Raw genomic sequence first — 46,976 nt, 5'->3', positions numbered from 1 at the left:
TAGATAACATGTAAACCGCTTTTCATTCCAACATTTCTATCGGATAAAAATTGCCATTTACGCTAAAAATATACCGAGACTCTTCCCGTTCCTGGTTACGATATGTCTCGCTGACCTCATACCCCATCATTTCTGCCAGTACCAGCGGCAAAGATACCGTATTAAACATTTTTTCGCCATTGCGTCCCGTGGAATATTTGTCAACAAGCATTCTGGCATGCTGAACCAGTTTCTCGTCTTCTGACCATATGACAAATGGAACTTCACACTGTCGCCTATCCCGACGATGTAACCCATGTCCCTTATTCACAATTTCACCATGATCAGGTACATAGATAAATAATGTATTTCTGTCTTGACCTGCAATTTGCGTCAGTGATTCAAGGAATCTGTTCGTCTTGGCAATTGTCGCATCATAATGGCGATACTTCGGCAATGAATTGGCTGCTCTTTCGAAGTCGATTTGCTCATGGCCATACTTATACCCAAGATGACTCCCTCGCAAATGCAAGACAAACACGCAAATTATCCGAAAACGGTTTCAGCAAAGTATCGTCAAATTTTCCCGCGACAAAAGAAACCCTGTCTGCCTGCAACGCGATAACCCTTACCAGCGTATCATGAAGCCCGATACCTCCCTGCTTTGACAGCCATAACATTTCATACCCTGCCGCACTGGCCATTTCCAGAAGACTCACATTGTCTGTAAAAGGCTCAATCCGTTTAGCTGTTGCCAGACTGAACATCCGGATAACCGCCTCTCGAGTAACCGAAGCCGGTGAAACTGCATTGAATATGGCGACCTTGTCTTTTTCGGCTTCCCGCATCTTCATCATGAAATAATCTGTTGGGTAGGGATATCCGTAGATACCATGATGTTTTTTGTTGTCACTCTCACCGAGAATTATGACGATTCTCTTTGGAGCGCTTTTGGCCATTACAGAATCAAGAGTTATACCGACTGGCAATATTCTTGTCTTGCTCAGTGCGTCATTTATTTTGGATTGTGCTGCATGATAACCATGCAATCATGGCAGGTTCCTTGGTTACCAAATACGTACGGTACTTTGATCCCATTATTTCCATCGGATATTGCCTGAACTCATACGCCTCCCTCATTGAAAGACCCAACCATGATGGCACGGCAACCTTCAGCAACGGGAACAACAAAAGGACCAGAAGCACCGCTATACCGACGATTCCAGTTTTCGATATATTGCGGGTCAGCCTGAGCAAAAAGCCAAAAATAGCGAGAAACAATAGCCAGGGAAGAATCCCGGCATGAAACAAAAATTCCTTTGCTTCGCTGTAATGTGTTTCCATTACGGAAGCCAGCATGCCATCGTGCAGAACACCGCCATACAAATAAATACACGAAACATTAAGAGTAACGACAAATGAAACGTATAAAATGGCCGGTATTCTTAGCGGATGCGCCAAACGTACAAGCAGAAATATGACCACGGCATTGGCCATCGAACGTGATAATGTACGCGGCAACGCTTTCGGCAAATAAAAGAAGAATATACAAAAGCAGAAGCAGAAAATCAGCAAAAACAACAATGTAGTCTTGAAGTCAAAAAAATCCTTTATCTGACTCTTCAGACGATCAGATCGGTTTTTCAATTGCAAAACAATACCGGCCACAAAACCGCCTTATTTATGTACACAAGGTTGCAAAAGCCTGAAAATATTCAGGAAATGTCTTCGCTACGCACTTTGGATCGTTGATTCTGATTCTCGCCCCTTGTTTGCCTTGTCCGGAAAGGCAAGCCAGCGAAAAACACATCGCCATACGATGATCGTCATATGTATCGATTTCGGCATCGGCAATCGTATCGGAAGGAACGATTTTCAACCAGTCATCACCTGCTTCCACGCCGACACCCAGTTTTGCCAGCTCCGTTGCCATTGCTGCAATCCTGTCTGTTTCCTTCACCCGCCAGCTACCGATATTGCGCAAGACACTGGGACCATCGGCATATACCGCCAGCATTGCAACCGTCATGGCTGCATCCGGTATCAGATTGAAATCCTGATCAATACCTTTTAACACATTGCCAGATTTCACCTCAATGTAATTGTCGCCATACTCGACATTCGCCCCCATTTTGGCGAGCACATCGACAAAACGGACATCACCCTGAATACTGTTGCGCCCGATACCCTCCACCCTGACCGGACCGCCTGATATTGCGGCAGCCGCCAGAAAATAGGAAGCGGAAGAAGCATCGCCTTCCACATGCAAAATACCGGGACTTCTGTACGTTTGCCCTTTTCTCAGGACAAACGTATTCCATCCATCCCTCTCGACCACAACACCGAATGTACGCATCAGATTCAGGGTAATCTCGATATACGGTTTTGAAATCAACTCACCAATCACATGAATCGTAACATCGTCCGTTCTCGCCATCAGCGGTGCTGCCATAAGCAAGGCTGTCAGAAACTGGCTGGACACATTGCCACGCACCCTCAGTTCATGAGAATTGAACCTTCCTTCATGAATCCTGATCGGAGGATAACCCGGATTTTCCACATACTCGATCTGCGCGCCTGAAGCATTGAGCGCATCCACCAGATCCCCAATCGGACGTTCATGCATCCGGGGAATGCCACGCAAAAGAAAATCGCCCCCCAGTACCGCCAACGCTGCAGTTAACGGGCGAATTGCCGTCCCAGCATTGCCGAGAAACAAGTCGGCCTTTTTGACCGGCAAATCACCTCGCGTACCCCTGACGATATATTCATTCGCATTTCCTGTCTGTTTCCACTGTACACCCAATGCCTGCAATGCATCCAGCATCACCGATGTATCATCCGAAGACAACAAATCCCTGACAACCGTTTCCCCATCAGCCAGTGCAGACAAAAGCAACGTACGGTTCGATATGCTTTTCGAACCTGGAAGACGAATAACTCCGGAAACATTGGCCACCGGCAGCAAATCGACATATTTCGGATAACGAGACATCAGACTATTCCTGTTTTTTCCGTTCGGAACTTTCTATGGTATTGAGCCAGTTCATTCTGGCTTGCTGTGCACACGCATAAATCTTTTCCAGTTCGCGGCCATCGGCTTTTTCCACCCAATCACGGATTTGTCTCAATTCATCCATATAGGCATCCATTTCCGTCAGCAAATGCTCACGATTCGCCAGCGTAATATCCCGCCACATCTCTGGCGACGAACCGGCAATACGCGTGAAATCCCTGAATCCACTTGCGGCATACCGGAAAAACAGCTCGGATTTGGGATGACGTGCGACATAATCCACCAGACCATACGCCAGCAAATGCGGCATATGACTGACGGTCGCGAACACATTGTCATGATCCTCCGGCGTCAGATAATGGATCACAGCACCGCACTGTTCCCACAAACCCGCAATTCTTTCGATATCTTCCCGACGATTCTCTGCAAGACGTGTAATGACCGTCTTTTTCCCCAGAAACAAATCATCCGTAGCAGCTTCGGGACCATTCATTTCACGGCCTGCAATCGGATGTGCTGGCACAAAACGACCAACTTGTGCCCCCATTACCTCACGTGCCATCGCCACCACATTGGTCTTGGTACTACCCGTATCGGTGATAATCATTCCATCAGGCAAATACGGCATCACTGAACGCAATACATTGGCCGTCTGTGCAACCGGCACGGCCAGTACCAGCAAATCGGCATCCCGGAAAGTGTCCTCAGGCGAAGAACCAGCATCATCTACAATACCCAATGCATACGCCCTGGACAGAATTTCACGGTTCCGTTCCAGACCGACAATATTCCCACGATAACCGGAACGCCGCAAAGACAACGCCAGGGACCCGCCAATCAGGCCGACGCCACAAATAACGATTTTTCCGAAAGCCATCACGAATTTGCCAGAATCGCTTTCAATGCATCGACAAACGCGCGGTTTTCTTCCGGCAGACCGATAGAAATACGCAACCACTCCGGCAAACCATAGGCATTGACCGGGCGCACGATAATCCCGCGTTTAAGCAATTCCAGATTGACACGCGTACCTGCCCCCTTGTCCTGACCGACCTTGACCAGAATGAAATTACCATGCGAGGGAACATATTTGAGTCCCATCGCATCAAAAGATGCTGTCAGATAACGATATCCGTCCGCATTGATTTTCGCGCTCTTTTCCAGAAACTCGCTATCCTGCAAGGCAGCGACCGCGGCAGCCTGCGCCAGTGCATTCACATTGAACGGCTGCCGGACACGATTCAACAAATCCGTCACTTCCTGCTGAGCCAGTCCGAACCCCACACGCAAACCAGCCAAGCCATAGGCTTTCGAAAACGTACGCGAAACCAGCAAATTGGGGTATTTCCGAACCCATGCCGTGGAATCATACTGGATTGAGGCATCCAGGTATTCGTTATACGCTTCGTCGATCACGACCAAGACATCGGACGGCACCTTGTCGAGAAAAGCCTCGATTGCCTCCGGCCGAAGAAACGTACCGGTAGGATTGTTCGGATTGGCAATGAAAACCAGTTTGGTATCCGGCCTGATAGCAGCGAGCATCGCCGGCAGATCATGTCCAAAATCGACCGAAGGAACCTGAATCCCGTTAGCGCCCGTCGCCTTGGCAACAAGCGCATATACCAGAAACGAATATTCCGAAAAAACAATGGATTGTCCGGGCTGGACAAACGTTCTGCCAGCCAGATCAATGATATCGTTGCTGCCGTTGCCCAGCGTAATCCAGTCCTGCGGCACACCGTAACGTTCGGAAATCGCCTTTTTCAATTCAAACCCGTTAGCGTCAGGATAACGTCCCGTTTCATCAAGTGCTTTCCGAACGGCGACCTTGGCCGATTCAGGCATACCCAACGGATTTTCATTGGACGCCAGTTTGATGATTTTTTCGGGATCCAGACCGAATTCGCGGGCAACCTCTGAAATCGGCTTGCCTGCCTGATAGGGCGCAATGGCGCGTATATATTCCGGAGCGAACTGATTAGACATAATGATTCCAGTAATAACGAACTAAATGGGATATGAACCAAGTACCTTGAAATAAACGACCCTGTCTTTCAATTCCGACAACGCCTGTTTGATCTTCTCTTCCCTGACGTGACCCTCGATATCCACGAAGAAATAATATTCCCAGTTACCGGTTTTGGCCGGTCTGGATTCCAGCCTCGTCATGGATACGCCATATTTTTCCAGCGGTTCCAGCATACTGTACACGGCGCCCGCCTTGTTCTGCACCGACAACAACAGCGAAGTCTGGTCCTTGCCCGTCGGCTCCGTTTCCTTCCTGCCGATCACGGCAAACCGGGTCCTGTTTTGCGGCTCGTCCTGAATATGGGCATTGACTACCTGAAGCCCATAACGTTTCGAAGCGATTTCACCAGCAATGGCAGCGACCTTGCCGTCCTCGCTGGCCATGCGCGCAGCCTCGGCATTGGAAGAAACCGCCTGTCTCGGAATATTGGGAAAATGCTGGTTGAGCCACCCCTGACACTGCGCCAGCGCCTGCGAATGTGCGCAAATGGTATGCACGTCATCCATATTCCCGCTTTGCGTCATCAAATTGTGCTGCACAGGAATGGAGACCTCACTACTGATCGTCAGCGGCGTTTGCATCAGCAAATCCAGCGTCCGGTTGATCGCGCCTTCCGTCGAATTCTCGACCGGCGCCACACCGAAATCGGCCGTCCCGGCTTCCACGGCACGAAACACAGCATCTATGGACGGACAGGGCAATGCATCCACCGACGTTCCGAAACTGCGATATACCGCCTGTTCCGAAAACGTGCCTGCCGGACCGAGATAAGCGACGATCATTTTCTTTTCCAGCGCACGACACGCCGACATGATTTCCCTGAAAATCGTCTGTAACGCCGCATTGCCCAGAGGCCCCGGATTGCGATCGGCGATTCCTCTCAATACCTGTGCTTCCCTGTCAGGCCTGAAAATCGGCGCATCCGATTTGTTTTTGACGCGTCCCACTTCCTGGGCTACCCGCGCACGGCGATTCAGCAAGGCCACGATCTGACCATCAAGTTCATCGATCTGGTCTCGCAAAGGTTTCAATAATTTTTCCATGAATCAACAATAGATACTGTGTCGTCAAAACGGCCACCGGCCAGCATGAAAATACGAAGAATTATTGTACGGCATAAACCAGCAGGTCCCCAGTTTATACCACAGATAACCGGCCATACCGGTTTTCAAAACCACGCATAAACGCAACAAGCGCTCTGGCCCCTTCGATCGGCATGGCATTGTACAAAGACGCACGCATTCCCCCCGTCAGACGGTGACCTTTGAGCTGAAGCAACCCATGCTTTTCCGCCTCCGCCAGAAATACATCGTTCAATGCCTCATTCGCCAGAAAAAACGGTACATTCATTCTGGAGCGGCAATCCACCTTGACGTCGTTACGATAAAACGCACTACGGTCGATAAAGTCATACAGCAGGGATGATTTCTCGATACTGTCCTGCTCCATGCGCGCCACCCCACCCTGTTTCTTCAGCCATTTGAATACAAGACCACATAAATAAATCGCATAAGTCGGCGGCGTATTGAACATGGAATCATGGTCCGCAACATTTTGCCAGTCAAAAACCGACGGACAACACGGCAACGCATGACCGATCAGATCTTCCCTCACAATCAGCACAGTAACCCCGGCAGGTCCCAGATTTTTCTGTGCACTGGCGAAAACCAGCGCATACCGTGAAAAATCCACCGGACGCGACAAGATATCGGACGACATATCTGCTACCAGCGGCACATCTTTTGTGTCGGGCACAAAACCGAACTGATTGCCATTGATCGTTTCATTCGAACAGACATGCACATACGCAGCGCGTTCAGTCAACTGCCATACATCACGAGGAGGCACATCATGAAACCCCCTGCTTTCCGAAGATGCCGCAATGTGCACCACGCCATACTTTCCGGCTTCACGCAACGACTTGCCGGACCATACTCCCGTATGCACAAAATCGATCACACCCTCAGCGCATGACCTGCCGACTAGATTCATCGGAATAATCGCATTCATGGCGGTCGCCCCGCCCTGCATGAACAAAATACGGTGTGTCGGCGGCACCTCCAGCAATTCACGCAAATCATCTCGCGCCTGCCGGATAATCGTACCGAACTGCCTCCCACGGTGACTCAGCTCCATGGCCGACATCCCGCATCCATGCCAATCCTGCATTTCAACGGCAGCCTGAACAAGCACCTCTTCCGGCATCATCGCCGGTCCCGCCGAAAAATTATACGGACGCATCGGCGTTTCTCTTGTCAGGCATTCTCCGAAGTCTCATCGATATCGGATTCCAGAATGCGTTGCAATCCACTAAGTGTCGTACCTTCCCCGACGGCGATCAGCGTAACCCCTTGTGTCGCGCGCCCCATTTCACGGATTTCGGACACCCTTGTTCGAATCAGGACACCACCCGTCGTAATCAACATGATTTCGTCGTTTTCATTGACCAGCGTCGCCGCCACCACCTTGCCGTTACGTTCACTCGTCTGAATGGCAATCATACCTTTGGTACCCCTGCCATGACGTGTATATTCGGCAATCGGCGTCCGCTTGCCGAAACCGTTCTCCGTCGCCGTCAGCACTGACTGGCTTTCATCGCCCGCCACCAGCAAGGCGATCACCTTCTGATCATCATCAAGATTCATCCCCTTGACACCGCGGGCAGTCCTTCCCATCGGACGCACATCGTTTTCATCGAACCGGACAGCCTTTCCTGCATCCGAAAACAGCATCACATCATGCTTACCATCGGTAAGCGCGGCACCGATCAGATAATCCCCCTCATCCAGACCGACAGCGATAATACCTGCCTTGCGCGGATTGCTGAAATCCGTCAGTGGAGTTTTCTTGACCGTTCCCTGGCTGGTCGCCATGAAAATGAAATGGTTTTCCGGGAAACTCCGGTTCTCGCCAGACAATGGCAAAATGACCGTGATTTTTTCATCTTCCTGTAGCGGGAACATGTTCACGATCGGCTTGCCTCGTGAATTGCGCGAGCCTTGCGGAACCTCCCATACTTTCAGCCAGTACATCCGCCCACGATCGGAAAAACACAGAATATAATCATGCGTATTAGCGATAAACAGCTGGTCGACCCAGTCGTCTTCCTTCGTCGCCGTCGCCTGCCGTCCTCTGCCGCCACGTTTTTGCGCACGATATTCCGAAAGAGGTTGTGCCTTGATATACCCGCCATGCGAAAGCGTCACCACCATATCCTGCGGCGTGATCAAATCTTCCGTTTCCAGATCGCTGGCATTGAGTTCGATTTCGGAACGACGGCTGTCCTTGAGCTTTTCGCCGTATTCACCGATCACCTCACGCAATTCACCGTCGATAATGGCAAGCAGGCGTTCCGGTTTGGCCAGAATATCGAGCAATTCGGCAATCTGTGCCATCACATCGCCATATTCATTCAGTATTTTGTCCTGTTCCAGGCCTGTCAGCCGTTGCAGGCGCATCTGGAGAATTTCCGTCGCCTGTTCTTCAGACAACCTGTACAAACCATCGGACTGAATCCCGTACATCTTCGGCAGACCTTCTGGCCTGAAATCGCTCACGCTATTGTCATGTACCGCACTGGTTCGTTCCAGCATCGAGCGAACCAGCGAAGAATCCCATGCTCTCGCCATCAACTCCTGACGGGCCACTGGCGGCGTCGGCGCAGCACGAATAATAGCGATGAAATCATCGATATTGGCCAGTGCCACCGCAAGCCCCTCTAACAAGTGTCCCCGTTCACGTGCCTTGCGCAATTCGAAAATGGTACGACGCGTCACCACTTCCCTGCGATGCGCAAGGAAACACTCCAGCATCTGCTTGAGATTGAGCAATTTGGGCTGACCGTCCACCAGTGCGACCATATTCATACCGAACGTATCTTGCAGCTGCGTCTGCTTGAACAGATTGTTCAGCACCACTTCAGCCACTTCGTTGCGCTTGAGTTCGATCACGACCCGCATACCGGACTTGTCCGATTCATCGCGGATATCGGAAATACCTTCCAGTTTCTTTTCGCGCACCCCCTCTGCAATCCGTTCCAGCAATGTCTTTTTATTGACCTGATACGGCAACTCGTCGATGATGATCGCCTGACGCCCATCTCGTCCATGTTCTTCGAAATGCGTCCTGGCACGTATCACGACACGACCGCGCCCCGTACGATACCCTTCGCGAACGCCTGCCACACCATACACCAGCCCACCTGTCGGAAAATCAGGCGCCGGAATAATATCGATCAATTCATCGATAGCGCAATCCGGATTGTGCAGCAAATGCAATGCCCCGCGAATCACCTCGCCCAGGTTATGCGGTGGAATATTGGTCGCCATCCCGACCGCAATACCGGAAGAACCGTTTATCAGAAGATTCGGGATACGTGTCGGCAACACTGACGGTTCTTTTTCCTTGCCGTCGTAATTCGGAACGAAATCGATCGTCTCCTTGTCGATATCAGCCAGCATTTCATCGGCAATCCTGTCCAGACGACATTCCGTATAACGCATCGCCGCAGCATTGTCGCCGTCGACCGAACCGAAATTGCCCTGCCCGTCCACCAGCGTATAACGCAACGAAAAATCCTGCGCCATTCTGACAAGCGTATCGTAAATGGACTGGTCACCATGCGGATGATATTTACCCATGACCTCGCCCACGACACGAGCGCACTTCACATAAGGACGGTTCCATGTATTGTTCATTTCATGCATGCCGAACAACACCCGGCGATGCACCGGTTTCAGACCATCCCTGACATCCGGAAGCGCCCTGCCGACGATCACGCTCATCGCATAATCGAGATAGCTTTTACGCATTTCGTCTTCCAGCGAAATGGCAATGGTTTCTTTGGCAAACTGATCCATGAGAGAAAATTCCGACAGACTGAAAAAAACCGGATAGAGAATGTTCCGGCAATAAAAACAGGATTTTACCACGCCATCCGGCCAAACCCGCCCCATGCGCGTCAAATCGGCATGCAATTCTTTCCCCAGCATTCACGCCATCACGCGATTTTTCCGGTCCGTCACACCGACTTGATTTTTTCAACTGGCGGATATATAAAACATGATGCAGTGACAGCCTGATGCCGTTACAAGACAAGTCCGACATATCCGGTTGCAAAAAAGCTACAAATTGATACCAAAAGTTGATCTAACAAACAAAATAGAAAATTGTTTGAACTTCGTAGCTTATCTAGCCATCGTCAATATGTCAGAATAGCTGTAACGCATTATTAGAAGCGAATCGGATCTATAATGTGATTGTCATGTTATTGGTATTTCGAAGTTAGAAAAATGCATGCGCAGCCCGCTGCGGATATCTCAACTAAGAGGATAAATATGAATAAATTGCTTAAAGTTATTTTCGCTGCATCCGCAGTTGTTGCAGCCTCTGCTTCGGCACAAACGATGACCGAATATATGGCAAAAAAACCATATAGCGGTTATCTTCAGACCCAGCGCGACGTAATCGTCCGCAGTGGTACCGGCCTGTGCTGGCATACCGGTTACTGGACTCCTGCTGACGCAGTTCCTGGCTGCGACGGTCCTCTGACCCAGCCTGCATCGTCCGCTCCTGTTGCAGTAGCACCTGTCCCAACTGCTGAAAAAGTAACTTACGCAGCAGATACCTTCTTCGATTTCGACAAGGCCGTCGTCAAACCGGAAGGCAAGGCAAAACTGGACGAACTGGTTAAAGCACTGACCGGTCAGGACACCGAAGTTATCGTTGCCGTCGGCCACACCGACTGGATCGGTACCGATGCCTACAACCAGAAACTGTCTGAACGCCGTGCAAACGCCGTCAAGGCATACCTGGTATCCAAGGGCGTTCCTGCAGAAAAAATCTTTACCGAAGGCAAAGGCAAGAAACAGCCGATCGCTTCCAACAAGACGAAAGAAGGCCGTGCCAAGAACCGTCGCGTTGAAGTCGAAGTTGTTGCAAACCGCGGCGTCAAATCCTGATCCTTTCAGGTACCATCACAAAAACCCCGCAAATGCGGGGTTTTTTGTTGTCCACCGTTATAATCCGGATATGTTCACAACTCCGTCTTTCCCATGAATCAGGATCAATCCGAACTCAGGAAATTCAACGCAATCGCCGACAGCTGGTGGGAACCAGATGGCCCTTTCAGGCCACTGCACGACCTTAACCCAATCCGTCTCCAATGGATAGCAGACCATGCGGTCCTGCAGGGCAAAACCATCCTGGATATCGGTTGCGGCGGCGGCATACTGAGCGAAGCGCTGGCCCGTGAAAACGCACAAGTCACCGGAATCGATCTGGCGACACAGGCACTTGAAGCCGCCGAACGACATGCACGAACATCAGGCCTTGCCATCCGTTACCTGAACATTTCCGCCGAAAAGCTGGCGCAGGCCGAACCGGCACACTACGATATCGTCACCTGCATGGAACTGCTCGAACACGTACCAGATCCCGGCGCAATCGTTCATGCCTGCGCACAACTGCTCAAACCCGGGGGAATCGCGATTTTCGCCACCCTGAACAGAAACCTGACCTCATGGTGCCATGCGATTATCGGTGCCGAGTACATCATGCATCTGCTTCCCAAAGGCACACACCAGTTCAACAAATTCATCACGCCATCCGAACTGGCTCGCCATATCCGCACAGCCGGCATGACAGTCAGCGCAATCACCGGTGTCACCTGCGATTTGAGCGCAAGACATTTTCATCTGTCCGCCAATACCCGCGTCAATTACATGCTGGCTTGTATCAAGCCATTTTGAACCACTCGCCCAATCATCATGAATCATCCCGTTTCACTCACAAAACCAAAATATATCCTGTTCGATCTCGATGGCACACTTGCCGACTCGGCTCCCGACCTGGCAGCTGCGATCAATGCCGTCAGAACGGAACGCGGTCTGCCACCCGTTCCATACGAACAACTCCGTCCTGTCGCATCGGCAGGCGCTCCCGGACTGGTCAATGCCGCCTTTCACCTGACGCCGCAAAACGACCAGTACGCCGATATCCGCGAACGTTTTCTCTATCATTATTCCACCAATATCGCCGACCGCACCCGACTGTTCGACGGCATTCCCGAATTGCTCGCCGCACTGCGGAACCTGAATATCGGCTGGGGAATCGTCACCAACAAAGTCAGCAAACTGACCCTTCCACTGATCGGGAAAATCGGACTCGGCGATGCAGATTGCGTCATTTCCGGTGACACGGCAGCCCGCCCGAAACCCTATCCCGATCCATTGTTCGAAGCTGCCCGACAACTTCATATCAGACCGGAAGAAAGCTGGTTTGTCGGAGACGACCGGCGCGACATACAAGCCGGTAAAGCGGCCGGAACCGGCACACTCGTCGCCCAATGGGGGTATTGCAGCAATCCCGCATCATGGAACGCAGACTACATGGCAGAACACCCGAGCCGTATTCTCGAACTGATCCATACTCTGGCAGGATAAACCGTATTGCGAATACAAAAAGGCCGGCTTGCGCCGGCCTTTTTGCTGGAACGACTTTTTCTTTACAAACCTGCCGCCTGACGCAATGCAGCGGCTCTGTCCGTTCTTTCCCAAGTAAATTCCGGCTCATCACGACCGAAATGACCATAGGCGGCCGTCTTGCTGTAACGCGGATGCAACAGATCCAGCATCTGCACGATACCCTTCGGACGCAAATCGAAATGATCGTTGACCAACGCCGCGATTTTTTCATCCGCAATCACGCCGGTACCGGCTGTATTGATCGTGATATTGATCGGTTTTGCGACACCGATAGCATAGCTGACCTGAATCTGGCACTGACTGGCAAGACCGGCCGCCACGATATTCTTGGCGACATAACGCGCAGCATAGGCTGCCGAGCGATCGACCTTGCTTGGATCCTTGCCGGAAAACGCGCCACCGCCATGCGGGCAGGCACCACCATAGGTATCGACGATGATCTTGCGTCCGGTCAGGCCGCAATCGCCCTGAGGACCACCGATTACGAAACGCCCTGTCGGGTTGACCAGATATCGGGTATTTTTCAGCCATTCGGCCGGCATGACCGGCTTGATGATTTCCTCGATAACCGCTTCCTCGATCTGTTTGTGTTCGATCTCTGGTGCATGCTGTGTGGACAACACGATCGTTTCAGCACCGACAGGCTTGCCGTCAACATAACGCAACGTCACCTGCGACTTGGCATCCGGACGCAACCATGCCAGACGGCCATCCTTGCGAAGCTGCGACTGGCGTTCCACCAGTCTGTGCGCATAATAAATCGCCGCAGGCATCAGTTCCGGCGTTTCATCGCATGCATAACCGAACATGAGTCCCTGATCGCCTGCGCCCTGATCCAGATCAAGCCCCTTGCCTTCATCGACACCCTGTGCGATATCCGGCGACTGTTTGTCATAACCGACCAGAACGGCGCAACCTCGATAATCGATACCGTAATCGTTGTTGTCGTAACCGATTCTGCGAATCGTATCTCTCGCTACGGAAATGTAATCGACATTGGCGGTTGTCGTGATTTCACCAGCCAGCACGACCAGTCCCGTATTGCACAGCGTTTCCGCAGCCACGCGAGCCGTCGGGTCTTCCGTCAGAATCGCATCCAGAATCGCATCGGAAATCTGGTCTGCAACCTTGTCCGGATGCCCTTCAGAAACCGATTCCGATGTAAAAAGATAATCTTTTGCCATAAAAAAATAGACTCCCAAAAAGGCCAATTGCGTTCGCAGCCAATCCAGAAGCCTGCGACGCTTTAGCGAAATTTATAAACCGCTTCGCAAGTTGTCCGTTAACTCAGCGGCTGCATTATTCTACGCCTAAATCACAGCATATCAAGAATCATTTCCGAGTAAAACACTCGGAAATAAATCCATATTTGTCTTTTCAACACAAATCACACTAGAATGCCGCATTGATCCGACAACCGTGACGGTGCCGCACAAACCTGCCGAAAACATCCGGCATGGCACCATCACGGCATATTACCGTTTGATGCATAGACTGAAACCGAACCATCACGAAGGACGCACATTCGCCATACCGGCAGACTCCCGTTTGCTGAAATATGGCGTGCAAAAGTAAAAACCTATGAGATTCTTTCTGTTCATCCTCTGGCTGCTGCACTGGTTGCCATTGCCCATTCTCGGCCGCCTTGGCAAAGGACTGGGCACAGCATCCTATTACCTGATGAAAAGAAGACGTCACATCGCGCTGACCAATCTTCGCCTGTGTTTTCCCGACATGTCCGAACAAGAACGTCGCCGGATTGCGTTGCAACACTTTCAGGGATACGGGCGCAGCATACTCGAACGCGGCATACTCTGGTGGTCGTCCGTCGAGCGGATCAAAAAACTCATTCAGATAGAACCCGCCGTTCCTTTCGATGAAATACAGGCTGGCCCCGTCATTTTCCTGTGTCCTCATTTCGTCTGTCTGGAAATGCCGGGGGCCGTCATCACCATGGGTTCCCCGGGATGCTCCATCTATACCCAGCAGAAAAACCGTATCTTCGACGAAATGCTGAGAAAAGGGAGAATGCGTTTTCATGAAACCGTCCTCCTGTTCTCGAGAAGCCAGGGTATCAAACCCATCATCCGCGCACTCCACAAAAACATTCCGTTTCTTATGCTGCCGGATATGGACTTCGGCTCACGAGACGCGGAATTCGTTCCATTCTTCGGACAACTCGCAGCAACACTGGTCGCCCCCTCCCGTCTTGCCGCTGCGACACATGCCAAAGTCATTCCTGTCATCGCCACATTCCTGCCAGACTACAAGGGATGGAAAGTCACTTTTTACCCCGCATGGGAACATTTCACCGAGCTTGATGCCAAAACCGCGGCAAAATATATGAATGAATTCATCGAACAGCGCATTCTGGAAACGCCATCCGAATATTTGTGGACACACCGGCGATTCAAGACAAGACCTGAAGGTTACCCAGGCGTTTATCCTGACGACTGACAAGTACTGCTGCCATTTATCGCAAAAGATGCGACAACCGAAGCATTGGCTGGTATGCTTTCTTTTTTCACCTGTATGACCACTTTGCAATCTGCCGGACACTGTTGATGAAACTGAAATTCACGAAAATGCATGGTGCAGGCAACGACTTCATCGTACTGAACGGATACCGCCAGGCCATCGAGCTTTCTCCCGAACAATTCCGATTTATCGCCGACAGGCGATTTGGTATCGGTGCTGACCAGATTCTGATCGTCGAGAAATCGGACAACCCGGATGTCGATTTCCGTTACCGCATTTTCAACGCCGACGGTGGCGAAGTCGAACAATGCGGAAACGGCGCACGCGCCTTTGCGAGATTCGTCACCGACTTCAAATTGACGGACCGCAATCCGATCCGCGTCGAAACCCGGGCAGGCATTATCGAACTGAAAGTGGAAGACGACGGCGACATCACCGTCAACATGGGAAAACCTGAATTCGAACCCGCGAAAATTCCGTTCGACGCACATGGACTCAACGGCAAAAGCGCCGGTAACGGAACACTCTGGCCAATCGTCATCAAAACAGAAAAAGGCTCCCGGGAAATCGAAATATCCGTCGTATCCATGGGCAACCCGCACGCTGTCCGGATTGTTGAAAACACGGACACCGCACCTGTCGCCGAGGAAGGCCCCTCAATCGAGCATCACGAACGTTTTCCGAATCGTGTCAACGCCGGCTTTATGGAAATCGTAAACCGCCATACCATCCGACTTCGGGTATTCGAACGCGGTGCCGGAGAAACGCTGGCATGCGGAACCGGCGCCTGTGCGGCCGTCGTGTCCGGCATCCGGCAAGGCTTGCTCGATTCTCCGGTTACCGTCAAGGCTCGCGGCGGAACCCTGAAAATCTCATGGAACGGAGCAGGAAACGATGTCATGATGACTGGTCCCGCCACCATCGTTTTCCATGGCGAAATTGACTTGTGAGGTATTGCTATGATCGATCCTGAAATCTTCCGCGTCCTGGCCTCGACCACCATGCGCCTTAAAGATTGTCCAACCATCATCAAACCGTTTTACCAAAGCAAAAAAGACTACCGGCAATTGCTGGAAAACGGGACCAAGGAACTTGGTGAACTGCAAAACATCCTGAATGCATCCGGAAAGTATGCCCTGCTGATCATTTTTCAGGCCATGGATGCGGCAGGCAAGGATGGCGCTATCCGGCACGTTATGTCGGGCATCAACCCTCAGGGATGTCATGTCCACAGTTTCAAGCAACCGACAGAAAAAGAACTGAAACACGATTTTCTGTGGCGCGCGGCCTGTGTACTGCCTGAACGTGGCGAAATCGGCATCTTCAACCGTTCCTATTACGAAGATGTCCTGATCGTCAAGGTCCATCCCGAAATACTTGACAAACAGAACTTGCCCGAGATGAAAGCCGGTACAGATCTGTGGGAAGAACGCTACCAGTCCATACGTGACTTCGAAGCACACCTGCACCGTAACGGTACACGCATCATCAAATTCTTCCTGCATATCTCGAAAGAAGAACAGCGCAAACGCCTTCTGGAACGCATCGACATTCCCGACAAAAACTGGAAACTCAGCCTTGCTGATTTCGAAGAACGTCAATACTGGGAACAGTACATGGACGCTTTCGAAAAATGCATTCTGGCCACCACGACGGACGATTGTCCATGGTACTTCGTACCGGCCGACGACAAAAACAACGCCAGACTGATTATTTCTTCCATCATTCTGAAAACCCTGCAAGACATGAAACTCTCTTATCCAAGGGCGACAAAAAATCACTATGCCCAGCTGGAAATGCTGCGTAAAAAACTGGAAGAATGACCGGCTGCCGATCAGCATACACACTGCACGCCATGCATTTCGGTACATGACGTGCAGTCGTTTTTCCCGCCACCGTTTTCCCCAACACATTCTGCATGCTGCCGGACACTTTTTCCGTGTTCCGAATCCCCTACCAAAAAAATTATTGAGTGTCATTCTCAATTGAAAGACTGCATCCGATTTTTCATGCACACACCCGAAACTTCATCCACATAAAAACATAACAATTTGTTTTTTAATGTATTTTTTTGATACCCTGTCAAGAGTCGCCGTAAAAATACTGTCGAATACATACCCATTTCGTTATCAAAATGACATCAAAACATCCCTCAAAACCTGATCCATGTCCTGCACGATTTTCAAAGTCGTGCTTTAATGTCACTCAACACCATAAACGCACTGCGCAATATGGTTCACACATCGTTTTTTATATCGCCGGCCGTTTCTTTTCATGAAAAAACGTGCCATACATGACTTGCAAAACAAGGAGAAATACATGTCACTGATCAATACCCAAATCAAACCTTTCAAGGCAAAGGCTTACCACAATGGCCAGTTCATCACCGTGACCGACAACGATCTGAAAGGTAAATGGAGCGTCGTTTTCTTCTATCCTGCAGACTTTTCTTTCGTATGTCCGACCGAACTGGGCGACCTGGCCGACCACTACGAAGAATTCAAGAAAATGGGCGTAGAAATCTATTCCGTTTCGACCGACACGCATTTCGTACACAAGGGATGGCATGACGCATCCGACACCATCAAGAAAATCCAGTTCCCGATGGTCGGCGACCCAAGCGGCAAAATCAGCCGCGACTTCAACGTACTCATCGAAGAAGACGGTGTGGCACTGCGCGGTACCTTCGTCATCAACCCGGAAGGCCAGATCAAACTGTACGAAATCCACGATCTGGGTATCGGCCGTTCCGCTACCGAACTGATCCGCAAGATTCAGGCCGCACAATACGTTGCCACCCACAAGGGTCAGGTATGCCCGGCATCCTGGAAACCGGGCAACGAAACGCTGGCACCATCTCTGGATCTGGTCGGCAAGATCTGATTTTTGTTCGGTGAAGTTCTCCTGAAAATCGCATTCGGGAGAACTTCTCCACTTCAACCGATACGGATTCCTGCAATATCCACCCAACCGGACACGGAACCATGCTCGACAACCAAGTAAAAGAACAACTGAGAAATTATTTCACCAAACTGGTCAATCCAGTCGAAATAGTCGCGGCCACTGACGACACGGCAAAATCCCGTGAAATGACAGACCTGTTAAACGACATCGCCGGACTGTCATCCATGATTACCGTGACAGACAAGCCGGGTGGCGACAAAAGAACGCCCTCTTTTTCGGTCAATCGGCCGGACGGCAATGTCCACATCCGTTTTGCCGGACTCCCGATGGGACACGAATTCACCTCTCTCATTCTGGCATTGCTCCAGACCGGCGGCTATCCCCCCAAAGTCGAACCGGACGTCATCGAACAAATCAGAAACCTGGAAGGTACCTTCCGGTTCGAGACCTATATTTCCCTGAGCTGCCAAAATTGTCCTGAAGTCGTACAGGCACTGAATCTGATGGCCGTCGTCAACCCGAACATTTCGCATGTCATGATCGATGGCGCCCTCTTCCAGGATGAAGTCAACGAACGCCACATCATGGCTGTTCCGACCATTTTCCTCAATGGCAAGGAATTCGGTCAGGGTCGCATGAACATCAAGGAAATTCTGGCCAAGGTCGATACCGGCAGTGCAAAACGCGAAGCGGAAAAAATCGCCGCAAAAGCCCCGTTCGACGTTCTGGTCGTCGGCGGTGGCTCCGCTGCTGCCACATCGGCTATCTATGCCGCACGCAAAGGTATCCGGACTGGTCTGATTACGGAAAACTTCGGCGGACAAATCCTGAACACGACCGACATCGAAAACATCATCGCCATCAAAAAAATCGAAGGTACGCATCTGGCGGCCGTCTATGAAGACAACGTCAGAAATCACGATATCGACGTCATGATGCCGCAACGCGCGATCGGACTGGTTCCGGGTGATCTCATCGAAGTCAAACTGGAAAACGGTGCATCCGTCAAAAGCAAAACCGTCATTCTGGCAACGGGTGCCAGCTGGCGGAAAATGGAAATCCCGGGTGAAGAAACCTATATCGGACGCGGCGTGGCATTCTGCCCGCACTGCGACGGCCCACTGTACAAAAACCGCAAGATCGCCGTCATCGGCGGCGGCAATTCGGCAGTCGAAGCCGCCATCGATCTGGCTGGTATCGCCGAACATGTCACCGTACTCGTTCGCGGAACCCGCCTGACCGCCGATACCGTATTGCAAAACAAATTCTTCTCCCTGAAAAACGTCACGCTCGTTACACAGGCACAAACCGTGGAAGTGACCGGCGATGGACAAAAAGTCGACGGACTGGTCTACAAGGATCTGGCAACCGGTACAAACCGAACTTTGTCTGTCGCAGGTATTTTCGTTCAGATCGGTCAGGTTCCCGCAACTGGCTGGCTCAAGGATACGCCGGTTCGCCTGAACGAAAAAAACGAAATCGAAGTCGATGTCTACAACAAGACTTCCGTTGCAGGCGTCTTCGCCGCAGGGGACGTCACATCTTCGCCCTACAAGCAAATCGTGATCGCCATGGGCGATGGTGCCAAAGCTGCCCTGAGCGCCTTCGATTACCTGATCCGGCGATAAAAATCCTAGCTTTTTCAAGGCCGTTATTGAATAACGGCCTTTTTTGTTGGTATCTTGGCATATGAACGGTTTTCCGGAAAATTCCACTTTTTCATGAACGAAACCTATGGAAACAGACAAGCAAATCGAAAAAGCCGCCTCGCTGATCCGTGAAGCGGATGCCCTGCTGATCGGTGCCGGTGCCGGCATGGGCGTCGATTCGGGGTTACCTGACTTTCGAGGTAACGAGGGATTGTGGCGTGCCTACCCGAAACTGGGAAAACATCAGATCTCTTTTGTGGAAATCGCCAATCCGAACGCATTTGCCGACAACGCGCGACTGGCATGGGGTTTTTACGGACATCGTCTGAACCGTTACCGGGAAACACAACCGCATGACGGCTTCCGCATCCTGCAAGACATGGCGAAAAAGCTGCCGCACGGCGCTTTCGTATTCACCAGCAATGTGGACGGGCAATTCCAGAAAGCCGGATTCGACGAATCACGTATTGTCGAATGCCACGGTTCCATTCATCACCTGCAATGTTGTACGCCATGTTCCGCCTCTATCTGGCCCGCCGACAAACTGTCCGTGAAAATCGACGAAGAAAATTGCTGGCTGACTTCCCCTTTGCCGGTATGTCCCGAATGTCATGGCATGTCGCGCCCGAACATTCTGATGTTCAACGACTGGGGATGGATATCCAATCGCACGGAACTGCAAATGGAGCGCTTGCACAAATGGTATCGTCAGGCAAAACACCTTATCGTCATCGAAATGGGAGCCGGCGTCCATGTCCCGACCGTACGCCGCGCCAGCGAATCGTTCGATGTACCGATCATCCGGATCAATCCTGACTACCCGGAAGTCCCCAAATCATCCGATGTCGGACTGGCGATGGGCGCACTGGATGCATTACGGCTTATCGAAGCTAAACTGGGAAAAACCGCATAACGATTATTTTCAACGACAAGGCCATGCCATGACCAAACCAATCCTTCTTGCTGAAACCCTCTGGGACGACGTTATCCGCGTCAGGGAAACCGCCCCCCTGATTCACAACATCACGAACCTTGTCGTGATGAGTTACAACGCAAACATTCTGCTTGCACTGGGAGCGGCCCCCGTCATGGCACATGCTCTGGAAGAAGTCGCCGACATGTCCGCAATCGCCGACGCGCTGGTCATCAACATCGGCACCCTGCAACCCGACTGGGTCGCTTCCATGAAACTGGCCGCAAAAACAGCCCGTACACACGATATTCCCGTGATACTCGATCCGGTAGGTGCAGGTGCCACAGCCTACCGCAACCGGGTTGTCGAGGAAATACTCACAGAAGCGCAGCCGAACATCATCCGTGGCAACGCATCGGAAATCATGAGCCTTACCGGCTCGCAAGCGCCGACCAGGGGAGTCGAAAGTACCGAATCATCCGATCATGCCCTGCATGCCGCATACAAACTGGCCACCCGCATCGGGGGTACCGTCTGCGTTTCCGGTGCGACCGATCATATCATCGATGAAAACGGCAGAATCGCCAGCCTGTCCAACGGTCATCCCTGGATGACCCGTATCACCGGAGTCGGCTGCTCTGCTAGCGCCATGACAGGCGCTTTCGCAGCTATCCAGCCCGACCGCTGGCAAGCGACAACCGCTGCCATGGCATACATGGGTGTTGCCGGAGAAATCGCTGCAGAAACGGTAATGGCTCGAGGACAAGGCGTCGGTTCCATGCAGATCGCATTGCTCGACACCCTGCAACTGATGAAACGGGACGACTTTCTTGCACGCATCAAACTGATCGCGAACGACAAACTGACGCCTCACAAGCGTGCGTGACGATATTTTCCGTCACTGATACGCCTGAAATCACTCATTCCACCCGTACCGTATAACGCAACACCGCTTCCCCCGCAGCCGGTACTGTGATATCCCACACGGCCGTCATGCCATCCCGGCGATGTATCACATTCTCGGAAATTATCTGCCATTTTCCGGGAACCGGTTCACGAACCTGAACGATAACCGGTCGATCTTTTGCGTTGCGCAAACGGATTTCATACGAACTGTCATACCGTGGCGGAGCACCTGACGGTACAGCAATCCGTTCAAACCGGAGCTGTTTGCGACTTGCCGTCACATGAAAAGACTCACCCATAGACAAACTTGCCGATTCGCCCACCGGCATATGCGGTACACGGCTTTCACCGGCAAACTGCATGTTTCCATGACGATCGGCCTGATAAAAACGCACAATGCCGGCAGGTATCGGAAAGCCCAGACCATCACGCGAACTGTTTTTCCATTCCACACGCTGAACGACCGGCCAGATCCTGCGCATCCCGGGCAAACTGCTGCGATAATAATAACTTTCCCCCTCGAGAACCCACTTGCGTTTCACCTTTACCGAACCTGCATTGAAAAGCGCATACTGGCATAACTGGCGATCCGGCAACGTAACCTTTCCGGGCAACTCATATCGGTAATAATCACCCGATCCTTCGCCGGGTACCATATTGGCGACCGTCAAGGCATCCCGCTTCATGCCGACCGAAGACATCATCACGCTTTCACCACCGGAAACGCGATTCAGATTCCCCGCTACCAGCGTCACCTTGACATCCTTGAGCGACATACCGCTATTGTTGGCAAGCGCAGCCCTTCCGGACAAACTCATGGCATCGTTTTCCTCATCGAACCGTGCGACATAATCGGCTTGCCAGCTGATACCACGCGTCAGATAATCCAGCTCCAGCACCGCGCCATCACCGGTACGGTTCTCCCACTCGACCGTCAGCGACGAATCATTGTTCAATCCATCCGGCAGCCTATCGAAAACCAGACGTCCGGGAAGTCCCGTTTCGATACGGTCACCGATTTCAAGAACGACTCCATCCTGAACCGACAGGATGCGTGCATTTTCTTCCGTCTCACGGCCCGTCACCGGATCGGTCCTGACGATCCTGACCGTTTTACCCACATGCGCAGCCAGAAGCGTTCGTGGAGACAAGCGTTCATGATCGTAAGCGATCCTGCCGACATCGACAGAACGCCCATCACCGTCAAGCAACATGACCGTTTCCGGCAAAATACCATCACTGATACCGGAAAAACGCACCGACACATTCCCGGAAGGCAACGATAGCTGCCTGCGCTCCCTGACCAGCGCCCTGTCATGTTCATAAACCGTCAGAGACATTTCCCGCCTGTCCGTCACATCCGACGACAGCACTGCAGTCGCATGGGCAAACGGCATCACCAGAAACAGTACAAACCAGCATGATTGCCGAAATACCTGCATGAATACCCCCATTCTCCATTCCGTAAAGCCAGCCTGACAGAACTTGGTCTGCCGGTTCCTTTTTCCATTTTGCGGCACGACCTGTCAGGAAGTACCGTTTTTTACGTCTGGACACAAAAAAGGGCATCCTGACGGATGCCCTTTTTGTCTTTACGAAAAAAAAGCGGATCAGATCACCGACAACGCCTGATCCAGATCGGCGATCAGGTCGTCTGCATGTTCCAGTCCGATCGACAGGCGAATCATATCTTCGCTGACACCTGCTTTTTTCAATTCTTCCGCACTCAGCTGGCGATGCGTCGTCGAGGCCGAATGGGTCGCCAACGAACGCGCATCCCCGATATTGACCAGTCTGGTGAACAACTTGAAGGCATCCAGCACTTTTGCGCCAGCCTCGCGTGCACTCATGCTGCCCGATGGTTTGACACCGAACGACAACAGGCTGGGAGCCTTGCCGTTCATATATTTCTGAAGCAATGCATGATCCGGATGATCCGGCAATGCCGCGCAATTCACCCAGGAAACTTTCGGATGATCATGCAGGAAACGGGCAATCGCCAGTGCATTTTCGCACGTTCTGTCCATACGTAACGGCAAGGTTTCGATACCCTGCAAAATCAGGAAAGCGTTCATCGGAGACAGAGCTCCCCCCATATTGCGCAGCGGAACCACTCTGGCACGTGCAATATAGGCCGCATCACCGAACACATCCGTATAAACGACACCGTGATACGACACATCCGGTTCATTGAGACGCCTGAATTTTTCGCGATGTTCTTTCCAGGGGAACTTTCCACTGTCGACGATGCCGCCGGCCAGACTGTTGCCATGACCGTTCATGGATTTCGTCAGCGCATGCACCACAATATCGGCACCCCATTCAAACGGACGGCACAGATACGGTGTCGGAACGGTATTGTCCACAATCAGCGGAATACCGTGCGCATGCGCGATATTGGCCAGTTTCTCGATATCGGTTACGTTTCCCAGCGGATTGCCGACCGATTCACAGAAAATCGCCTTGGTGCGACTGTCGATACGTGCCGAAAAATCGTCCGGCAACAGCGGATCGGCAAAACGGACTTCAATACCATATTGCGGGAAAGTATGGGCAAACAGATTATAGCTGCCGCCATAGAGTGTACTGGACGCAATGATATTGTCACCCACTTCCGTAATGGTCTGGATGGCATACGATACCGCCGTCATACCGGATGCCAGCGCCAGCGCGCCGACACCGCCTTCCAGTGCCGCAACCCGTTTTTCCAGCACATCGTTGGTCGGATTCATGATACGGGTATAAATATTCCCCGGTACTTTCAGATCGAACAGATCTGCGCCGTGCTGTGCATTGTCAAAAGCATAAGCCACCGTCTGGTAAATCGGTACCGCAACGGATTTGGTCACAGGATCCGGCGAATAGCCGGCATGAATGGCAAGCGTTTCAAATTTCATGGCAATTATCCGAATGAAAATAATATAGACAATTTTATATTGTACAGACTGTGCCGCGGGCCGGCGAAAATTCAGACCAGTCTGTGTGAATGCGTATAAACCGAAAGACCGTTTTTCCTGACAAAGCCTGCAAGCGTAATATTGGCGCGATCCGCCATCCGGATCGCCAGCGCCGTCGGCGCCGATACGGCCGCCAGCATTCCGATACCCGCCATCGCGCACTTCTGGACCATTTCATAACTGGCACGGCTCGTCACCAGCGCAGCTCCCTGACTGAAATCCTTTCCTTGCGCGGCCATCGCGCCGATCATTTTGTCCAGCGCATTATGCCGTCCGACATCTTCCCTGACAAAAGACACCGTTCCCCCAATATCGAGCCATGCAGCCGCATGCGTCGCCCCCGTTTTCATCTTCAGCGTCTGCCGTTTTTCCATTTCGTCAAACGCGGCATGCACGACACCGGCCGCAAATACCGGCGCATTTTGAACAACCGGCAAAATACGGACAGCCTGTGACAAGGAATCCGTTCCACACAAACCGCATCCTGTCCTTCCGGCAAGATTGCGGCGGCGCATTTTCAGATTGCCGAACGACTCGCTGGCAATCGTCAGCTCTACACGAATCCCGTTTTCCGCCTCGACGATTTCACAGTCATAAACTTCATTCGGTCCGCCGACAATCTCTTCCGTCAGAGAAAAACCCAGTGCAAAATCTTCCAGATCGGCAGGCGTCGCCAGCATCACCGCATGGGAAATTCCGTTATACACCAGGGCGACCGGCACTTCCTCTGCCACAATATCCACCGCCTGCTCACAAGTCCCCGGACGCCAGCGGACAACCGCAACATCCGACAAAACCCTATTCCCGTCCATACGCTCCTCTCATGGCAACAAGGCCACAACGACAGCCGATTCATCCACAGACGCCAGAATCTGCATTCCTGTCCTGATATGTTTCGATGACGACGCAAAACCGACCAACTGCAGCCCGGGCAACAATTCGATCGTGACTTCATCCTCTTTTTCACCTTCGGACACGCGCGTGACCGTTCCCTGAAACTGGTTCGCCACCGACAAATCCCCGGAATCCACCTCATCGAATACCTTGACAGCCGTTGCCTTACACATTGCCAGCACAGCCATTCCGGGTTTCAACGCCAGCAGTTCCGCGCTGGTACGGGTAATGCGTGCGACCAGCACCGACATGTTTTCATGAACCTGCAGACAGACACGGACGATCTGCCCGCTCATCTTCAGCCCCTTGACCCTGCAAGGCAAATAGTTGCGCATACTAGTTCTGATCGACAAACGCGAAAAACGGGCATCGAGGGTATCTGCCTTGTCTTCCTGAAAGCGGCTCAACACTTCCTGCCGGTTTTTCTCAAGCACACTGGCGATTTCCAGAAGACGTGATCCTGCATCTGTCAATTTCGCACCACCGCCACCGACACCGCCTACCACCTTTTCCACCAGAGACACCCCGGTCAGGTTGGTCAACGTATCAATCGCCTGCCATGCCGCCTTGTAACTGATCCCCGTCTCACGGGCCGCCTGTGAAATTGACCCTGTCTCCCCGATTTTCCGGAGCACCTCGATACGCTTGTCCGCCGTACCATGTCCAAATGCATTGGCAAGAGAAACCGAATCGTTCATTTTTTCGTCAATTTTTCAAAAAAGCAAAAGTTTGAACAATACCGAATTGTTCTGTTAGAATTCGCTATTCCTTTAATGAATAGCGAGGCCAATCATGTTCAAAACCTTCCGACTGCCCAAACTGGTATTGGGGCTGCTGATGCTGTGTGCATCGACAGTCGCACTAGCTGAAACCGTCCACGTCGCGGTCGCCGCCAACTTCGTCGAACCGCTCAAAAACATTTCCGGACAATTCGAACAGGCAACCGGCCACAAGGTCATGATAACCGGCGGATCAACCGGCAAAATTTACGCACAAATCAAAAACGGAGCGCCTTACGACCTGTTTCTGGCAGCTGATGCGAAAACGCCAGCCAGACTGGAACAGGAAAACGCTATTGTACCCGGAAGCCGCTTCACTTACGCGATCGGCAAACTGGCGTTATGGTCCGCAAAACCGGATTACGTCGATCAACACGGCGAAATCCTGAAAAAACAGTCGTTCAACCACATCGCTATCGCCGCTCCCAAGCTGGCGCCATACGGTCTGGCGGCGATGCAGACTCTTGAAAAAATGGGACTGGACAAAACGCTGCAACCCAAAATCGTCCAGGGCGAAAACATCGGGCAAACCTACCAGTTCATCGCATCCGGCAATGCCGAACTGGGCTTCGTCGCCCTGTCGCAAATATACAAGGATGGCAAGCTGAAAAACGGTTCTGCATGGATCGTCGATACCAGTTACTACCAGCCTATCCTTCAGGACGCTGTCATGCTTGAAAGAGCGAAAAACAATGTCGCCGCAACCGAACTGATGCACTATCTGAAATCGGACGTCGCCCACAAGGTTCTCCGCTCTTACGGCTATGCCTACTGATTGCCACGATCATGCCTGAAGTCGATCTGACCGCCATCTGGCTGACCCTGAAACTGGCCACACTGACCACGGCCATCCTGCTTGTCATCGGAACACCGCTGGCATGGAATTTGTCCCATACCAGAGGATGGTGGCGCGGCCCCGTCAATGCCATCGTGACATTGCCTTTCGTACTGCCGCCGACAGTATTGGGATTTTACCTGCTGATTCTCATGGGGCCGAACGGCCCTGTCGGCAAGTTTTGCCATTGGATCGGTTTGCCAACCCTGCCTTTCAGCTTTTCAGGCCTGCTCGTCGCCTCAGTCGTTTATTCACTGCCCTTTGTGGTACAACCCTTGCAAAATTCATTTGAAACGATCGGACGGCAACCGCTGGAGGCTGCAGCGACATTGCGTGCTTCCCCGCTGGACACTTTCTTCAGCGTAATTTTGCCTCTGGCCAAACCGGGTTATCTGACCGCCATCGTCATGGGATTCGCCCATACCGTCGGAGAATTCGGTGTTGTTTTGATGATCGGCGGGAACATCCCGGGAAAAACTCGCGTTCTTTCGGTCTCGATATACGACCACGTCGAGGCACTGGAATATGCACAGGCACACTGGCTTTCCGCCGGCATGCTGGTTTTCGCGTTCCTTGTCCTGCTCGCCCTGTATCTTCTGAACCCTAACAAACGCCGCTCATGAACAGCCTGTACCTCAAGGGAACCGTCCGCTATCCCGATTATGAGCTGAACTTCGATCTGTCGCTCCCCGAATCGGGTATTACCGCACTCTTCGGCGCTTCCGGTGCAGGAAAATCCACCCTGCTGCGTGCGGTCGCCGGTCTCATCAAACCCGAAAACGGCATCATCCGGTTCGGCGAAACCGTTTGGCAGGACGACACTGCCGGACTGTTCATCCCGACACACAAACGTTCGCTCGGTTTCGTTTTCCAGGATGCGCGCCTGTTCTCTCACTTGAATGTCACCGGCAACATCCGGTACGGAATGAAACGTATCCGTACCGAACAACGACGCATATCGCTGGAAAGAGCCGTCGACCTCCTTGGGATCGGCCATCTGCTCGACCGCATGCCGGACACTCTCTCCGGCGGAGAAAAACAGCGCGTCAGTATCGCACGCGCGCTGGCGACCAGTCCGGACATCATGCTCATGGACGAACCGCTGGCTGCGCTCGACATGAAACGCAAATCGGAAATTTTGCCCTATCTCCAGCGTCTGAACGAAGAACTCGGTATCCCCATTCTGTACGTCAGCCATGCACTGGAAGAAGTCAGCACGCTGGCCGATCATCTGGTCTTGCTTGAGCATGGACGAATACTGGCGACCGGGAAAACCGGCGATATGCTCACCCGTCTCGATCTGCCGCTTGCCTACTACGATACCGCCTCTGCAATCATTGAGGGAAAAATCATCGCCGAAGATACCCGATTCAGTCTGAGCACATTGTCTTTCCCGGGCGGACTCATTTACCTGCCGACAGGCAATTTCAGCATCGGCAAGCATATCCGCCTGCGTATTCAGGCACGTGACGTCAGCCTGACGACACAAAAGCCCGAACAGACCAGTATCCTGAATATCATCGAAACCACCGTTACCGGCCTCTCACCGGAATCAAAGGGCGAGGTTATGGTCGAACTTGATGCAAACGGTACCCGACTATTGTCGAGAATCACCGGCAAATCCGCCAGTGTCCTTAAACTGGACATTGGAAAACCCGTTTATGCCCAGATCAAAGGCATTGCGATTCTCGAATCATTCTCCGGATAACGCCGGATTTCACCAGCCAGACGCAAAAAAAGCCGTGTCCGGCTGAAAATTAAATATCCCGTTATAATGGATAAAAATAATTCTTATTCCGCCATTGCGTTACTTTACAAAAGCGACAGACGGCGTTTCAAAACAATCCGAAAAACATGACAGTTACTCAATGGAGGCTTCAATGAATGACAACAAAAAAGTTCCGCAATACGAATTGCTGATCGATGGCAAATGGGTGACTCCCGAAAGCGGACAGTACTCCACCATCCTCAATCCTGCGACAGAAGAAGTCATCGCTCATGTCGCCGCCGGCAGTGAAAAAGATGTCGATACCGCAGCGAAAGCGGCACGCGCTGCCCTCAAGGTCTGGAACGGCATCACGGCTGCAGAACGCGGCAGAATACTGAACCGGCTGGCCGATCTGCTGGAAAAAAATCAGGAAGAACTGATCATGCTGGAAAGCATGAATGCAGGAAAACCGATCGCCAGCGTCAGACGGCAAGACATGCCTGCCGCCATCGACACGCTGCGTTACTATGCCGGCTGGACCGACAAGATCATCGGTCAGGTCATTCCGGCCAGAACCGATGCACTGACCTACACCGTCCGCGAACCGGTCGGCGTCGTCGGCGCGATCGTTCCCTGGAACTTCCCGCTCATGATCGGCATCTGGAAAATCGCGCCTGCATTGGCATGCGGTTGTACTTTGGTCGTCAAACCGGCTGAGCTGACGCCGATGACCGCCATTCGTATCGGAGAACTGGCACTGGAAGCCGGAATCCCGCCTGGCGTACTCAACATCGTGACCGGCAAGGGCAGTGTCGTCGGAGATGCCATGGTTGCCCATCCGCAAATCGACAAGATCACGTTTACCGGCTCGCCGAAAGTCGGTCGCGGCATCATGCAGGGTGCGGCTGTCAACTTCAAGAAAATCACGCTTGAACTGGGCGGCAAATCGGCCAACATCATTTTCGACGATGCCGATCTCGACAGCGCGGTTCGTGGATCGGCCTCCGGCATTTTCTTCAATGCCGGACAGGTCTGCTCTGCCGGTTCGCGTATTCTTGTACACAAGAAAATCCACGACGAAGTGGTTGACCGCCTGATCGAACGTGCGAAACATATCCGGATCGGCGATACGGCATCCGACGACACCATCATGGGGCCGCTGGTTTCGCGCAACCAGATGAATACCGTCATGGATTATATCGATATCGGCAAAAAAGAAGGTGCATGCGTAGCCTATGGTGGCCAGCGTGTCGGTGACAAGGGTTTTTATGTTTCGCCGACCATCTTCACCGACGTCCAACATGAAATGCGGATCTCGCAGGAAGAAATCTTCGGCCCGGTCGCCAGCATCATTCCGTTCGAGGATGAAGAAGACGCCATCCGGATCGCCAACGGCACGGCTTTCAGTCTGGCGGCCGGCATCTGGAGTGCCGATGTCACCCGCATCCACAAAGTCGCCCACGAATTGAGAGCCGGTACGGTCTGGATCAACACGTACGGTTACACCGACGTCCGCCTGCCATGGGGCGGAACAGGCGAATCCGGTTTCGGACGCGAACATGGTGAAGCAGCACTGGAAAACTTCACCGAACCGAAAACCATCTGGCTGTCGCTGCTGAAACGTTAATTTCCGGTTCACGCAATAAAAAACCTCTCCGTTTCCGGAGAGGTTTTTTTAATGGCTTTTCAGGCTTGCCTGTCAGGCTGCAACGACATTATCGGCCGTTTCCGCAAGTCTTTGCTTGAGCCTGTCATATTCCTGAACCAGATACTGCTCTGCCCACTTCTGGTCCTCGATCGGAACGACACGAACGGCACTGTACTTGTATTCCGGTGTCTTGGAATAAGGGTCAAGATGTTCGACAGTCAACTCGTTACATGCGCCGATCCACCATTGGTACGTCATGTAAATGGCACCACGATTGACCCGTTCCGTCACCATGGCACGGGTAATAACCTTGCCGCGACGGCCTTCCACCCAGACCAGCTGCTGGTCCTTGATACCCAGTTCCCTGGCATCGAGCGGATTCATCTGCGCGAAACCCGGTTCATCGGCCAGTGTCGCCAGCGCCGGACAATTACCCGTCATGGAACGACAGGAATAATGCCCGACTTCACGAACCGTGGACAGAATCAGCGGGAAATTCTCGTCGATCTGATCGACCGGCGGCCGCCAATCCGCAGCGATAAGCTGTGCCTTGCCATTGGGTGTCGCGAACTTGTTTCCCTTGTACATCCACAATTCGCCCGGATCGTCCAGTGTCCGGCACGGCCATGGCACATAACCGAAGCCCGCCATCTTCTCGTAAGTCGCACCGTAATACAAAGGACACAACTCACGCATTTCATCCCAGATTTCCTGCGTATTGTTGTACTTCATCGGATAACCCATCGCGGTCGCCATCAGGCTATGGATTTCCCAGTCTGGCTTGACATCCCCCTTGGGTTCGATCGCCTTGTAAAAACGCTGGAAACCGCGATCGGCTGCCGAATAAACCCCTTCATGTTCACCCCATGACGTTGCGGGGAACACCACATCGGCTTCCGCAACCGACTTTGTCATGAAAATATCCTGTGCGATGAACAAATCCAGTTTGGCATAGGCACGACGTACAGCCGCCAGATCGGGTTCTGTCTGGAACGGATCCTCGCCGAACAGATAAACCGCCCTGATCTTGCCTTCCTCGATATTGTGACCGACTTCGGTAATGGGAATCCCTTTCTTGCCCGGCAGTTTTTCCACTCCCCATGCCTTTTCGAACTTGGCCCTGATTTCCGGATCCTCGACAGACTGGTAACCCGGGAACTGTCCCGGCAATGCCCCCATATCGCAAGATCCCTGAACATTGTTCTGTCCGCGAACCGGACCGACCCCGACATTGGGACGTCCGAGATTGCCGGTAATGACCGCCATATTGGACAGGCCCATACAAGTTTCCACGCCCTGTCCCCACTGGGTGACACCCATGCCCCACAAGATGACGGAACCCGGAGACGTGGCATACATGCGCGCGGCTTCCCGTACGACCTTCGGATCCAGACCGGTTATCTTCGCCGTATTTTCCGGCGTGTATTTCGAAACGGTTTCCCACATCGTGTCGAACCCTTCGGAATATTTTTCGACATATTCCTTCTTGTAAAGGTTCTCCGTGATGATGACGTTGAGCATCGCGTTGACCAGCGCCATGTTCGAGCCGTTTTTCATCTGCAAATGCATGTCGGCGATACGTGCCGACTCGATGACCCGTGGATCGCAGACGATGATCTTCGCGCCCTTTTGCTTCGCCTTGATGATACGCCGCGCGACAATCGGGTGGGAATCGGCCGGGTTATAGCCGAAAATCATGATACATTTCGTATCCTCGATCTCGACGATGGAATTGCTCATGGCGCCACTGCCAAGCGTTTTTTCCAGCGCGGTGACGGACGGGCCATGGCAAACGCGTGCGCAACAGTCCACATTGTTCGTACCGACAGCGGCACGCGCGAACTTCTGCGCAATATAATTCGCCTCATTGCCCGGGCCACGTGCACAGCCACTGACGAAAATGGAATCCGGGCCGTACTTTTCGCGGATTTCCATCAGTTTCGAACTGGCGAAACGGATCGCTTCTTCCCAGGATACCGCAGTAAACGGCTCACCCCGTTTGTAACGGACCAGCGGCTGTGTCAGGCGCGGTGTCAGCAAACGGGTATCGTTCAGGAACTCCCATCCGTAATATCCTTTCAGACACAGTTCTCCCTGATTCGTGAAGCCGTTGGCGCCTTCCGCCTTGATGATCCTGTTGTTGTCGACCGTAAATTCGATCTTGCAGCCCGAAGCGCAATACGGGCAAACAACTAATGCTTTTTTCATGATTTCTCCCGCAAACCTTGCCGATTGCCCAGGACTTACCGCATATCAGCGAAATGCATCCGGAGGCAGACTAAAAGCGGATTTCTCACGTTTCTGACTGATCTTTTCATCCATCGTACCGGTATCGATGATGTGCAATGCCTTGGTCGGACAGACCTTGGCGCATTGCGGGCCTTCCGGAACATCGATACAGAAATCGCACTTGTGGGCGACACGAACCGTCTTGCGTACCGACAACGGCCCCAGTGCTGCCTGCTTGACCGGACGCGTGACGATCTGCATGGCACCGAAAGGACAGGCCAGCACGCATGACTGGCAACCGATACAACGGTCCTGGATCAGCTGGACGGTATTGTCGCGGTAAACCAGTGCATTGGTCGGACATACATTGACGCATGGCGCATTTTCGCAATGATGGCACTGGACCGGAGCGGACATGGTCAGTCCCTTGACGACTTTCAGCCGCGGATGAAAATTCTCAGGGGTGAGATCGTTTTCAGCCCCGCTGGGATGTGCCAGGACACACGCCACTTCACACGTGCGGCATCCGATACATTTGTCTGGTTCTGCAATCACAAACCGGTTCATTCTTCTGTCTCCTGTTTCTCAGGCTATTCTGGAAAGATTCATCAAAAGGCGATGACTCGTATCGCCTGCTTGCGTTCAGCAAAAAAGAGAATATCCACGATGACAATATATCGGAATTTTCAAAATCGTGCTGCGCGCCTGCATTTTGCCAAACTGCAATTATATTCGATGCATTTGAATTTCTGTATGGTACCTTTCATATTTGACATGGATTTGGTGTTAATATTGATACCTTACTATCCCGAGCGTTCGCATCAGGAAATTTTGCGCTGATGTGTGCCGGATGCAAGCAACCCCTTTCTGGCAGACTGACATTAACCATGACTACGGAAAACAGTAACGAAACCGCTAAGAAAACCTGTCCCATCAACGATATTCTTGAAAACCTGCGTGCACAACTTCATGCCGAAAATCAGCTGCCTGCGAAAATCCGCCCGGCCGTCGCACGCGTTGCGCGTCTTGTGACCGAGGTCACCCTGGGCAGAGGCAACATCACCGGCATCGACGAGCTGTCCCATGCCGTATCGGAGCTGGCTGCACTCGCACCGGAACTGGCCACCACAATCGCAGACTCGTTGAAGAACAACCGCACGGAATGGGAAAACCACATCGCAAACAACACCTGTTCTGCCGGCACCTGCTTCCTGCCGCGTTCTGCGCCCTGTCAGGTCGCCTGTCCCGCACATATCGACATCCCCAGCATGATGGCACTCGTCGGTCATGGCGACTTTTCCCGGTCCCTTGATGTACTGGCGAAGGATACCCCGCTGCCCGACTCCTGCGGTCTGGTCTGCCCGGCACCGTGCGAATACGAATGTGTACAAAATACCGTCAGCGGACAACCGGTCTTCATCCGTCCGATGAAACATGTCGCCGCTCGGTGCGCCGAAATCAGGCCCGACCTGAAAAAAGCTGCTCCGACAGGCAAGAAAATCGCCATCGTCGGCTGCGGCCCTGCCGGTCTGACGGCAGCATACTATCTGGCCCAAAAGGGACATGACGTCGAAATTTTCGACGAACGTGAACATCCGGGCGGCGTCATGCGCTACGGCATTCCGAATTACCGTCTGCCCGACTACAAGCTGTATGCGGAAATCGACGTCATTCGTGCGCTGGGCGTCAAGATTCATCTGGGTTACACCGTACGTCAGGCACGTGAATTCCAGGACAAAGGCTACGACGCCACCCTGCTCGCGACCGGCATGCAGAATTCGAAACGGCTCGGTGTCCCCGGCGATGATCAGGATTTCGTGATCGGCGGCATGGACTTCCTGTCAGCCGTCCGTTCCGGCAAGAACCCGCGCGTCGGCCCCCACGTCATCGTTATCGGTGGCGGCAATGCGGCCATCGACGTGGCCATGACCGCCTTCCGTCAGGGTGCGGAAAAAGTCCAGATGTGGTATCGCCGAAACCGCAAACAAATGCCCGCCAATCCGCATGAAGTGGAACTGGCACTGGCAGAAGGTGTCGAACTGGTCGAATTCTGGGCTCCGACCCGCATTTTCCCGGACAAGCGCATCGAATTCGAACGTTCCCGCTACGCACCGGACGCGAAGACGACGCCACCGGTTACGGTAAGAGCAGACCACATTTTTGCCGGCATCGGTCAGGAAGCCGACCTCAGCTGGCTTGACGGAACGAAGATCGAAACCAAATGGGGCAATATCGTTTGCGATCCGGTCACCCTGCAAACCGGTGAACCAGGCATCTTCGCCGGCGGCGATATCGCCCATGGCGCAAGCACAGTAGTCGCAGCGATCGGTTCCGGCAAACGTGCCGCCGAATCCATTCATTCATGGCTGATGGGCGTACCCGCCGATTTCGAATCACTGGAACCGCAACGCCGCGATCAGGTCCCGTTTTTGCCGTCCACACCGCAACAGCGCACGTCGGCCGAACGTGCCCATATTGAGGAAAACGATCCGTCCACCCGTAAATTCTCCCACGAATTCATGCAGAAAGACTGGGATGAAAAGGTCGCTGCCGTGGAAGCCGAACGATGCCTGCGTTGCGACGTCTGTATCGGTTGCGGTCTGTGCGAACTGGCCTGCATCGAAGTCGGCGCCGAAGCGCTCAAGATGGTCGAAACCAAAGGCGGACGCATGGTCTTCAAGGATTTCACCACACCTGCCGAAAAATGTATCGGTTGCGGCGCCTGTACATCCGTATGTCCGACCGGCGCCATCATCGTGGAAGACCGAGACGGGTACCGCGTTACGGAAATCACCGGCACTGTCGTCCGCAAGCAACCGCTTCAGGTATGCTCGTGCTGCGGCGAAACCTTCTCAGCATCGACTACGCAATACCTGAAAACACGCGACGAACTGGGCAAGAAAGTACTGGAAGAAAACCTCTGTCCGTCATGTGCTCGGCTCAAATCGGCCAAGTCCATGAAAGACATGCAGTGGCTGGCACAGCTGTTCTGATACTGCGCCACCTTTACGATCAGGTGGCACTGCGATTCAGCAGCCAGTCGACCACCTGATTTTCCCTGTTCAGATCGAGCCAGAGAACCGGACGAATCAAATCGTCCGGTTTTTGTATATCGGACGCCACCACTTCGATATATTTGTTTTCGGGATACATCGGCTTTTTGCCCAAGGACGGACGAAACACCTCGATACGCGGAATCGGCTCGTCACGAAACCCTTCGACCAAAACCAGATCGGCCGGCTTCATTCTTGAAACCAGTTCTTTCAGTGTCGGTTCGCGCTCTCCCCGCAACTCATGCGCCAGCATATAACGGTAAGGCGACGCCAGCATCACTTCCGCCGCGCCGGCACCGCGAATCCTCGCACTGTCTTTTCCCGGCGGTTCCAGCTCGACATCGTGATGGCTGCTCTTGATGACATTCACACGCAGCCCCATCAACGAAAGCAATGGCAGGATTTTTTCCAGTAAAGTGGTTTTCCCGCTGCCTGACCAGCCTGACAAACCGACCAGCGGATAACGCGGCACATATTGTTTCACACGATCACCTCTTGTTTGATCTCTCGATACCATACGGACATAACCGATACTTCTTATCTGACAACATCAAGATACTGCCAGTCCGACTGCATGATCGGATGTTTCTTGAACCCCAGTACACGGGGACGCACCAGCCAGTTCCGTGTTCGCGATACATGTACGACCCACGCCGTATCCGCTTCCATCTGACGATTCATCATGACATACAGTGCATTGCGTTTTTCACCGGGAGGCAACCTGACAGCCTGACGGTACAAATTATCGAAAGCCTTTGAACGATAACATCCGTAATTGCCTCGTCCGGCATTCGGACCATAGAGCAACTGCAGGAAATTCTCGCCTTCAGGATAATCGGCATGCCATGCGCCGCCCCACATCATGAGCCGGCATCCGGCCGCATCTTTCAGATTGTCGGCAAAATTGCCGACCTCGAACTCCGCACGAATCCCGATTTCATCCAGTCCCCTTTTCCAGATTTCCGACACGACACGCGAACTGGCACTGGCTTCCGTCCGGATTTTCAAGACCAGTGGCGAGCCGTCCGGCATCGTCCGGTAACCATCGGCTTGCCGCCTGTATCCGAAATAATCCAGCAACCGGGAAGCCAGTTCCGGTTCATGGGCGATACTGCTTTTGTATGACGGATCATGCCCTGCCACTCCGGGCGGAACAATCATTTCCGCTTTTTTCGCCATCCCGTTACGCAACAATTCGATTTCAGCCTGCGTGTTGTAAGACATGGCGATCGCCCGCCGCAACGCGATTTTTTCCTTGCTGTATCCCCCCGTGACAGGGTCTTCCATATTGAAAAGGGTATAAGTGATTTCCGGCTCGACCATCGCATATTGCCGGATACCCTGATCGACGAACTCCTGCTTCAAACGTCCGTTTTCCAGCGCGACCGGAGCCGCCAGTTGCGGCAATTTGTCGAAATCGATCCGTCCTTCCATAAAAGAAAGCCAGCGAGACTGCTCTTCCTCGATAATGGCGATTTCCACACGACCGATCTGCGGCATCTGTTTGCCTTTCATTTCCCTGACCAGCCGTTCATCCCATGCATCGTCACCAGGCTGGAAATCCCATACGAACCCGCGGTAATAGGGATTGGCTTCCAGCACAATCTTGCTGCGTGGCACATATTCCTTCAGCATATACGGCCCTGTACCGACCGGATGGAACGCGACACGCTCTCCATACGCTTCGACAACCTCACGCGAAACTGCAGCCAGTGCGCCATAAGCCAGTACATACAGAAAATTGGCATCCGGCGCATTGAGCCGGATACGCAAGGTATAACGATCCGGCGCCTGCAATCCGGAAGCCGGCTCGTCATAATCGAATCTTCCCATCCGCACAGCCTTTTCAGTCAGCGCATCCAGACCGGCGATCTTTCCCCGGATAAACCCGGCCGATGGCGAACGGTTGGCCGGATCGGCCAGTCGCTTGATGGCATAGATATAATCGTTTGCTGTCAATTCACGCTGCCTGCCGCCGAAAACCGGATCGGGCGCGAAATAAATATGCTTTTTCAGCCGGAACACGTATGTTTTTCCGTCCGGACTGATTTCAGGCATGGTTTCTGCCGTATTGGGCACCAGCTTTGCGGGTCTTGCCAGATAATCGTAGGTCAACAACGTTTCGAAAATGGCATCGGCCACCCAACCGGAATAGTAATTTTGCGTCCGCACCATATCAAATCCGTCATCGGCCGCCTCGAACACACTGTGAATCACCTTGTCCGGATCGGCCGCGAACGCATGGCCCGCAGTCAGCATGACATATGTCGACAACAGGAAAACCGCAACCAGCTTTCCGATGGCCGCCGATAACATGCTGTCATTTCCTCGCTTCGTCATCATATCGTTCCGTTTCATGCCGATACAAAACCACCATCCCGCACCGGTTTGGCAACCCGCACGAATCTGGCAAATCATTTATTTTAGGCATTATAATTTTATGTTTACGCTAACCTCCGAAAATATTGATGCAGGTCTTTCGCGGATTCACGGACAATTTACCACAGGGGCCACGTGCGCTGGCGATCGGTAATTTCGACGGCGTGCACCGTGGACACAAAGTGTTGCTCGCCCGATTGCGGCAAGCGGCAGACCGTCTTGGTCTGCCTGCCGCCGTCCTGACATTCAATCCGCATCCGAGACAATATTTCGCACTGAAAACCGGGAAAATGGCCGATGCACCAGCGACCATTACCCCGTTGCGCGAAAAAATCCATGCGTTATCGCAGTGCCATCTCGACGAAGTCATCATCGCCCGTTTCAACCAGACGATCGCCAGCCTGGGCGCCGAGGACTTCATCAAAAAAATCCTTGTCGACACTCTGCATGTCGAATGGCTGATGGTCGGCGAAGCCTTCCGCTTTGGGAAAGGCAGGACAGGAACGACAGACGACCTTGAAAAAGCAGGTCACCGATACGGATTCCATACAGAAATCCTGCCCGCCGTCACCGACATGAACGGCCGCATTTCTTCATCCGCCATTCGTCTCGCGCTGGAACAGGGCGATTTCGAAACCGTCGCGACACTTCTCGGGCGCCCCTACACCATCTCGGGCCATATCGTACATGGCGACAAGATCGGACGCGGGCTGGGCTTTCCGACGGCCAATATCCCGATTCGCCATTACAATCCGATATTGTCCGGCGTTTTCATCACCCGTGTACACGGCCTTGCCGACAAGCCTCTGCCCTCGGTATCCATGATAGGGACCCGCCCGACCATCGAAAGTGACCGTCATATCATGCTGGAAACCCATATTCTGGATTTCCACCGTAATTGTTACAGTTCGCTCATCGAAGTCGAATTTTTGAAAAAATTGCGGGATAATCAAAAATTTCCGGATCTTGGTGCATTGACCGCCGCCATCGGGAAAGACGTGGCCGCCGCCAGATCGTATTTTGAAAAAACACCTGAGCAAAAGTTAACTGAATAGCGGACAGAAACGGTAAAATCAGTCGCCAAGTCCGTTGCAACCCATATCAAGCGTGATAAACATGTCGAACAAACCATCAGATTCGTCCGGTAAAAAACAGTCAAGCAAAAACAAACCCGGCAAGGAATATCCGGTCAACATGCCCGATACACCATTCCCCATGCGAGGCAATCTCGCCAAACGGGAACCTGAATGGATCAAGCAATGGCAGGACAAGAAAATCTATCACCGCATCAGAAAAGCGGCTGCCGGCCGCCCGCAGTTCATTCTTCATGACGGCCCGCCCTATGCAAACGGCGACATCCACATCGGTCATGCCGTCAACAAAATTCTGAAAGATATCGTTGTCAAATCGCGCGGTCTGGCCGGTTTCGATGCCCCTTATGTTCCGGGGTGGGACTGTCACGGCATGCCTATCGAAATCCAGATCGAAAAAATGTACGGGAAAAACCTGGCGGCGACCGAAGTACAAGCCAAGGCACGTGCCTATGCCAGAGAACAGGTCGAACGGCAGAAAAAGGATTTCATCCGTCTGGGCGTACTCGGCGACTGGGACAACCCGTACCTGACGATGAACCATACCAATGAAGCCAACGAAATCCGTGCGCTGGCACGTCTGCTTGAAAAAGGCTATGTATTCCGCGGACTGAAACCGGTCAACTGGTGTTTCGACTGCGGTTCCGCACTGGCAGAAGCCGAGGTGGAATACCAGGACAGACGCGACCCGGAAATCGACGTCGGCTTCCCGTTTGCCGAACCGGAAAAAGTCGCTGCCGCTTTCGGCATGTCTGAACTGCCGCTGCCGACAGGTTATGCCGTCATCTGGACGACAACCCCATGGACCATCCCGGCCAACCAGGCCCTGAATGTCCATCCAGAATTCGATTATGCACTGGTCGAAACGGAAAAAGGCCTGCTGATCGTCGCCGACGAACGGGCTAAACTGCCGTCATCCGAAGCAGGCAAGACACTGCTTCAGAAACGCTATGGCCTGAATGTATGGAAGATACTGGCGACGGCCAAGGGTGCCACACTGGAAGGCATCCGTTTCAGACATCCACTGTACGATGCACATGAAGGTTACCGCCGTCTCTCGCCGATCTACGCCGAAGAATACGTCACGCTGGATACCGGTACCGGTATCGTCCATTCCGCCCCGGCCTACGGTGTGGACGACTTCCTGTCCTGCAAATCGCACGGTATGAAGGATGATGAAATCCTCAATCCGGTCATGGGTAACGGTCATTATGTATCCTCGCTGCCACTTTTCGGCGGCATGATGATCTGGGATGCATCGAAACTGATCTGCAATACCATGCAGGAAGCAGGCACGCTGTTCAATCTCGACATGATGACGCACAGTTACATGCACTGCTGGCGCCACAAAACACCGATCGTATACCGAGCCACCTCACAATGGTTCGCCGGCATGGACATCAAACCGAACGACACATCCCTGACCTTGCGCGAAACGGCGCTCAAGGGTGTCGAACAGACCACTTTCTATCCTGACTGGGGCAAGGCACGCCTGCAAGGCATGATCGCCAACCGTCCCGACTGGACGCTCTCGCGCCAGCGCCAGTGGGGCGTTCCGATGGCCTTTTTCGTACATCGTGAAACCGGTGAACTGCATCCGAGAACGCTGGAACTGCTTGAGGAAATCGCAAAACGTGTCGAAAAAGAGGGTATCGAAGCCTGGCAAACCCTCGATCCGAAAGAATTGCTGGGTGAAGAAGCGGCGCTATACGAAAAGAACCGCGACACGCTCGATGTCTGGTTCGATTCCGGTGCGACCCATCAGACCGTCCTGCGCGGTTCGCATGCAAAAGCACTCCGTTTCCCGGCAGACCTGTATCTGGAAGGTTCCGACCAGCATCGGGGCTGGTTCCATTCATCCCTGCTGACGGCATCCATGCTCGACGGCTGCCCGCCTTACAAAATGCTGCTCACACACGGTTTCGTTGTCGACGGCGAAGGTCGCAAAATGTCGAAATCCATGGGCAACGTCATCTCCCCGCAAAAGGTTTTCGATACACTGGGGGCCGATATTTTGCGCCTGTGGGTCGCATCGACAGACTATTCCGGTGAATTGTCCATCTCGGATGAAATTCTCAAACGCGTCACCGAATCCTATCGACGTATCCGCAATACCCTGCGTTTTCTGCTGTCCAACACAGCCGATTTCGATCCCCTCAAAGATGCTGTCGCCATCGACGACTTGCTGGAAGTCGACCGCTATGCCATCGCATCCATGAAAGCGCTTCAGGAAGAAATCATGGCTCACTACGACCGTTTCGAATTCCATCCGGTCGTATCCAAACTGCAAACCTACTGTTCCGAAGAACTGGGCAGTCTCTATCTCGACATCCTCAAGGACAGACTGTACACATCGAAGACTGTTTCGCATGCCCGTCAGTCGGCACAAACGGCACTGTGGCACATCACACATGCACTGCTGCGTCTGATGGCACCGATCCTGTCGTTCACATCCGAAGAAGCATGGCAGGCATTCGCCTCCGAAAAGGAATATGCAGACAGTGGCGAAACCCTGTTCACGCTGACGGCCTATGAACTGCCGGAAATCAGTGACGGTGCACAACTGCTCGAAAAATACAGCCGGCTCAAGGTCATCCGCGCCGATGTCATGAAACGGCTGGAAGAAGTCCGTATCGCTGGCCAGATCGGTTCTTCCTTGCAGGCGGAAATCGAAATCCGCGCTTCCGGAGACAAATACCGACTGCTCAAGAGCCTTGGCGAAGATCTGAAATTCCTGATGATCACGTCCCGTGCCGAAGTCATCGAAGTCGCGGACAACACCGAAGAATCGATCACTGTCAAACCATCCGCATACCAGAAGTGCGAACGTTGCTGGCACTATCGCAGCGATGTCGGTTCGGATACGCAACATCCGCAACTTTGCGCACGTTGTGCCGAAAATCTTTTCGGCCAGGGTGAAAAACGCCGGTTCGTCTAGGCTGTTTATATTTCTGTCGCCACCGGAATCTATTTCCGGTGGTTTTTTCAAACCGGATTATGGCAACCAGAAACATTTACTACAAAAGCAAAACCGGTATTTTGCACTGGCTGGGCCTTGCAATTGCAATCGTCCTGCTCGACCAGATCAGCAAGATCTGGATTTCCCATATCCTTCATTACGGCCAGGCCATCAGGATAACGTCGTTTTTCAACCTGATTCTGGTTTATAACGAAGGCGCCGCCTTCAGTTTTCTGGCATCCCAGTCGGGATGGCAACGGTACTTTTTCACGGCCATCAGCATTCTGGCCGTCGTCGTCATTGTGTACCTGCTGAAAAAACATGCCCACCAGCGCCTGTTTTGCCTGTCGCTGGCATTGATTCTGGGCGGAGCCATCGGCAATCTGATCGACCGCTCCCTGTACGGTCACGTCATCGATTTTCTGGACGTACACGCCATGGGATGGCACTGGCCGACATTCAATATCGCAGACTGCGGTATTACAATCGGAGCCGTCCTGTTTATCATCGACGAGCTCAAGCGCGTCAGAAAAAGCTGATCGTATCTGACACGCAAAACCATCCACAATACGGAGAGAACATATGGATTTGTCCGGCAAAAGGATTTTACTGGGTCTGACCGGCGGCATCGCCTGTTACAAATCGGCTGAATTCGCACGCGCGATGATCCGCGAGGGCGCATCCGTACAGGTCGCCATGACCGCAAATGCCATGAAGTTCATCACCCCTGTCACCATGCAGGCACTGACCGGACACACCGTCTTTACCGACTCATGGGACGATCGGCTGGAAAACAACATGCCGCATATCGACCTGACACGCCAGGCCGATCTTGTCGTCATCGCGCCCTGCTCAGCCAATTTCATGGCCAAACTGGCCAACGGCCTGTGTGACGACCTGCTCTCGACCCTGTGTCTGGCCAGACCATCCGAAATACCCTTTATGATCGCACCAGCCATGAACGCGGAAATGTGGAAGAAGCCGGCGACCCGACGCAATGTCAACCGCCTCAAGGCCGACGGCGTACTGATTGCCGGTCCTGCCTCAGGATATCAGGCCTGTGGAGAAATCGGCGACGGTCGCATGCTGGAACCTGCGCAACTGCTCGAAGAAGTGATCGCAGCGCTGCAACCGAAAAGCCTGGCAGGCCGAAACGTACTGATTACAGCAGGACCGACATTCGAACCGATCGATCCCGTTCGCGGCATCACCAACCGTTCTTCAGGAAAAATGGGCTATGCCATCGCACGCGCCGCACGCGAAGCAGGCGCCACCGTCACCCTGATATCGGGCCCCACTGCACTGGATACGCCATATGGTGTCACCCGGATCGACGTCATGACCGCCATCGAAATGCGCGATACCGTCATGTCACATATCAGCAAACAGGACATCTTCATTTCCGTCGCAGCCGTCGCGGACTGGCGTGTCGCCAATGCCAGCGGACAAAAAATCAAAAAAAACGGTGACGGCAAGACACCGGTACTGGAATTTGCCGAAAATCCGGATATTCTCGCCTCGATCGCCGCACTTCCCGACCCGCCCTATTGCGTCGGTTTCGCCGCCGAGTCTGAAAAACTGAGCGAATACGCCGAAGCCAAACGCCGCAAAAAAGGCATCCCGCTTCTCGTCGGCAATATCGGACATGAAACTTTCGGCAAAGATGAAAACACCCTGATTCTGTTCGATGAAACCGGCCATCTCGAACTGCCGCACGGCAGCAAACAGATACTCGCCCGCCAGCTGATCGATCAGATCGCAAAACGCCTTTGATATACCGCCATGAAAACGATCGACATCAAAATACTGGACGCCCGTATGAAGGAATATCTTCCTTCATACGCTACCCCGGGCAGCGCCGGTCTGGATTTGCGTGCCTGCATCCCGGAACCGCTTGTCATCGGGCCGGGCGAAACCCGTCTGGTTCCGACAGGTCTTGCCATCCATATCGCCGACCCGGGATATGCTGCCCTCATCCTGCCACGCAGCGGTCTGGGACACAAACATGGCATCGTACTGGGCAACCTCGTCGGTCTGATCGATTCGGATTATCAGGGACAACTGATGGTTTCGACCTGGAACCGCGGCGACAAGGCCTTCACCCTGAATCCGCTGGACAGACTGGCCCAACTGGTCGTTGTCCCGATACTTCAGGTCGGCTTCAACATAGTCGATGAATTCGGGGAAAGCACACGGGGTACCGGCGGTTTCGGGAGTACAGGAACCCTCTGAAGGAAAGTGAACCTACCATGAAGACACCTTTGAAATCGTTTTGGCAATTCATTCGTTCGGGCAAAACAGGATACCGGATCGTCTGTTGTTGCTGCGCCCTGCTGGTCACGGCCTGTGCCACTGACTCCACATGGATGGGCAATGAAGACATGGAGATCGAAACATCCGGGAAACCACGCCTTGAACAAGTCGTCGCCATGCAGGATCGTCTGGACAGAGTAGGTGGAAAGTTGCTGATCGGCAATGCTGCACTTTGCCGCAAACAACTGCGCAACCTGCTTGGATTCAGTGTCGCCAACAAATACTCGTATTCACAGGAACTGTCTTCTCTTGCAGCAGAAACCTATGGACTGGGTGAACGACTTCAGGTCATGAACGTCATTCCGGGCAGCGGCGCCGACCGCGCCGGTCTGCAACGAGGCGATATCTTGCTGCGCATCGGCAACAAACCGGTACCGCAAGGCGCACATGCCGAACGCGAAACCGTCGAGCTGCTTTCCTCGCTGGTATCAAACAACAAATCGCTGCGCCTTACCGTATTGCGCAACAACAGGCAGAAAAACATGACAGTCGCCCTGACACCTGCTTGCGGTTTCCGCATCGAACTGGGACAAACACCCAACGTCAATGCCTATTCCGACGGCAACCGCATTCTCGTCACCCAGGGCATGATGCTTTTCGCACGCTCAGACGAAGATCTGGCCTATGTCATCTCCAAGGAAATGGCGCATAACGTTCTGGGACATGCCAAAACGCTTCAGAACACGCAAGCGGCGACCCTTCTGATCGACAATCTGATCCGGAATCCGTCATATCAGATACAGGGTAACGGCGGACTGAAACCGGTACCGAAAAAATTCGATATCGACGCCGATACACTCAGTCTGGCCATGTCGCTGCGAGGCGGTTATGCCATCGACAACGCCACCCAATTCTGGAAACGGGTTGCCTACCGATTTCCGGCTACAAACGTCCGGAACTACACCGCACTGCACCCTTCGACATCGGCACGTCTCGAAGCCATGCCCAATGCCATCATACGTATCAAGGCCATCGACAAACGGCGAAAGGCACTGGCCACACCGAAGCAATAGGTACCATATGATGGTGACAAGCCTCCGCTCCGACGATATGCCATCTGTCACAAGCACGCCATCACACATAGCCTGACATGCAATCGCAACAGGGAATGACTGCAAGAGGGCACGTCGTTTTGACGTGCCCTCTTGCATCGGGAATCATTTACTGCGGACAAACCGACTGCCAAATAACGGCCAGACCGGTATTTACCGCTCCGTCAACAGCAACTTGATCGCCAGACCGACAAATATCGTTCCTGCCAGACGATTGATCCATCGCTGGATATTGGCAGAGCGATTCAGCCATTCTCCCAATGCACCGGCAGCCAGTGCGATCGCACCAAACACCAGAATGGCTGAAACGATGAAAACGAACCCCAGTTCCATCATCTGCAATGCAAGCAGACCCCGCGACGGATCTGCGAACTGCGGCAAAAACGCCAGAAAAAAAATACTGACTTTCGGATTGGTAATATTCATGAAAATACCGCGCCGGTACAGCTGCCCGCTTGTCAGGATGACATTGTGACCTCCGTCGATAGTCGTGGCACCGCTACGAAATGCACCCCACGCCAGATACAGCAGATAGCCGGCACCGGCCAGCTTCAAAAGCGTAAACGCCAGTTCCGAAGTCTTGAAAATAACCGCGACACCCAACGCCACGGCCGTCGTATGAAACAACAGACCGGTACAGAGCCCCATCACCACGAGAAGTCCCGCCTTTTTTCCCTGCAATGCCGATTGTGTCAGCACGAAAATATTGTCGGGACCGGGAGCGATCGCCAGAATCAGGCATGCAATGAAATACGTCCCCAGTACATCGATTGGAATCATAAAAAAACCTGCATAAAACCGGAAAATGGAAAGAATACCCGAACCCGGCTGGCAATAAAATCATTCATGACCATTTGGCACCAACGAAAAAAAACAACCTGTCTGAAGTCGACAAGCGAATTGACGTCAAGTCATTGATACGTCTATAATTTAATACTTTCCGTCCGTTCCGGAAAAATAACAGAAGGCTGTGTCCGTCCCGACAGTGGGCGGAACCACCCGTTTGAACGTGTAAACATTACAGGAAACTACTATGAAAACCTTTTCCGCCAAGGACAGCACCGTCCAGCGTGAGTGGTTTGTGATCGACGCAACCGACAAGGTTCTCGGACGTGTCGCCAGCGAAGTGGCACGCCGTCTGCGTGGCAAACACAAACCTGAATTTACCCCACATGTCGATACCGGTGACTACATCATCGTCGTCAACGCCAGCAAGCTGCGCGTAACCGGCAAAAAGACGACCGACAAGAAGTACTATCGCCACAGCGGCTTCCCGGGCGGCATTTACGAAACGACTTTCGAAAAAATGCAGCAGCGTTTCCCGGGTCGTGCACTCGAAAAAGCCGTCAAGGGTATGCTCCCGAAGGGACCTTTGGGTTATGCCATGATCAAAAAGCTGAAAGTCTATGCGGATGCAACCCATCCACACAGTGCACAGCAGCCAAAGCCACTCGAAATCTAAGGAGCAGACATGATCGGTAACTACAATTACGGAACCGGCCGTCGCAAAAGTGCCGTTGCACGTGTTTTCATCAAGGCAGGCTCTGGAAAAATCACTGTAAACGGCAAACCGGCCAACGAATACTTTTCTCGCGAAACCGGCCTGATGGTCATCCGCCAGCCGCTCGAACTGACCGACAATGTCGAACGTTTCGACATCATGGTCAATGTTTCCGGCGGTGGTGAATCCGGACAGGCAGGTGCAGTTCGTCATGGCA

The 46,976-nt window shown here is 52.8% G+C and carries 42 protein-coding genes; 23 read left to right on the top strand and 19 right to left on the bottom strand.

Annotated features, from left to right (window positions below):
• Nucleotides 1-22: 22 nt before the first annotated feature.
• The 9 genes from NAI64_RS08695 to gyrA all read right to left on the bottom strand — a co-directional run bounded on the left by NAI64_RS08695 (nt 23) and on the right by gyrA (nt 9,886).
• Nucleotides 23-520, bottom strand: a complete 498-nt coding sequence (locus tag NAI64_RS08695) for a sulfatase-like hydrolase/transferase (protein ID WP_269299672.1) — start codon at nt 518-520, stop codon at nt 23-25.
• Nucleotides 480-938 carry a sulfatase-like hydrolase/transferase gene (locus NAI64_RS08690; protein ID WP_269299670.1) on the bottom strand — a complete coding sequence of 153 codons (459 nt, stop codon included), beginning with the start codon at nt 936-938 and terminating at the stop codon, nt 480-482. Before NAI64_RS08690 ends, NAI64_RS08695 begins: the two co-directional genes overlap by 41 nt.
• A gap of 52 nt (nt 939-990) precedes the next feature.
• Nucleotides 991-1,647 carry a phosphoethanolamine transferase domain-containing protein gene (locus NAI64_RS08685; protein WP_269299668.1) on the bottom strand — a complete coding sequence of 219 codons (657 nt, stop codon included), beginning with the start codon at nt 1,645-1,647 and terminating at the stop codon, nt 991-993.
• Between the two features lie 13 nt (nt 1,648-1,660).
• Nucleotides 1,661-2,974, bottom strand: a complete 1,314-nt coding sequence (aroA, locus tag NAI64_RS08680) for a 3-phosphoshikimate 1-carboxyvinyltransferase (RefSeq protein ID WP_269299666.1) — start codon at nt 2,972-2,974, stop codon at nt 1,661-1,663.
• A gap of 4 nt (nt 2,975-2,978) precedes the next feature.
• The gene (locus NAI64_RS08675) at nt 2,979-3,872 is read right to left on the bottom strand and encodes a prephenate dehydrogenase (RefSeq protein WP_269299664.1); all 894 of its coding nucleotides are present in this window, start codon (nt 3,870-3,872) and stop codon (nt 2,979-2,981) included.
• Nucleotides 3,872-4,984 (bottom strand): histidinol-phosphate transaminase, encoded by a 1,113-nt coding sequence (hisC, locus tag NAI64_RS08670; RefSeq protein WP_269299662.1) that lies wholly within the window; start codon nt 4,982-4,984, stop codon nt 3,872-3,874. Before hisC ends, NAI64_RS08675 begins: the two co-directional genes overlap by 1 nt.
• Before the next feature lie 21 nt (nt 4,985-5,005).
• Nucleotides 5,006-6,070: a prephenate dehydratase gene (gene pheA, locus NAI64_RS08665; RefSeq protein WP_269299660.1), complete on the bottom strand. Its 1,065-nt coding sequence runs from the start codon at nt 6,068-6,070 to the stop codon at nt 5,006-5,008.
• 94 nt (nt 6,071-6,164) lie between these two features.
• Nucleotides 6,165-7,268 carry a 3-phosphoserine/phosphohydroxythreonine transaminase gene (gene serC / locus NAI64_RS08660; protein ID WP_269299658.1) on the bottom strand — a complete coding sequence of 368 codons (1,104 nt, stop codon included), beginning with the start codon at nt 7,266-7,268 and terminating at the stop codon, nt 6,165-6,167.
• Nucleotides 7,269-7,282: 14 nt separating this feature from the next.
• Nucleotides 7,283-9,886 carry a DNA gyrase subunit A gene (gene gyrA / locus NAI64_RS08655; protein WP_269299657.1) on the bottom strand — a complete coding sequence of 868 codons (2,604 nt, stop codon included), beginning with the start codon at nt 9,884-9,886 and terminating at the stop codon, nt 7,283-7,285.
• Nucleotides 9,887-10,363: 477 nt separating this feature from the next.
• Here gyrA and ompA point away from each other — a divergent pair, with 477 nt between their 5' ends.
• The 3 genes from ompA to NAI64_RS08640 all read left to right on the top strand — a co-directional run bounded on the left by ompA (nt 10,364) and on the right by NAI64_RS08640 (nt 12,469).
• Nucleotides 10,364-10,987 carry an outer membrane protein OmpA gene (gene ompA, locus NAI64_RS08650; RefSeq protein WP_269299676.1) on the top strand — a complete coding sequence of 208 codons (624 nt, stop codon included), beginning with the start codon at nt 10,364-10,366 and terminating at the stop codon, nt 10,985-10,987.
• A 93-nt stretch (nt 10,988-11,080) separates the two neighbouring features.
• Nucleotides 11,081-11,776 (top strand): bifunctional 2-polyprenyl-6-hydroxyphenol methylase/3-demethylubiquinol 3-O-methyltransferase UbiG, encoded by a 696-nt coding sequence (gene ubiG / locus NAI64_RS08645; RefSeq protein ID WP_269299656.1) that lies wholly within the window; start codon nt 11,081-11,083, stop codon nt 11,774-11,776.
• Nucleotides 11,777-11,794: 18 nt separating this feature from the next.
• On the top strand, nt 11,795-12,469 hold the full coding sequence (locus NAI64_RS08640) for an HAD family hydrolase (RefSeq protein ID WP_269299654.1): 675 nt from the start codon (nt 11,795-11,797) through the stop codon (nt 12,467-12,469).
• Nucleotides 12,470-12,531: 62 nt separating this feature from the next.
• Here the strand turns inward: NAI64_RS08640 and metK are convergent, their stop codons facing one another.
• Nucleotides 12,532-13,695, bottom strand: coding sequence for a methionine adenosyltransferase (metK, locus tag NAI64_RS08635; RefSeq protein WP_269299652.1), 1,164 nt, complete (start codon nt 13,693-13,695; stop codon nt 12,532-12,534).
• 397 nt (nt 13,696-14,092) lie between these two features.
• Between metK and NAI64_RS08630 the strand changes: the two genes are divergently transcribed.
• From NAI64_RS08630 to thiM, 7 genes are all read left to right on the top strand, one after another.
• Nucleotides 14,093-14,968, top strand: a complete 876-nt coding sequence (locus NAI64_RS08630) for a lysophospholipid acyltransferase family protein (RefSeq protein ID WP_269299650.1) — start codon at nt 14,093-14,095, stop codon at nt 14,966-14,968.
• Nucleotides 14,969-15,075: 107 nt separating this feature from the next.
• Nucleotides 15,076-15,939: a diaminopimelate epimerase gene (gene dapF, locus NAI64_RS08625; protein WP_269299648.1), complete on the top strand. Its 864-nt coding sequence runs from the start codon at nt 15,076-15,078 to the stop codon at nt 15,937-15,939.
• A 9-nt stretch (nt 15,940-15,948) separates the two neighbouring features.
• Nucleotides 15,949-16,812, top strand: coding sequence for an ADP-polyphosphate phosphotransferase (locus NAI64_RS08620; protein WP_269299646.1), 864 nt, complete (start codon nt 15,949-15,951; stop codon nt 16,810-16,812).
• A 496-nt stretch (nt 16,813-17,308) separates the two neighbouring features.
• The gene (gene ahpC / locus NAI64_RS08615) at nt 17,309-17,872 is read left to right on the top strand and encodes an alkyl hydroperoxide reductase subunit C (protein ID WP_269299644.1); all 564 of its coding nucleotides are present in this window, start codon (nt 17,309-17,311) and stop codon (nt 17,870-17,872) included.
• 101 nt (nt 17,873-17,973) lie between these two features.
• Nucleotides 17,974-19,521, top strand: a complete 1,548-nt coding sequence (gene ahpF / locus NAI64_RS08610; RefSeq protein WP_269299642.1) for an alkyl hydroperoxide reductase subunit F — start codon at nt 17,974-17,976, stop codon at nt 19,519-19,521.
• Between the two features lie 106 nt (nt 19,522-19,627).
• A complete protein-coding gene (locus tag NAI64_RS08605) occupies nt 19,628-20,455 on the top strand; it encodes an SIR2 family NAD-dependent protein deacylase (RefSeq protein WP_269299640.1) in 828 nt (275 codons plus the stop codon).
• A gap of 28 nt (nt 20,456-20,483) precedes the next feature.
• Nucleotides 20,484-21,341, top strand: coding sequence for a hydroxyethylthiazole kinase (gene thiM / locus NAI64_RS08600; protein ID WP_269299638.1), 858 nt, complete (start codon nt 20,484-20,486; stop codon nt 21,339-21,341).
• 34 nt (nt 21,342-21,375) lie between these two features.
• Here thiM and NAI64_RS08595 read toward each other — a convergent pair whose 3' ends face one another.
• From NAI64_RS08595 to NAI64_RS08580, 4 genes are all read right to left on the bottom strand, one after another.
• Nucleotides 21,376-22,815 (bottom strand): DUF4139 domain-containing protein, encoded by a 1,440-nt coding sequence (locus NAI64_RS08595; protein ID WP_269299636.1) that lies wholly within the window; start codon nt 22,813-22,815, stop codon nt 21,376-21,378.
• 156 nt (nt 22,816-22,971) lie between these two features.
• Nucleotides 22,972-24,258 carry an O-acetylhomoserine aminocarboxypropyltransferase/cysteine synthase family protein gene (locus NAI64_RS08590; protein WP_269299634.1) on the bottom strand — a complete coding sequence of 429 codons (1,287 nt, stop codon included), beginning with the start codon at nt 24,256-24,258 and terminating at the stop codon, nt 22,972-22,974.
• 71 nt (nt 24,259-24,329) lie between these two features.
• A complete protein-coding gene (gene fdhD, locus NAI64_RS08585; protein WP_269299632.1) occupies nt 24,330-25,130 on the bottom strand; it encodes a formate dehydrogenase accessory sulfurtransferase FdhD in 801 nt (266 codons plus the stop codon).
• Between the two features lie 9 nt (nt 25,131-25,139).
• Nucleotides 25,140-25,910, bottom strand: a complete 771-nt coding sequence (locus tag NAI64_RS08580) for a TOBE domain-containing protein (RefSeq protein WP_269299630.1) — start codon at nt 25,908-25,910, stop codon at nt 25,140-25,142.
• A 94-nt stretch (nt 25,911-26,004) separates the two neighbouring features.
• Between NAI64_RS08580 and modA the strand changes: the two genes are divergently transcribed.
• The 4 genes from modA to NAI64_RS08560 all read left to right on the top strand — a co-directional run bounded on the left by modA (nt 26,005) and on the right by NAI64_RS08560 (nt 30,161).
• Nucleotides 26,005-26,766, top strand: coding sequence for a molybdate ABC transporter substrate-binding protein (gene modA / locus NAI64_RS08575; protein WP_269299629.1), 762 nt, complete (start codon nt 26,005-26,007; stop codon nt 26,764-26,766).
• Nucleotides 26,767-26,777: 11 nt separating this feature from the next.
• Nucleotides 26,778-27,449, top strand: coding sequence for a molybdate ABC transporter permease subunit (modB, locus tag NAI64_RS08570; RefSeq protein ID WP_269299627.1), 672 nt, complete (start codon nt 26,778-26,780; stop codon nt 27,447-27,449).
• Nucleotides 27,446-28,534: a molybdenum ABC transporter ATP-binding protein gene (gene modC, locus NAI64_RS08565; protein WP_269299625.1), complete on the top strand. Its 1,089-nt coding sequence runs from the start codon at nt 27,446-27,448 to the stop codon at nt 28,532-28,534. Before modB ends, modC begins: the two co-directional genes overlap by 4 nt.
• A gap of 172 nt (nt 28,535-28,706) precedes the next feature.
• Nucleotides 28,707-30,161: an aldehyde dehydrogenase family protein gene (locus tag NAI64_RS08560; protein ID WP_269299623.1), complete on the top strand. Its 1,455-nt coding sequence runs from the start codon at nt 28,707-28,709 to the stop codon at nt 30,159-30,161.
• A 72-nt stretch (nt 30,162-30,233) separates the two neighbouring features.
• Here NAI64_RS08560 and fdhF read toward each other — a convergent pair whose 3' ends face one another.
• Together fdhF and NAI64_RS08550 are read right to left on the bottom strand one after the other, a co-directional pair.
• Nucleotides 30,234-32,390 carry a formate dehydrogenase subunit alpha gene (gene fdhF / locus NAI64_RS08555; protein WP_269299621.1) on the bottom strand — a complete coding sequence of 719 codons (2,157 nt, stop codon included), beginning with the start codon at nt 32,388-32,390 and terminating at the stop codon, nt 30,234-30,236.
• A gap of 45 nt (nt 32,391-32,435) precedes the next feature.
• Nucleotides 32,436-32,978, bottom strand: coding sequence for a 4Fe-4S dicluster domain-containing protein (locus NAI64_RS08550; RefSeq protein WP_269299619.1), 543 nt, complete (start codon nt 32,976-32,978; stop codon nt 32,436-32,438).
• Between the two features lie 320 nt (nt 32,979-33,298).
• Here NAI64_RS08550 and NAI64_RS08545 point away from each other — a divergent pair, with 320 nt between their 5' ends.
• Nucleotides 33,299-35,404, top strand: a complete 2,106-nt coding sequence (locus NAI64_RS08545; RefSeq protein ID WP_269299617.1) for an FAD-dependent oxidoreductase — start codon at nt 33,299-33,301, stop codon at nt 35,402-35,404.
• A 19-nt stretch (nt 35,405-35,423) separates the two neighbouring features.
• On the opposite strand, the gene mobB is transcribed toward NAI64_RS08545, so the two are convergent.
• Both mobB and NAI64_RS08535 read right to left on the bottom strand, forming a co-directional pair.
• A complete protein-coding gene (gene mobB / locus NAI64_RS08540; RefSeq protein ID WP_269299615.1) occupies nt 35,424-35,948 on the bottom strand; it encodes a molybdopterin-guanine dinucleotide biosynthesis protein B in 525 nt (174 codons plus the stop codon).
• A gap of 53 nt (nt 35,949-36,001) precedes the next feature.
• Entirely contained in the window at nt 36,002-37,804 is a 1,803-nt protein-coding gene (locus tag NAI64_RS08535) for an ABC transporter substrate-binding protein (RefSeq protein WP_407946927.1), read from the bottom strand.
• A 128-nt stretch (nt 37,805-37,932) separates the two neighbouring features.
• Here NAI64_RS08535 and NAI64_RS08530 point away from each other — a divergent pair, with 128 nt between their 5' ends.
• From NAI64_RS08530 to NAI64_RS08505, 6 genes are all read left to right on the top strand, one after another.
• Nucleotides 37,933-38,898, top strand: coding sequence for a bifunctional riboflavin kinase/FAD synthetase (locus NAI64_RS08530; protein ID WP_269299614.1), 966 nt, complete (start codon nt 37,933-37,935; stop codon nt 38,896-38,898).
• 61 nt (nt 38,899-38,959) lie between these two features.
• Nucleotides 38,960-41,872, top strand: coding sequence for an isoleucine--tRNA ligase (gene ileS, locus NAI64_RS08525; RefSeq protein WP_269299612.1), 2,913 nt, complete (start codon nt 38,960-38,962; stop codon nt 41,870-41,872).
• 59 nt (nt 41,873-41,931) lie between these two features.
• Entirely contained in the window at nt 41,932-42,432 is a 501-nt protein-coding gene (gene lspA / locus NAI64_RS08520) for a signal peptidase II (protein WP_269299610.1), read from the top strand.
• Between the two features lie 43 nt (nt 42,433-42,475).
• Nucleotides 42,476-43,666, top strand: a complete 1,191-nt coding sequence (coaBC, locus tag NAI64_RS08515; RefSeq protein ID WP_269299608.1) for a bifunctional phosphopantothenoylcysteine decarboxylase/phosphopantothenate--cysteine ligase CoaBC — start codon at nt 42,476-42,478, stop codon at nt 43,664-43,666.
• A 9-nt stretch (nt 43,667-43,675) separates the two neighbouring features.
• Nucleotides 43,676-44,125 carry a dUTP diphosphatase gene (gene dut, locus NAI64_RS08510; protein ID WP_269299606.1) on the top strand — a complete coding sequence of 150 codons (450 nt, stop codon included), beginning with the start codon at nt 43,676-43,678 and terminating at the stop codon, nt 44,123-44,125.
• 17 nt (nt 44,126-44,142) lie between these two features.
• Nucleotides 44,143-45,219 carry a M48 family metallopeptidase gene (locus NAI64_RS08505; protein WP_269299604.1) on the top strand — a complete coding sequence of 359 codons (1,077 nt, stop codon included), beginning with the start codon at nt 44,143-44,145 and terminating at the stop codon, nt 45,217-45,219.
• 192 nt (nt 45,220-45,411) lie between these two features.
• On the opposite strand, the gene NAI64_RS08500 is transcribed toward NAI64_RS08505, so the two are convergent.
• Nucleotides 45,412-46,038 carry a LysE family translocator gene (locus NAI64_RS08500; RefSeq protein WP_269299603.1) on the bottom strand — a complete coding sequence of 209 codons (627 nt, stop codon included), beginning with the start codon at nt 46,036-46,038 and terminating at the stop codon, nt 45,412-45,414.
• Nucleotides 46,039-46,291: 253 nt separating this feature from the next.
• Here NAI64_RS08500 and rplM point away from each other — a divergent pair, with 253 nt between their 5' ends.
• Nucleotides 46,292-46,720 carry a 50S ribosomal protein L13 gene (gene rplM, locus NAI64_RS08495; RefSeq protein WP_269299601.1) on the top strand — a complete coding sequence of 143 codons (429 nt, stop codon included), beginning with the start codon at nt 46,292-46,294 and terminating at the stop codon, nt 46,718-46,720.
• Between the two features lie 9 nt (nt 46,721-46,729).
• On the top strand, nt 46,730-46,976 hold a 247-nt coding region (locus tag NAI64_RS08490; RefSeq protein WP_269299599.1), incomplete at its 3' end, for a 30S ribosomal protein S9.

The organism is Oxalobacter paeniformigenes (assembly GCF_027158465.1).
Lineage (GTDB): Bacteria > Pseudomonadota > Gammaproteobacteria > Burkholderiales > Burkholderiaceae_D > Oxalobacter > Oxalobacter paeniformigenes.
This window is presented reverse-complemented; position numbering and strand designations above follow the sequence as displayed.

Excerpts from the sequence above, each read along its gene's own strand:
- NAI64_RS08690 (WP_269299670.1), bottom strand. The coding sequence starts at position 938 with ATGGCCAAAAGCGCTCCAAAGAGAATCGTCATAATTCTCGGTGAGAGT.
- aroA (WP_269299666.1), bottom strand. The coding sequence starts at position 2,974 with ATGTCTCGTTATCCGAAATATGTCGATTTGCTGCCGGTGGCCAATGTT.
- NAI64_RS08675 (WP_269299664.1), bottom strand. The coding sequence starts at position 3,872 with ATGGCTTTCGGAAAAATCGTTATTTGTGGCGTCGGCCTGATTGGCGGG.
- hisC (WP_269299662.1), bottom strand. The coding sequence starts at position 4,984 with ATGTCTAATCAGTTCGCTCCGGAATATATACGCGCCATTGCGCCCTAT.
- pheA (WP_269299660.1), bottom strand. The coding sequence starts at position 6,070 with ATGGAAAAATTATTGAAACCTTTGCGAGACCAGATCGATGAACTTGAT.
- serC (WP_269299658.1), bottom strand. The coding sequence starts at position 7,268 with ATGCGTCCGTATAATTTTTCGGCGGGACCGGCGATGATGCCGGAAGAG.
- gyrA (WP_269299657.1), bottom strand. The coding sequence starts at position 9,886 with ATGGATCAGTTTGCCAAAGAAACCATTGCCATTTCGCTGGAAGACGAA.
- ompA (WP_269299676.1), top strand. The coding sequence starts at position 10,364 with ATGAATAAATTGCTTAAAGTTATTTTCGCTGCATCCGCAGTTGTTGCA.
- ubiG (WP_269299656.1), top strand. The coding sequence starts at position 11,081 with ATGAATCAGGATCAATCCGAACTCAGGAAATTCAACGCAATCGCCGAC.
- NAI64_RS08640 (WP_269299654.1), top strand. The coding sequence starts at position 11,795 with ATGAATCATCCCGTTTCACTCACAAAACCAAAATATATCCTGTTCGAT.
- metK (WP_269299652.1), bottom strand. The coding sequence starts at position 13,695 with ATGGCAAAAGATTATCTTTTTACATCGGAATCGGTTTCTGAAGGGCAT.
- NAI64_RS08630 (WP_269299650.1), top strand. The coding sequence starts at position 14,093 with ATGAGATTCTTTCTGTTCATCCTCTGGCTGCTGCACTGGTTGCCATTG.
- dapF (WP_269299648.1), top strand. The coding sequence starts at position 15,076 with ATGAAACTGAAATTCACGAAAATGCATGGTGCAGGCAACGACTTCATC.
- NAI64_RS08620 (WP_269299646.1), top strand. The coding sequence starts at position 15,949 with ATGATCGATCCTGAAATCTTCCGCGTCCTGGCCTCGACCACCATGCGC.
- ahpC (WP_269299644.1), top strand. The coding sequence starts at position 17,309 with ATGTCACTGATCAATACCCAAATCAAACCTTTCAAGGCAAAGGCTTAC.
- ahpF (WP_269299642.1), top strand. The coding sequence starts at position 17,974 with ATGCTCGACAACCAAGTAAAAGAACAACTGAGAAATTATTTCACCAAA.
- NAI64_RS08605 (WP_269299640.1), top strand. The coding sequence starts at position 19,628 with ATGGAAACAGACAAGCAAATCGAAAAAGCCGCCTCGCTGATCCGTGAA.
- thiM (WP_269299638.1), top strand. The coding sequence starts at position 20,484 with ATGACCAAACCAATCCTTCTTGCTGAAACCCTCTGGGACGACGTTATC.
- NAI64_RS08595 (WP_269299636.1), bottom strand. The coding sequence starts at position 22,815 with ATGGGGGTATTCATGCAGGTATTTCGGCAATCATGCTGGTTTGTACTG.
- NAI64_RS08590 (WP_269299634.1), bottom strand. The coding sequence starts at position 24,258 with ATGAAATTTGAAACGCTTGCCATTCATGCCGGCTATTCGCCGGATCCT.
- fdhD (WP_269299632.1), bottom strand. The coding sequence starts at position 25,130 with ATGGACGGGAATAGGGTTTTGTCGGATGTTGCGGTTGTCCGCTGGCGT.
- NAI64_RS08580 (WP_269299630.1), bottom strand. The coding sequence starts at position 25,910 with ATGAACGATTCGGTTTCTCTTGCCAATGCATTTGGACATGGTACGGCG.
- modA (WP_269299629.1), top strand. The coding sequence starts at position 26,005 with ATGTTCAAAACCTTCCGACTGCCCAAACTGGTATTGGGGCTGCTGATG.
- modB (WP_269299627.1), top strand. The coding sequence starts at position 26,778 with ATGCCTGAAGTCGATCTGACCGCCATCTGGCTGACCCTGAAACTGGCC.
- modC (WP_269299625.1), top strand. The coding sequence starts at position 27,446 with ATGAACAGCCTGTACCTCAAGGGAACCGTCCGCTATCCCGATTATGAG.
- NAI64_RS08560 (WP_269299623.1), top strand. The coding sequence starts at position 28,707 with ATGAATGACAACAAAAAAGTTCCGCAATACGAATTGCTGATCGATGGC.
- fdhF (WP_269299621.1), bottom strand. The coding sequence starts at position 32,390 with ATGAAAAAAGCATTAGTTGTTTGCCCGTATTGCGCTTCGGGCTGCAAG.
- NAI64_RS08550 (WP_269299619.1), bottom strand. The coding sequence starts at position 32,978 with ATGAACCGGTTTGTGATTGCAGAACCAGACAAATGTATCGGATGCCGC.
- NAI64_RS08545 (WP_269299617.1), top strand. The coding sequence starts at position 33,299 with ATGACTACGGAAAACAGTAACGAAACCGCTAAGAAAACCTGTCCCATC.
- NAI64_RS08535 (WP_407946927.1), bottom strand. The coding sequence starts at position 37,804 with ATGACGAAGCGAGGAAATGACAGCATGTTATCGGCGGCCATCGGAAAG.
- NAI64_RS08530 (WP_269299614.1), top strand. The coding sequence starts at position 37,933 with ATGCAGGTCTTTCGCGGATTCACGGACAATTTACCACAGGGGCCACGT.
- ileS (WP_269299612.1), top strand. The coding sequence starts at position 38,960 with ATGTCGAACAAACCATCAGATTCGTCCGGTAAAAAACAGTCAAGCAAA.
- lspA (WP_269299610.1), top strand. The coding sequence starts at position 41,932 with ATGGCAACCAGAAACATTTACTACAAAAGCAAAACCGGTATTTTGCAC.
- coaBC (WP_269299608.1), top strand. The coding sequence starts at position 42,476 with ATGGATTTGTCCGGCAAAAGGATTTTACTGGGTCTGACCGGCGGCATC.
- dut (WP_269299606.1), top strand. The coding sequence starts at position 43,676 with ATGAAAACGATCGACATCAAAATACTGGACGCCCGTATGAAGGAATAT.
- NAI64_RS08505 (WP_269299604.1), top strand. The coding sequence starts at position 44,143 with ATGAAGACACCTTTGAAATCGTTTTGGCAATTCATTCGTTCGGGCAAA.
- NAI64_RS08500 (WP_269299603.1), bottom strand. The coding sequence starts at position 46,038 with ATGATTCCAATCGATGTACTGGGGACGTATTTCATTGCATGCCTGATT.
- rplM (WP_269299601.1), top strand. The coding sequence starts at position 46,292 with ATGAAAACCTTTTCCGCCAAGGACAGCACCGTCCAGCGTGAGTGGTTT.